This window comes from Halorubrum sp. Eb13, assembly GCF_002252895.1.
In the GTDB taxonomy this organism is placed as follows: Archaea; Halobacteriota; Halobacteria; order Halobacteriales; family Haloferacaceae; genus Halorubrum.
Map to the genome: position 1 here is coordinate 55,921 of NZ_NHPE01000143.1, position 54,665 is coordinate 110,585.

Annotated in this window: 54 protein-coding genes; 31 read left to right on the forward strand and 23 right to left on the reverse strand. The window is 70.2% G+C overall.

Annotated elements, in window-relative coordinates; genetic code table 11:
- The first annotated feature begins 211 nt into the window (after window positions 1-211).
- Entirely contained in the window at window positions 212-517 is a 306-nt protein-coding gene (locus tag DJ75_RS16570) for a hypothetical protein (protein ID WP_004045854.1), read from the forward strand.
- Between the two features lie 163 nt (window positions 518-680).
- Here the strand turns inward: DJ75_RS16570 and DJ75_RS16575 are convergent, their stop codons facing one another.
- The 3 genes from DJ75_RS16575 to DJ75_RS16585 form a co-directional block, all read right to left on the reverse strand.
- Window positions 681-3,089 (reverse strand): hypothetical protein, encoded by a 2,409-nt coding sequence (locus DJ75_RS16575; RefSeq protein ID WP_094525523.1) that lies wholly within the window; start codon window positions 3,087-3,089, stop codon window positions 681-683.
- A gap of 144 nt (window positions 3,090-3,233) precedes the next feature.
- A complete protein-coding gene (locus DJ75_RS16580; protein WP_094525524.1) occupies window positions 3,234-3,707 on the reverse strand; it encodes an NUDIX hydrolase in 474 nt (157 codons plus the stop codon).
- 130 nt (window positions 3,708-3,837) lie between these two features.
- Window positions 3,838-4,809: a transcription initiation factor IIB family protein gene (locus tag DJ75_RS16585; RefSeq protein WP_094525525.1), complete on the reverse strand. Its 972-nt coding sequence runs from the start codon at window positions 4,807-4,809 to the stop codon at window positions 3,838-3,840.
- Between the two features lie 311 nt (window positions 4,810-5,120).
- On the opposite strand from DJ75_RS16585, the gene DJ75_RS16590 reads away from it, so the two are divergent.
- Both DJ75_RS16590 and DJ75_RS16595 read left to right on the forward strand, forming a co-directional pair.
- Complete coding sequence (locus tag DJ75_RS16590; RefSeq protein WP_094525526.1) at window positions 5,121-6,308, forward strand: Xaa-Pro peptidase family protein; 1,188 nt, start codon at window positions 5,121-5,123, stop codon at window positions 6,306-6,308.
- A 108-nt stretch (window positions 6,309-6,416) separates the two neighbouring features.
- Complete coding sequence (locus DJ75_RS16595; protein ID WP_094525527.1) at window positions 6,417-7,601, forward strand: nitrate/nitrite transporter; 1,185 nt, start codon at window positions 6,417-6,419, stop codon at window positions 7,599-7,601.
- A 34-nt stretch (window positions 7,602-7,635) separates the two neighbouring features.
- On the opposite strand, the gene DJ75_RS16600 is transcribed toward DJ75_RS16595, so the two are convergent.
- Window positions 7,636-7,872 carry a hypothetical protein gene (locus DJ75_RS16600; protein WP_092566076.1) on the reverse strand — a complete coding sequence of 79 codons (237 nt, stop codon included), beginning with the start codon at window positions 7,870-7,872 and terminating at the stop codon, window positions 7,636-7,638.
- Between the two features lie 378 nt (window positions 7,873-8,250).
- On the opposite strand from DJ75_RS16600, the gene DJ75_RS16605 reads away from it, so the two are divergent.
- The 13 genes from DJ75_RS16605 to DJ75_RS16665 all read left to right on the forward strand — a co-directional run bounded on the left by DJ75_RS16605 (window position 8,251) and on the right by DJ75_RS16665 (window position 21,667).
- Window positions 8,251-8,844: a hypothetical protein gene (locus DJ75_RS16605; RefSeq protein WP_141212070.1), complete on the forward strand. Its 594-nt coding sequence runs from the start codon at window positions 8,251-8,253 to the stop codon at window positions 8,842-8,844.
- A gap of 54 nt (window positions 8,845-8,898) precedes the next feature.
- Window positions 8,899-9,321, forward strand: a complete 423-nt coding sequence (locus tag DJ75_RS16610) for a universal stress protein (protein WP_094525531.1) — start codon at window positions 8,899-8,901, stop codon at window positions 9,319-9,321.
- 377 nt (window positions 9,322-9,698) lie between these two features.
- The gene (locus tag DJ75_RS16615; RefSeq protein ID WP_094525533.1) at window positions 9,699-10,337 is read left to right on the forward strand and encodes a hypothetical protein; all 639 of its coding nucleotides are present in this window, start codon (window positions 9,699-9,701) and stop codon (window positions 10,335-10,337) included.
- Complete coding sequence (locus DJ75_RS16620; RefSeq protein WP_094525535.1) at window positions 10,337-11,086, forward strand: ubiquinol-cytochrome c reductase iron-sulfur subunit; 750 nt, start codon at window positions 10,337-10,339, stop codon at window positions 11,084-11,086. The genes DJ75_RS16615 and DJ75_RS16620 overlap by 1 nt, the downstream gene beginning before the upstream one ends.
- Window positions 11,086-12,591 (forward strand): cytochrome bc complex cytochrome b subunit, encoded by a 1,506-nt coding sequence (locus DJ75_RS16625; protein WP_094525536.1) that lies wholly within the window; start codon window positions 11,086-11,088, stop codon window positions 12,589-12,591. The genes DJ75_RS16620 and DJ75_RS16625 overlap by 1 nt, the downstream gene beginning before the upstream one ends.
- Entirely contained in the window at window positions 12,584-12,781 is a 198-nt protein-coding gene (locus DJ75_RS16630) for a hypothetical protein (protein ID WP_094525538.1), read from the forward strand. Before DJ75_RS16625 ends, DJ75_RS16630 begins: the two co-directional genes overlap by 8 nt.
- A complete protein-coding gene (locus DJ75_RS16635; RefSeq protein ID WP_094525540.1) occupies window positions 12,778-15,768 on the forward strand; it encodes a molybdopterin-dependent oxidoreductase in 2,991 nt (996 codons plus the stop codon). The genes DJ75_RS16630 and DJ75_RS16635 overlap by 4 nt, the downstream gene beginning before the upstream one ends.
- Window positions 15,768-16,868 (forward strand): 4Fe-4S dicluster domain-containing protein, encoded by a 1,101-nt coding sequence (locus DJ75_RS16640; protein WP_094525542.1) that lies wholly within the window; start codon window positions 15,768-15,770, stop codon window positions 16,866-16,868. Before DJ75_RS16635 ends, DJ75_RS16640 begins: the two co-directional genes overlap by 1 nt.
- Window positions 16,858-17,709, forward strand: coding sequence for an ethylbenzene dehydrogenase-related protein (locus DJ75_RS16645; protein WP_094525544.1), 852 nt, complete (start codon window positions 16,858-16,860; stop codon window positions 17,707-17,709). The genes DJ75_RS16640 and DJ75_RS16645 overlap by 11 nt, the downstream gene beginning before the upstream one ends.
- Window positions 17,706-18,515 carry a molecular chaperone TorD family protein gene (locus DJ75_RS16650; RefSeq protein ID WP_094525546.1) on the forward strand — a complete coding sequence of 270 codons (810 nt, stop codon included), beginning with the start codon at window positions 17,706-17,708 and terminating at the stop codon, window positions 18,513-18,515. The genes DJ75_RS16645 and DJ75_RS16650 overlap by 4 nt, the downstream gene beginning before the upstream one ends.
- The gene (locus tag DJ75_RS16655) at window positions 18,512-19,435 is read left to right on the forward strand and encodes a phosphate ABC transporter permease (RefSeq protein WP_094525548.1); all 924 of its coding nucleotides are present in this window, start codon (window positions 18,512-18,514) and stop codon (window positions 19,433-19,435) included. Before DJ75_RS16650 ends, DJ75_RS16655 begins: the two co-directional genes overlap by 4 nt.
- Entirely contained in the window at window positions 19,432-20,268 is an 837-nt protein-coding gene (locus tag DJ75_RS16660; RefSeq protein WP_094525550.1) for a HEAT repeat domain-containing protein, read from the forward strand. Before DJ75_RS16655 ends, DJ75_RS16660 begins: the two co-directional genes overlap by 4 nt.
- Before the next feature lie 70 nt (window positions 20,269-20,338).
- Window positions 20,339-21,667: a P-loop NTPase gene (locus DJ75_RS16665; protein WP_094525552.1), complete on the forward strand. Its 1,329-nt coding sequence runs from the start codon at window positions 20,339-20,341 to the stop codon at window positions 21,665-21,667.
- Between the two features lie 588 nt (window positions 21,668-22,255).
- Here the strand turns inward: DJ75_RS16665 and DJ75_RS16670 are convergent.
- The 5 genes from DJ75_RS16670 to DJ75_RS16690 all read right to left on the reverse strand — a co-directional run bounded on the left by DJ75_RS16670 (window position 22,256) and on the right by DJ75_RS16690 (window position 27,180).
- The gene (locus DJ75_RS16670; RefSeq protein ID WP_094525554.1) at window positions 22,256-22,858 is read right to left on the reverse strand and encodes a CDP-alcohol phosphatidyltransferase family protein; all 603 of its coding nucleotides are present in this window, start codon (window positions 22,856-22,858) and stop codon (window positions 22,256-22,258) included.
- A 26-nt stretch (window positions 22,859-22,884) separates the two neighbouring features.
- Window positions 22,885-23,493 (reverse strand): adenylate kinase family protein, encoded by a 609-nt coding sequence (locus DJ75_RS16675; RefSeq protein ID WP_094525556.1) that lies wholly within the window; start codon window positions 23,491-23,493, stop codon window positions 22,885-22,887.
- Window positions 23,490-24,584, reverse strand: a complete 1,095-nt coding sequence (gene hisC / locus DJ75_RS16680) for a histidinol-phosphate transaminase (RefSeq protein ID WP_094525558.1) — start codon at window positions 24,582-24,584, stop codon at window positions 23,490-23,492. The genes DJ75_RS16675 and hisC overlap by 4 nt, the downstream gene beginning before the upstream one ends.
- A 61-nt stretch (window positions 24,585-24,645) precedes the next feature.
- Window positions 24,646-26,040, reverse strand: a complete 1,395-nt coding sequence (hflX, locus tag DJ75_RS16685) for a GTPase HflX (protein ID WP_094525560.1) — start codon at window positions 26,038-26,040, stop codon at window positions 24,646-24,648.
- A gap of 396 nt (window positions 26,041-26,436) precedes the next feature.
- Window positions 26,437-27,180 carry a fumarylacetoacetate hydrolase family protein gene (locus tag DJ75_RS16690; protein WP_094525562.1) on the reverse strand — a complete coding sequence of 248 codons (744 nt, stop codon included), beginning with the start codon at window positions 27,178-27,180 and terminating at the stop codon, window positions 26,437-26,439.
- A gap of 94 nt (window positions 27,181-27,274) precedes the next feature.
- Here DJ75_RS16690 and DJ75_RS16695 point away from each other — a divergent pair, with 94 nt between their 5' ends.
- Window positions 27,275-28,102, forward strand: a complete 828-nt coding sequence (locus DJ75_RS16695; protein WP_094525564.1) for an enoyl-CoA hydratase/isomerase family protein — start codon at window positions 27,275-27,277, stop codon at window positions 28,100-28,102.
- A gap of 74 nt (window positions 28,103-28,176) precedes the next feature.
- On the opposite strand, the gene DJ75_RS16700 is transcribed toward DJ75_RS16695, so the two are convergent.
- The 3 genes from DJ75_RS16700 to DJ75_RS19265 all read right to left on the reverse strand — a co-directional run bounded on the left by DJ75_RS16700 (window position 28,177) and on the right by DJ75_RS19265 (window position 30,459).
- Complete coding sequence (locus tag DJ75_RS16700; protein ID WP_094525566.1) at window positions 28,177-29,316, reverse strand: acyl-CoA dehydrogenase family protein; 1,140 nt, start codon at window positions 29,314-29,316, stop codon at window positions 28,177-28,179.
- Between the two features lie 70 nt (window positions 29,317-29,386).
- Window positions 29,387-30,109, reverse strand: coding sequence for a hypothetical protein (locus DJ75_RS16705; RefSeq protein WP_254922007.1), 723 nt, complete (start codon window positions 30,107-30,109; stop codon window positions 29,387-29,389).
- On the reverse strand, window positions 30,073-30,459 hold the full coding sequence (locus tag DJ75_RS19265) for a zinc ribbon domain-containing protein (RefSeq protein ID WP_254922008.1): 387 nt from the start codon (window positions 30,457-30,459) through the stop codon (window positions 30,073-30,075). Before DJ75_RS19265 ends, DJ75_RS16705 begins: the two co-directional genes overlap by 37 nt.
- 175 nt (window positions 30,460-30,634) lie before the next feature.
- On the opposite strand from DJ75_RS19265, the gene DJ75_RS16710 reads away from it, so the two are divergent.
- From DJ75_RS16710 to DJ75_RS16720, 3 genes are all read left to right on the forward strand, one after another.
- Window positions 30,635-31,357, forward strand: coding sequence for a metal-dependent hydrolase (locus tag DJ75_RS16710; protein WP_094525568.1), 723 nt, complete (start codon window positions 30,635-30,637; stop codon window positions 31,355-31,357).
- 312 nt (window positions 31,358-31,669) lie between these two features.
- Window positions 31,670-33,067 (forward strand): sugar porter family MFS transporter, encoded by a 1,398-nt coding sequence (locus DJ75_RS16715; protein ID WP_094525570.1) that lies wholly within the window; start codon window positions 31,670-31,672, stop codon window positions 33,065-33,067.
- Window positions 33,068-33,190: 123 nt separating this feature from the next.
- Complete coding sequence (locus DJ75_RS16720) at window positions 33,191-33,589, forward strand: OsmC family protein (RefSeq protein WP_094525572.1); 399 nt, start codon at window positions 33,191-33,193, stop codon at window positions 33,587-33,589.
- Between the two features lie 81 nt (window positions 33,590-33,670).
- On the opposite strand, the gene DJ75_RS16725 is transcribed toward DJ75_RS16720, so the two are convergent.
- Window positions 33,671-36,235 (reverse strand): PAS domain S-box protein, encoded by a 2,565-nt coding sequence (locus DJ75_RS16725; RefSeq protein ID WP_094525574.1) that lies wholly within the window; start codon window positions 36,233-36,235, stop codon window positions 33,671-33,673.
- Window positions 36,236-36,285: 50 nt separating this feature from the next.
- Entirely contained in the window at window positions 36,286-36,471 is a 186-nt protein-coding gene (locus DJ75_RS16730; RefSeq protein WP_094525576.1) for a hypothetical protein, read from the reverse strand.
- Window positions 36,472-36,674: 203 nt separating this feature from the next.
- On the opposite strand from DJ75_RS16730, the gene DJ75_RS16735 reads away from it, so the two are divergent.
- The 5 genes from DJ75_RS16735 to DJ75_RS16755 all read left to right on the forward strand — a co-directional run bounded on the left by DJ75_RS16735 (window position 36,675) and on the right by DJ75_RS16755 (window position 39,262).
- Window positions 36,675-36,962 (forward strand): hypothetical protein, encoded by a 288-nt coding sequence (locus DJ75_RS16735; RefSeq protein WP_094525578.1) that lies wholly within the window; start codon window positions 36,675-36,677, stop codon window positions 36,960-36,962.
- A gap of 79 nt (window positions 36,963-37,041) precedes the next feature.
- Entirely contained in the window at window positions 37,042-37,596 is a 555-nt protein-coding gene (locus DJ75_RS16740; RefSeq protein WP_094525580.1) for a thioredoxin family protein, read from the forward strand.
- A 97-nt stretch (window positions 37,597-37,693) separates the two neighbouring features.
- Window positions 37,694-38,386: a hypothetical protein gene (locus tag DJ75_RS16745; protein ID WP_094525618.1), complete on the forward strand. Its 693-nt coding sequence runs from the start codon at window positions 37,694-37,696 to the stop codon at window positions 38,384-38,386.
- Window positions 38,387-38,388: 2 nt separating this feature from the next.
- The gene (locus tag DJ75_RS16750) at window positions 38,389-38,802 is read left to right on the forward strand and encodes a hypothetical protein (protein ID WP_094525582.1); all 414 of its coding nucleotides are present in this window, start codon (window positions 38,389-38,391) and stop codon (window positions 38,800-38,802) included.
- A 136-nt stretch (window positions 38,803-38,938) separates the two neighbouring features.
- The gene (locus tag DJ75_RS16755) at window positions 38,939-39,262 is read left to right on the forward strand and encodes a hypothetical protein (protein WP_094525584.1); all 324 of its coding nucleotides are present in this window, start codon (window positions 38,939-38,941) and stop codon (window positions 39,260-39,262) included.
- 4 nt (window positions 39,263-39,266) lie between these two features.
- Here the strand turns inward: DJ75_RS16755 and DJ75_RS16760 are convergent, their stop codons facing one another.
- The 3 genes from DJ75_RS16760 to DJ75_RS16770 all read right to left on the reverse strand — a co-directional run bounded on the left by DJ75_RS16760 (window position 39,267) and on the right by DJ75_RS16770 (window position 42,513).
- Window positions 39,267-39,572, reverse strand: a complete 306-nt coding sequence (locus DJ75_RS16760; protein ID WP_094525585.1) for a PRC-barrel domain-containing protein — start codon at window positions 39,570-39,572, stop codon at window positions 39,267-39,269.
- Between the two features lie 165 nt (window positions 39,573-39,737).
- Window positions 39,738-41,972 carry an LUD domain-containing protein gene (locus DJ75_RS16765; RefSeq protein ID WP_094525586.1) on the reverse strand — a complete coding sequence of 745 codons (2,235 nt, stop codon included), beginning with the start codon at window positions 41,970-41,972 and terminating at the stop codon, window positions 39,738-39,740.
- Window positions 41,965-42,513, reverse strand: coding sequence for an LUD domain-containing protein (locus DJ75_RS16770; protein WP_094525588.1), 549 nt, complete (start codon window positions 42,511-42,513; stop codon window positions 41,965-41,967). The genes DJ75_RS16765 and DJ75_RS16770 overlap by 8 nt, the downstream gene beginning before the upstream one ends.
- 174 nt (window positions 42,514-42,687) lie before the next feature.
- On the opposite strand from DJ75_RS16770, the gene DJ75_RS16775 reads away from it, so the two are divergent.
- Window positions 42,688-45,759: an FAD-binding and (Fe-S)-binding domain-containing protein gene (locus tag DJ75_RS16775; RefSeq protein ID WP_094525590.1), complete on the forward strand. Its 3,072-nt coding sequence runs from the start codon at window positions 42,688-42,690 to the stop codon at window positions 45,757-45,759.
- 124 nt (window positions 45,760-45,883) lie between these two features.
- Here the strand turns inward: DJ75_RS16775 and DJ75_RS16780 are convergent, their stop codons facing one another.
- From DJ75_RS16780 to DJ75_RS16790, 3 genes are all read right to left on the reverse strand, one after another.
- A complete protein-coding gene (locus DJ75_RS16780; protein ID WP_094525592.1) occupies window positions 45,884-46,093 on the reverse strand; it encodes a hypothetical protein in 210 nt (69 codons plus the stop codon).
- Between the two features lie 21 nt (window positions 46,094-46,114).
- On the reverse strand, window positions 46,115-47,110 hold the full coding sequence (locus DJ75_RS16785; RefSeq protein WP_094525594.1) for a DUF5787 family protein: 996 nt from the start codon (window positions 47,108-47,110) through the stop codon (window positions 46,115-46,117).
- Window positions 47,111-47,273: 163 nt separating this feature from the next.
- Window positions 47,274-47,720, reverse strand: a complete 447-nt coding sequence (locus DJ75_RS16790; protein WP_094525596.1) for a bis(5'-nucleosyl)-tetraphosphatase — start codon at window positions 47,718-47,720, stop codon at window positions 47,274-47,276.
- 160 nt (window positions 47,721-47,880) lie between these two features.
- On the opposite strand from DJ75_RS16790, the gene DJ75_RS16795 reads away from it, so the two are divergent.
- The 4 genes from DJ75_RS16795 to DJ75_RS16810 all read left to right on the forward strand — a co-directional run bounded on the left by DJ75_RS16795 (window position 47,881) and on the right by DJ75_RS16810 (window position 50,385).
- Window positions 47,881-48,213, forward strand: coding sequence for an uS10/mL48 family ribosomal protein (locus tag DJ75_RS16795; protein ID WP_094525597.1), 333 nt, complete (start codon window positions 47,881-47,883; stop codon window positions 48,211-48,213).
- A 111-nt stretch (window positions 48,214-48,324) separates the two neighbouring features.
- Entirely contained in the window at window positions 48,325-49,605 is a 1,281-nt protein-coding gene (locus tag DJ75_RS16800) for an amidohydrolase (protein WP_094525599.1), read from the forward strand.
- A gap of 151 nt (window positions 49,606-49,756) precedes the next feature.
- Complete coding sequence (locus tag DJ75_RS16805; protein WP_094525601.1) at window positions 49,757-50,035, forward strand: winged helix-turn-helix domain-containing protein; 279 nt, start codon at window positions 49,757-49,759, stop codon at window positions 50,033-50,035.
- A 47-nt stretch (window positions 50,036-50,082) separates the two neighbouring features.
- The gene (locus tag DJ75_RS16810) at window positions 50,083-50,385 is read left to right on the forward strand and encodes a hypothetical protein (protein ID WP_094525603.1); all 303 of its coding nucleotides are present in this window, start codon (window positions 50,083-50,085) and stop codon (window positions 50,383-50,385) included.
- Window positions 50,386-50,427: 42 nt separating this feature from the next.
- On the opposite strand, the gene DJ75_RS16815 is transcribed toward DJ75_RS16810, so the two are convergent.
- The gene (locus tag DJ75_RS16815; protein WP_094525605.1) at window positions 50,428-51,798 is read right to left on the reverse strand and encodes a geranylgeranyl reductase family protein; all 1,371 of its coding nucleotides are present in this window, start codon (window positions 51,796-51,798) and stop codon (window positions 50,428-50,430) included.
- Between the two features lie 179 nt (window positions 51,799-51,977).
- Here DJ75_RS16815 and DJ75_RS16820 point away from each other — a divergent pair, with 179 nt between their 5' ends.
- The gene (locus DJ75_RS16820) at window positions 51,978-52,301 is read left to right on the forward strand and encodes a hypothetical protein (protein WP_094525607.1); all 324 of its coding nucleotides are present in this window, start codon (window positions 51,978-51,980) and stop codon (window positions 52,299-52,301) included.
- Window positions 52,302-52,323: 22 nt separating this feature from the next.
- Here DJ75_RS16820 and DJ75_RS16825 read toward each other — a convergent pair whose 3' ends face one another.
- Window positions 52,324-53,424: an ABC transporter permease gene (locus DJ75_RS16825; protein ID WP_094525609.1), complete on the reverse strand. Its 1,101-nt coding sequence runs from the start codon at window positions 53,422-53,424 to the stop codon at window positions 52,324-52,326.
- Complete coding sequence (locus DJ75_RS16830; protein ID WP_094525610.1) at window positions 53,417-54,664, reverse strand: ABC transporter permease; 1,248 nt, start codon at window positions 54,662-54,664, stop codon at window positions 53,417-53,419. The genes DJ75_RS16825 and DJ75_RS16830 overlap by 8 nt, the downstream gene beginning before the upstream one ends.
- Window position 54,665: the final 1 nt, after the last annotated feature.

Genomic DNA, 54,665 nt, shown 5'->3' on the forward strand with positions numbered 1-54,665 from the left:
TCTGACGGGCTCGCGACGAGCGAAGCGACGAACTCCGCCACCGATTCGCGGGGCCGCTGCTCGCGGAGTCGGCCGTCGATTCGCACGACCACTCGGTCCCCGATCGATCGAACACGTTAATTACTGCCACGTCGAAGTCGGGGATCGAGCGACCCGGGGGCGGCCGACGACAGCAACTTTTAAACAGGGGCATGACGAGTTAACATGTGCCATGATAGATCGACTAGAGAAGGAGGTAGACATGCTGGAACGACACCTCCAAGTCCTGCGGATGGTCATCGAAAACGAGCCGATCGGCATCGTGAAGATGTCGAACGAGACGGGATACCCCCATCACAAGGTCCGGTACTCCCTGCGCGTGCTCGAGGAGGAGAACCTCATCGAGCCGTCGAGCCAGGGCGCCATCACCACCGAGCGAACCCACGAGTTCGTCGACGAGCTCGACGAGAAGCTCGACGAGACGGTCGACAAGCTCGGCTCCATGCGGATCGACGACGCCGCCGAGCTCGAGAACTGAACGCCTCCGTTCGTACGCGCCGCCGGCCGCGGGTCCGCGTTTCGATCTCGGGTCACCGCAGCCGCAGTTGTCTCTCGCCCCGACTCTGATTGCCCGCCGCGGTTTCTCTCGCCGCCCGCCCGGAGTCACGGGTCGCCGTCTCTCCGCCGCGAACAGCGCCGAGCTACAGGTCGGGGACGGTCATGTGGAAGCCGCCGTCGCGGGCCTCGACCAGACAGAGGTGGTACCCCTGCTTGCGCGAAAGCTTCACGAAGCTGGCGCGCTTCGATCGGCTGAACAGCCCGCCGCCGACCGCGTCGCTCGCCGTCTCTAACGCGCCCGGCTCGAAGAAGCTCTCAGTCACCGCGAACGCAGCCGCGAACGAGTCGTTCGACTCCGCGATGTCGCGGCCGTTGCCCACGAGGGACTCCAGCGTCCCCTCGGCGGTCGGGTCCCGGCTGTCGTTGAGGTCGGCGACGAACAGGGGGTTCCCCATCCGGTCGCGCAACACGAGGTCGAACGCGCGCTGCTCTCGCGTCTCCTCGCCGTTCTCGCGGATCGCTATCGACACCGAGCCGCCGATCTCCGCCCGGTCGACCTCGGGGATCGCGTCGTACAGGTCGCGGAGAACGCTCTGGTTGCCGGTCCCGCTCACCTCGAACGGGAGGTCCTCGACGAGCCAGCGGGTGAAGCCGTACTCGATCGTGTCCCGCAGGAACTCCTCGTACGGCCGCCCGTCGACCGTGAGCCCGTCCGTCTCGAAGCTCGTGTGGTGCTCGATCCGCAGGTTCTCGCTGAGCGCGTCGCGGTCGACCGCCCCGTCGTGGGCGTCCTCGAGCGTCGCGCCGCCCTTGGAATCGTACCGCACGAAGAGGTTCGTCCCGCTCCGCGCCTCCGCGGGAGACAGCGAGCGGTCGCCCTCGGGGAGCCGGTCGCGGGCCGCGGCGAGCTCCTCGCGCAGGCGGTCGCGCTCCTCGCGGAGCGTCGAGAGCTCCGACTCCAAGCGGTCCACCTCGGCGGCCAGCTCGTCGCGCTCGGCCTCGACGTCGTCCCGGTCCGCGACGGTCTCGTCCAGCTCCGCCGCCAGCGACTCGCGCTTCCGCTCCGACTCCTCCAGCGCGCTCTTCAGCTGGCGCAGGCGATCCTGGCCCCGTCCGTCGCCGGTCGATCCGTCGGCGCCCCGCGAGCGCTGCGACACGGCGGACCGGTTCGAGTCGGCCTCGGCCGTCGACCGCGGATCCGGAGAGTCGTCCCCCGCGGACTGCCCGCCCGGTTCGGGATCGTTTCGCCGCGCGGCGCCGTTCGATCCGCGGGACCGCCGGGAGCCGCTGGCGGAGCCTCCCCCGTTTCCGTCGCGGCCGGTCGGCGGGTCGCTCGATTCCGACGGGTCCAACGCGGGGATCGACTTCTGTTCGCGCCACTCCTCCTCCTCGGAGAACACGTCGTCGCTCGGGTGCGGCTCGCCCTCGGGCCGGTCCGAGTCCGCCGAGACGGCGGCCGCGTCGGAGGGCTCGCCATCGTCGCGGGCGTCCGACGTGGCCGCGGCCTCTGCGTCGCTCGCCGGTTCGTCCGCGCCGGCGCCCGCGTCGAGGGCGGCGTCATCAGCGCTTCGCGCCTCGTTCGCGCCACGTTCCGCGTCTGCGCTGCGCTCTCCGTTGGCTTCCCGTCGTTCGCCGTCAGTATCTCGGCCGTCGGTATCGCGACCGTCAGTATCTCGGCCGTCGGTATCGCGACCGTCAGTATCTCGGCCGTCGGATCCGCCGACCCTGACGGGCGACGGTCCGTCGTCGCCGCCGGCTTCGGTCTCGTCCCGACCAGCGGGACTCTCGCGGCTCTCGTCCGCCCTCTCGCTTCCGGCGACTCCGTGGCGCGCCGGACTCCCGTCGGCGTCGTCGGCCGCCGCGTCACCGGGCTCGTCGGCCGCGGTGACGTCGTCTCGATCCGAGTCGCCGTCGCGGCCCGCAGCGCTCGGCTCGGGGTCCGCCGCTGCCGACCCGTCGAGGGACGGTTCGGCTGTCGAGGCGGCCCCGGACTCGGCTGCTCCGGCGTCGCCGTCGGACGGGATCTCCCTGACGCTCAGGTCGACCTCGTAGACGGTGTAGATGCCGACCTCGTCGTCGGCCAGCGAGAACGCCTTCTCGCCCGTCTCCAGGCGTCGCGAGTTGCCGACGTACGCGGCGGTCATCGACTCGCCCGCCGTGTACGTGACGTAGTAGTCGCCGGAGAGCACGTTCTCCGACAGCTCGACGTAGCCCGTGAATCCGCCGCGAGAGAGCTTCTGGTCCGCCTCCGAGAGCGGGGTGTCGTTCGTGTAGTACTGCGCCCGGGGCTCGCCGCCCCGCTCCTGCATGGCGAACAGGACCGGGAGGACCGGTTCGGGGGCCTCGTACAGCGTGCCAGAGGCCTCCGAGAAGTCCGCGAGGTCGCCGTCGACCGCGCCGACGACGCGGCCCTCGAACACGAACAGCCACGCCGTGCCGTCGGTCACCGCGCCGGAGAATCCGCGGTCGACGAGGCGCCCGAGTTCGGCGAATCCGCCCGAGAACCCGCGGGAATCCCACTCGGTGATCTCCGATCGTCGCTGCGCGTCCATCTTGGTTTATGTCGCCTGCAACGACCCAAATACCTTCCGGACCGTGAGACGCCCGTCTGACGCCGATCGAAGCCGATCCAGTCGGTGCCGACCGGCGCGCAGGCCCGGGGTTTCCGGCGATCGCTCCCGCGGGTCGTCGACCGACTACGGCTCCTCGACGGTCGCGATCGCCTCGCGGCCGAGTTCGATCACGTCCGGCTGCAGCTCGCTCGCGGCCAGTTCGGCCGGCGTGTACCAGCGCCACCCGTCAGAGTCGACCTCGTCGTCGCCGTTCGGCGCGATATCGCGGGAGTCGACGCGGGCGTAGTAGAGGTGGTCGACGTGTTGGTGCCCCACGGCCCCGTCCTCGCGGACGTTGATGTCGTGGAGCATGAGGTGGGCCGGCTCCGGGAGCCCGCGCGTGTTCGGCCCCTCGATCGACGACTCGGTCGCGACCAGCTCGGCCTCCAGCCCGGTCTCCTCGCGGACCTCGCGGAGCGCCGCCTCGTGGGGGAGCTCGTCGCGGTCGACGTGGCCGCCCGGCGGGAGCCGGATCCCGAGCCGGTCGTGCGCGTGGAGCGCGGTCGCGCCGTCGTTGACGACGTACGTCGTCGCGGTGAAGTGACGGGTGGTCTCCATACGCGCCGCTCGGCCCGCGGGGGCTTGGGCGTTCTGAAAGGGGAACCGCGTCCGGACGCCCGAGCGTCCGGACGTCGGTCAGAAAGGGCGGAGCGTCGACCGCGTGCGGTCGTCGTGTCCGGCGCGCCGATCAGCTCAGCGCGACGCCGTCCTCGGCCTCCAACAGCTCGTGGTACCGGTTCCTGATGGTCACTTCGCTGATGTTCGCGACGTCGCTGACCTCGCTCTGAGTCACCTTCTCGTTGACCAGCAGCGAGGCGGCGTACACCGCCGCGGCGGCGAGGCCGACCGGCGACTTGCCGGAGTGGATCCCCTGCGACTTCGCGGTGTCGAGCAGCGACCGGGCGCGGCGCTCGGCCTCGTCCGAGAGGCCGAGGTCGGAGGCGAACCGCGGGACGTAGCTCTCGGGGTCAGCGGGCTGGATCTCCAGCTTGAGTTCGCGGACGACGTAGCGGTACGTCCGGGCGATCTCGTCCTTCTCGACGCGGGAGACGGCCGCGATCTCGTCGAGGCTGCGCGGCGTGCCGGCCTGCCGGGCGGCCGCGTACAGCGAGGCCGTCGAGACCCCCTCGATCGAGCGGCCGGGCAAGAGGTCCTCGTCGAGCGCGCGGCGGTAGATGACCGAGGCGGTCTCGCGGACGTTGTCCGGGAGGCCGAGCGCCGAGGCCATGCGGTCGACCTCGCCGAGCGCCTGTTTCAGGTTCCGTTCCTTGGAGTCGCGGGTGCGGAACCGCTCGTTCCAGGTGCGGAGGCGCTGCATCTTCTCGCGCTGCCGGCTGGAGAGGGACTTGCCGTAGGCGTCCTTGTCCTGCCAGCCGATGTTCGTCGAGAGCCCCTTGTCGTGCATCATGTTCGTCGTCGGGGCGCCGACGCGCGACTTGTTGTCCTTCTCCTTGGAGTCGAACGCGCGCCACTCCGGCCCGCGGTCGATCTCGTCCTCCTCGACGACGAGCCCGCAGTCGACACACACCGTCTCGCCGTGCTCCGTGTCGGTCGCGAGCTGGCCGCTGCACTCTGGACATCGCAGTTCCTCGTCCGACGACTCGGTCTCCTCCTCGTCGTCGACGTGCTCCGCCGTGTACGTTCGAACGTTTTCGCTCATTGGTTGGTTCAAATGGAGGGAACGAGGGGACCGAGAGACGCGTCTCGGTTAGTCTCCTCACTAACGGGTAAGGCCTGAGAGTATTTAAATCCTTGTGCCGATATCGATTCTGAAAACCTACGGAAGAGGGCGTCTTGAGCGCCACCACGGCAAAAATAGCCGTGATTTTTCGGCCGTCGGTCTGTCGCGCGCGCTTCGTGGCGGCTCGCCTATCGCTACTATATAGATATTTCGTGAGATACCGGGGATTCGAGGCTCCCGCACGGTTCCGCGAGGACAACCGATTTGAGCGTCGCCCGAGCAACTGACGTATGAACCGGACACGCCTCGACGAGACGCTCGCCGCCCTCGAGACCGACGGCTACCTGCTCGACGCCTCGCAGGAGGACGCGAACCAGCTGTACCTCTCCGGGTTCACCGGCCCGGACCCGTTCCTGACGCTGTACGCCGACGGCGAGGTCCACGTGCTGGTCTCGGGGCTGGAGTACGGGCGGGCGCGGTCGGAGGCCGCCGCCGACACCGTCGAGCGCCACGCCGACTACGACTACGAGTACGGCGGGCGCGAGGAGCGCTACGACATGTACGCCGCGTTCGTCCGCGACAAGGGCGTCGAGTCGGTGTTCATGCCGCCGCGCGGCCCGGTCGGGACCGCCGACGCGATGCGGGAGCGCGGGGTCGACGTCGCGGTCGACGGCGACGACCTCCTCCGGGAGGTCCGCGCCGTGAAGACCGACGAGGAGGTCGACGCGATCCGCGAGGCCCAGCGCGCGAACGAGGCCGCGATGCGCGCCGCCGAGGACCTGCTCGCGAGCGCGGACGTCGCCGGCGAAGCCGCGTCCGCCGACGCCGACGTCGAGCCCGGGACGCTCCTGATCGCGGACGGCGAGCCGCTCACCAGCGAGCGCGTCGCCGAGGAGATCGAGGCGACGCTGCTCCGTCACGGCTGCGCGCTCGACGAGACGATCGTCGCCGGCGGCGCGCAGGCGGCCGACCCCCACGACCGCGGCTCCGGCCCGCTCCGAGCGAACGAGGCCATAATCGTCGACGTCTTCCCGCGGTCGAAGGCGACGAAGTACAACGCCGACATGACCCGGACGTTCTGCGTCGGCGAGCCGCCGGCGGCGCTCCGGGAGTGGTACGACCTCACCGAGCGCGCGCTGGCGGCCGCCCTCGACGCCGTCGAGTCGGGCGCGACCGGCGAGGACGTCCACGCCGCGGCCTGCGAGGTGTACGAGGAGGCCGGCGAGCCGACGTTCCGCACCGATCCCGAGACGGAGACGGGGTTCATCCACTCCACCGGCCACGGGATCGGGCTCGACGTCCACGAGTCCCCCCGGCTCGCGAGCGGCGGCGGGGAGTTGGAGCCCGGTCACGTGATCACCGTCGAGCCCGGCCTGTACGACCCGGACGTCGGTGGGGTCCGGATCGAGGACCTCGTGGTCGTCACCGAGGACGGGTACGAGAACCTCACCGAGTACCCGATCGCGTTCGAGGTCTGACGGGGCTCGGCGGTCCGGTCCGCGGTGCGTGCGAGGCGACCGCACACCACACTCGGCCCGACTGGCCGCGACCGGAACCCGCTTTGACCCGGGCCGAGAACGGCGACCGTGAACTGGCGGTACCGGCACACGGCGCTCGCCCTCTGCACGCTCGCGTTCACCGCGACGATGGTCGCGCGGCTGGCCATCAGCCCGCTGGTCCCGCGGATCACGGCACGGTTCGGCGTCACGAACGCGACGGTCGGCCTCGCGCTCTCGGGGATGTGGCTGGCGTACGCGCTGGCGCAGTTTCCCTCCGGCGTGCTCGGCGACCGGTACGGGGAGCGCACGGTCATCCTGACCGCGGTCGGCGCCACCGCGGTCGCCTCGCTCCTGATCGCCGCCTCACCGTCGATCGCCGTCTTCATCCTGTTCACCGTGGCGCTCGGCGCGGGCGCCGGACTCCACTACTCCGTGGCGACGACGTTCCTCGCGAAGCAGTTCGACGACATCGGCCGCGCCATCGGCGTCCACGTCGCGGGCGGCCCGATCGCCGGGCTCGCCGCGCCGCCCCTCGCCGCGCTCGTCGGCTCCCGGTACGGCTGGCGCGCCGGCATCCTCCTCGGCGTCGCCGTCGCGGTACCCGTGTTCGCCCTGTTCGCGTGGCGGGTGCGGCCCACCGAGCCGATCCGTCCGGATCAGCCGATGCGCGAGCGGTTCGCTCTCGCGCCGCTCCTCGAACTGCTCTCGCGGCCGCCGATCCTCTACACGACCGCGCTGGCGACGATGGGCGCGTTCTCGTGGCAGGCGACCGCCTCGTTCCTCCCGACGTTCCTCGACGTCGGGAGCGGGCTCTCGACGGCGCTGTCGGCGCTGCTGTTCTCGCTGTACTTCCTCGTTCACGGCGGGACCCAACCGGTCACGGGCTCGCTCTCCGACCGGTTCGGTCGCGACGTGACGGCGATGGGGACGATGAGCGCGGGGATCGCCGGCTACGGACTCCTCGTCGCGACGGCGCGGTTCGACCTCGGGCTCGGCCCCACCGTCGCCGCCGTCTGTCTCGTCGGCGTCGCGATGTCGTGGGGCGCGCCCGTTCAGTCCCGGTTCATGGACCTCCTCTCCGACGCCGAGCGCGGCGCCGGGTTCGGGCTCGTCCGAACGGCCTACATGGTGCTCGGCGCGTCCGGTAGCGTCGTCGTCGGGACCGTCTCCGACGTCGCGGGCTGGGGCGTCGCGTTCGGCCTGCTCGCCGGCGTGATGACGCTCGGGCTGGTCACGCTGCTCGCGAACCGAGCGCTGGGGCTGGGGTACTGACGGGAACGAAAAGTCGGGACGAGACCGAGGTCGCCTACAGCCGGTCGTCTTCGAGGCTTCCGGGGTCCTCGGCGGTGTCGAACATGTTGTTCTCCGCGCCGTCCAGCATCTCGTCGCGCGGCTCGTCGTCGACGACGCTCACGTTGTACGCCTCGATGCCGGAGGCGATGAGGTCCTCCGCGGCCTGTTCCTCGGAGACGAACTCCTGGTCGGCGAGCTGCTGGAACTCCGCGTAGACGTCGTCCGAGAGGTTCAGTTCGAAGGTTGGCATACCCCCTCGTTCCGGCCGGACGCTTTTAAACGTTCCCTCGGCGGAGACGCCGGAGACCTGGGCAAATCGAGGGCCGCGACGCACCGGAGCTCACCCGGTGGCCCGCCGTGAGCAACGATCCGAACAGAGTGGACGGGAATATTGGTCGCCGTTCGGTCGCGATCGCTTGGCCCGCGACCGCTCGACTATACGTCGCTGTCGCGTGCGGTCGAGCGAACGACCCCCGATACTTTCCGTCTCCCGTTCTATCATACGGTATGTCCCACTGGCGCCGCCGTAACGAGGCGGTATCGACGACTGCCGGTTACAGGGGCCAGACCGCCCGTGACTAATGAAACATCGGACTGGTCCGGTCGACTTCACCGGTCACGGATCGCGTTGGTACTGTACTTTCGGCGGCTGTTGTCGCCGCCGCTTCCCGGAGACGGACTGCTGTTGTTCGGCTTTCTCGAAGGCGTTCTCGGATGGGGAATCTCGTGGCTGTTCAGTCGTAACCCGGGTCTCGCTCCGTTCGGACTGATCCAGTCGATCGTCGTCGTCTGGATGGTGCTGACCGTCGGAATCGTGTTCTTCGGCGTGACGTATACCACACCGACCGTACGGCGGAACCGCGTCTGGTTAGTTTGGGGTGTCCTGAACGTCGCCGCGACCGTCATTAACGTCGCCGCCCTCGCTGACCTCGTCCCGTCCGCGATGTTGCAGTACGCGTACTGGCACCCGTGGTTGGCGGTACTCGGAATCGGCTACCTCGTCACCGCACTGTACAACTGGGAGAGCCCACAGATACGACACCAAGAGCGCGTTGTCTACGCCGCGACCGGCGTGGTGACGCTCGGTCTCCTCGCGGGGAGCCTCGGTCCGCTACGCGCGTTCGTCACGCTGAACATCTTCGCGATCGGTGCGGTCGTTCACCTTGTTCCGATCGGCCACGACGTGCTTGCCGACGCAGTGCTTATCGCCCGTCGACAGTGACTCAACGACCGCCATCCGAACGACATCGACCGACGATTCGACGGATCCCACAGAATGTACGAGACCATCCTCTTTCCGACGGACGGCAGCGAGGCGACGACAAGCGCCGCGACACACGCATTCAGCCACGCAGAGCGATACGACGCGGCGATACACGTGCTCTCGATCGTCGAACTCGCGAGCGGTCTCGGCACCGCCGGGCGTGACGAAGCGGAGCTCGCCGAGCGGCGAACCGAACGAGTGTCGGCGGCTGAGAAGATTGTCTCGAAAACCGCGCCCGACGATGTCGAGGCGACCATCGCTGTCGAGGTCGGTAGCCCGGCGAGGGTGATCACGGAGTACGTCGACGACAACGATATCGACCTCGTAGTGATGAGTACAAAGGGCCGAAGCGGAGCGGAACGCATCGTCTTCGGCAGCATCACCGATGAGGTCGTCCGGCACGCGAACGCTCCCGTGCTCGCGGTTCGACGATAACGCGTCCGCCGACCAGTAGCGCCGTCGCTTAGCGGTCCGAACTCGGTCTGGCCACGTCGACCGTCTCGGAGCCCTTCGCTCGTGACGGCGACCCTGCTGTCCCAGTTGTTCGACGACGACTCGGAAGACACCGACGCCGGCCCGGTGGTTTTGCGACCGTATTTAAACCGCCGAACAGTTCGGGAGTAGCTAGTTGTTCGTTTCCGGTCCAACGTTACAGTATGTCAGAGATCTGTCTACCGTAAGTAACACCGACCAGACGCCCACAGGGAATCGAGATCTCACGAGCGATCACCGCGGCGGACGGTGGGCCGGCGCCGCGGGAGCGCGTTCGCGCCGCTGAGCCGGCTCATCGACACGACACACGATACAACACAATGGACCGACGAACGATTGCCATCCTCCTCATCGTGCTCGCCGTGCTGCTGCCGACGTGGTACGTCGGGCTCCACGGCGAGCCGCCGTCAGAGGAGGTTCGGATCGACCAGAGCGTGAGCGAGATGCAACCGCTGGAGGGGTTCGTAGACACGCCGAACAAGCTCTCGCCGAGTCAGGTTGGCGTGATCGTCTGGGTCGCGCTGCTGGGCCTCTTGGGAGCCATGGCCTTTTTTCACCGCTTCATGAACCGGGCCGCGCGGCCCGACGCGAGCGGTGGGGGCCCGGGCGATGCGGCCGACACAACAGAGGCAACGGCCACAGACGGCGGCGGACTCGACGCACCGCCGCCGGAGGGAGTGAATCGAGCGACGTTCCCCTGGCTCGAGACCGAGGACCGGTGGGTCGTCGAGTACCACGACGCGAGCGACGCCATCGAGGGGCTCGTCGCGATGGGCGGGCTCACCGCCCTCGCCATAGTGTTCTCTGCGCTGCTCACCGCCGAGTACCTCACGCTCGCCCGGACCCAGTACTTCGGGATCTACGCCTTCGGGCTGTTCATGTCGCTGCTGGGCTCGACGGTGTCGTACTACGCGTGGTTCATGCCTCACGTCGAAGTCGCCGAACGGAGGGACCACTGATGGAAGACGACGTAACCGACCCACGACCGACGGGAGACGGAACCGACGCCCCGCCGAACGCCGCGTCGCACGGAGACGAGGGCCCTGGCGGGCGGACCGACGCCGGCGACGGCGAGCTGTGCGACGCGTGCCCGGATAACGACGACGGGCCCGCGGTCAATCCGAGCATCTACCGGCCGTATTGGCGGGACGCGCGCGCCGAACTCAAGCGCCGTGACTACGCGAAGGTCCTCGCGACCGTCGGGGGGATCACCGCGGTCGGGAGTCTCGCAGCCCCCGTCGCCGGGCTCACTCGGGTGTTCGACACGAAGTATCGGGGACCGGTGTACGAAGACGGGATCCCCCTCGTCGACGACGTCGGCGAACGGATCACGGAGGACCGCATCGCTCCGGGCGAACAGCTCACGGTGTTCCCCGAGCCGCGTCCGGGGATCGAAGACGCCCCGACGCTGCTCGTGCGCTTCGAGGAGTCGGCGTACAGCGACGACGTGCGCGACGAGTACACCGTCGGCGGGTACGCCGCGTTCTCGAAGGTGTGTACTCACGCGGGCTGTATGGTCGCCGACCGCGACGGCGACGTGCTCGTCTGCCCGTGTCACTCCGGGCGGTTCGACCCGGTAACCGGCGGAGAAGTCGTCGGTGGGCCGGCGCCGCGGTCGCTGCCGCAGCTCCCGATCACGCTCTCGGGCGACGGCTACCTCGTCGCGACGGGCGACTTCCGAGGGCCGGTCGGCCCGGGGGGTGAGTGATGTCCCGGATCGACGCCGCGACCGACCGGGCCGAGTCCGCCTACGACTGGGTCGACTCGCGGCTGGACCTAGAGGGCGGGAGCGACTTCCTCGGGAAGGCGTTCCCCGCGGAGGACTCCTTCCTGCTCGGCGAGGTCGCGCTGTTCTGTTTCGGCATCCTCGTCTCGACCGGGACGTTCCTCGCGTTCTTTTACGAGCCGAGCACGGCCGCCGTCGAGTACGGCGGCAGCGTCGCGCAGTACCAAGGCCAAGAGGTGCCGGCGGCGTTCAAGAGCGTCCTCAACATCACCTACGACGTGCCGTTCGGGATGTTCCTGCGGCGCATGCACCACTGGGCGGCGCACCTGTTCGTCGCCGCGATCGCCTTGCACATGCTCCGCGTGTTCTTCACCGGGGCGTATCGCAACCCGCGCGAGCCGAACTGGCTCGTCGGGACCGGCCTCGCCGGGCTGGCGATGTTCGCCGCGTACACCGGGTACTCGCTCCCGTACGACGAGTTCGCGAGCACGGCGGTCGGCATCGGCTACAACGTCGCCGCCTCTGTCCCGATCGTGGGCGACCCGCTCGCGAGCATCGTGTTCGGCGGGCAATTCCCGACGAGCGCGACGATCCCGCGCCTGTTCTTCCTCCACGTCTTCCTCATCCCGGCCGCGATCGCGGGACTCATCGCCGTACATATGGCCATCCTCGTCCGGCAGAAACACACCGAGGCGCGGCGCGACGGGGACGTCGCCGCCGCGGGGACCGGCGCGGACGTGAGCGGGGGCGCCGCGGGAGCGGGCGGCGACGCTCCGAGCGCGAGCGGGGGCGCCGAAGCGCCGGACGGCGGCGCGCGCCTGATCGACCGCGACGACGACAGCGTCGTTATCGGGCTCCCCGCGTTCCCGAACCAAGCCGCCGTGAGCGCGGTCGTGTTCTTCCTCACGATGGCCGTGCTCTCGCTACTCGCGGGGCTGCTTCCCGTTCACAACATCGCCGAGTACGGCCCGAACGACCCGGCGTCGACGCCGTCGCTCGTCATGCCGGACTGGTTCCTGATGTGGGGGTACGGATTCTTAAAGCTCACTCCCTCGTGGCTGAGCTTCGACGTGCTCGGGATCCACATCAGCTCGGAGTTCGTGGGCGGTCTGCTCTTGCCCAGCCTGGTGTTCGTCGCCGTGGCGGTCTGGCCGTTCATCGACCGCGCAGAGAAGCCGGAACACTTCACCCGGAACTACCTCGACCGCCCGTTCCCGACCGCGGTCGGCATCCTCGGGGTCACGCTCGTCATGGTGGCCTCTATCGCCGGGATGGACGTGATCCTCGCCGAGATACTCGGTACGTCGACGGCGGTGCTCCGACCGTACCTGACCGCGACGCTCGTTCTCGTCCCGGCCGCGGCCGGCACCCTCACCTACGCGATTCTCGGCGGCTTCGAGGACGATTCGGGAGAGGGCGGCGCGGAGCCGACGATGTCGGAAGACGACGGAACCGCGTCGGCCACGGAGGGATCGAGCGATGACTGAGTCGAGCGCGTTCCGGCTGGCCGAGCTGTCGCCCCGCCGGTACCGCTGGGCGGATCGAGCGACGAAACTGGCCGGCGTGGGACTGATAGCCGCCGGGCTGGACGCGGGCGGCGGTACCCCCGAGGGCGTCGCGTTCGCGGCGCTCGGCGTCGCGCTCGGCCTCGCAACCGTTCTCATAGAGAAACAATGACAGACAAGACAGACACACCGAGCGAATCGACACGCGACGGCAGCGGCGCCGCGCGCCGCGACTTCCTGAAAGGGGTCGGGGCAGCGGCCGCCGTCGGCGCCACCGGGCTGGGATCCGCGCAGGACCTCACGGAAATGACCGCGCTGGACGTCGTCGACGACCCGATCGGGAGCTACCCGTACCGAGACTGGGAGGACCTCTACCGCGAGGAGTGGGACTGGGACGACAAGGCCCGCTCGACGCACAGCGTCAACTGCACGGGCAGCTGCTCGTGGCAGGTGTACACGCGGAACGGGCAGGTATGGCGCGAGGAGCAGGCCGGTGACTACCCGCGCTTCGACGAGTCGCTTCCCGACCCCAACCCGCGGGGCTGTCAGAAGGGGGCGTGTTTCACCGACTACGTGAACGCGGACCAGCGCGTCACACACCCGCTCCGCCGGACCGGCGAGCGCGGGGAGGGGAAGTGGGAGCGGATCTCTTGGGACGAGGCGCTCACCGAGATCGCCGAGGAGGTCATCGACACCGTGGGAGACGAGGAGTACGACGCGATCAGCGGTTTCACTCCGATTCCGGCGATGAGCCCGGTGTCGTTCGCCTCGGGGAGCCGCCTCGTCAACCTGCTCGGCGGCGTCAGTCACTCCTTTTATGACTGGTACTCCGACCTTCCGCCCGGACAGCCGATCACGTGGGGAACCCAGACCGACAACGCCGAGAGCGCGGACTGGTACAACGCCGACTACATCATCGCGTGGGGATCGAACATCAACGTCACGCGGATCCCCGACGCGAAGTACTTCCTCGAAGCTGGGTACGACGGCGCCAAGCGCGTCGGGATCTTCACCGACTACAGCCAGACGGCCATCCACTGCGACGAGTGGATCGGGCCGGAGCCCGGGAGCGACACCGCACTCGCGCTCGGGATGGCGCGCACCATCGTCGACGAGGGGCTGTACGACGAGGCGCACTTGAAAGAGCAGACGGACATGCCGCTGCTCGTCCGTGAGGACACCGGGAAGTTCCTCCGCGCGAGCGAGGTGTCCGGGCTCAACGTCGACGCCGACCGGCCGGAGAAGGTGTTCGTCATGCAGGACGCCGACGGCACCCTCCGCACCGCGCCCGGATCGCTGGGCGAGCGCGACGGCCAGAACGACCACTCCGTGAGCATCGAGCTCGACTTCGACCCCGAACTCGCCGTCGAGCGCACGGTCGACACGACCGACGGCGACGTCGAGACGCGCTCCGTGTGGTTGAACCTCCGCGACGAGCTGTCGGAGTACACCCCCGAGCAGGTCAACGAGATCACCGGCGTCGGCGAGCAGACCCACCAGAAGATCGCCCGCGAGTTCGCCGACATCGATCGCGCGAAGATCATCCACGGCAAGGGGGTCAACGACTGGTACCACAACGATCTCGGAAACCGCGCGATCCAGCTGCTCGTCACGCTCACGGGGAACCTCGGCCGACAGGGGACCGGCCTCGACCACTACGTCGGTCAGGAGAAGATCTGGACGTTCAACGGCTGGAAGAATCTCTCGTTCCCGACCGGGAGCGTCCGGGGCGTCCCGACGACGCTGTGGACGTACTACCACGCCGGAATCTTAGAGAACACCGACCCGGACACGGCGGCGAAGATCCGGGAGTCGATCGACAAAGGGTGGATGCCGCTGTACCCGAGCGAGCGCGACGACGGCAGCCGCCCCGACCCCAGACTCATGTTCGTCTGGCGCGGGAACTACTTCAATCAGGCCAAGGGGAACATCGCGCTCGAAGAGGAGCTGTGGCCGAAGCTCGATCTGGTCGTCGACATCAACTTCCGGATGGACTCGACGGCGCTCAACAGCGACATCGTCCTGCCGACGGCGAGCCACTACGAGAAACACGACCTGTCGGTGACGGACATGCACACCTACGTGCACCCGTTCACGCCGGCGGTCGAGCCACTGGGGGAGTCGAAGACGGACTGGCAGATCTTCCGCGAGCTCGCCGCGAAGATTCAGGAGCTCGCCGAGGAGAGCGGCGTGGAACCGGTCGAGGACCGGAATTTCGGCCGACAGATCGACCTCCAGTCGATTCACGACGACTACGTCCGCGACTGGCTCGACGATGAGCCCGGCGCCCTCGCGGAGGACAAGGCGGCCGCGGAGTTCATCCTCGAAAACTCCGAGGAGTCGAACCCGGAGGGCGCCGACGAGCAGCTCACGTTCGACGACATCGAAGAGCAGCCGCGGCGCCTCCTCGAAGCCGGCGACCACTGGTCGTCGGACATCGAGGAGGGCGAGGCGTACGCGCCGTGGAAAGACTACGTGCAGGACAAGAACCCGTGGCCGACGTTCACCGGACGGCAGCAGTACTACATCGACCACGACTGGTTCCTGGAGCTCGACGAGCAGCTCCCGACGCACAAGGAGGCACCGGTGTTACAGGAGAAGTCGGAGTACCCGCTCGGCTACAACACGCCCCACAGCCGCTGGGCGATCCACTCGACGTGGCGCGACGACAGCAAGATGCTCCGACTGCAGCGCGGCGAGCCGACCGTCTATCTCAACCCCGATGACGCCGAGGAACGGGGGATCGAGGACGGCGACACCGTGCGGGTGTACAACGACCTCGACTCCGTGGAGGTGCAGGCGAAGATCTACCCGAGCGGGGAGCCGGGAACGGTCCGGCACTTCTTCAGCTGGGAACGGTTCCAGTATCCCGACCGCAACAACTTCAACTCGCTCGTGCCGATGTACATGAAGCCGACGCAGCTCGTCCAGTACCCCGAAGACACGGGCGAGCACCTCCACTTCTTCCCGAACTACTGGGGACCGACAGGCGTGAACAGCGACGTTCGGATCGAAGTCGAGAAGGTCGAATCGGGTGCGGCGTCGATCGTTTCCGACTCGCTCGGGGCGTCGGAAGCGGGGTCAGCGTCGCTCCGTTCGGGGTCCGAGTCGCGCGGCGCGTTGGGTCGCATCTCGGACCTACTCGGAGGTGACGACTGATGAGTAAGACCACTGACGACACGGTTCACCAGACCGAAGACGGCGCCCGCCAGACCGAGGACGGCGACGTCCCGCTCGCGGAGGGCGTCGATCACCAGGTGGCGATGGTCATGGACCTGAACAAGTGCATCGGCTGCCAGACGTGTACGATCGCGTGTAAGACCAACTGGACCGAGTCCGGGGGACGCGAGTACATGTACTGGAACAACGTCGAGACGAAGCCCGGCGCCGGCTACCCGCGCGACTGGGAGGAGATGGGCGGCGGCTGGGACGAGGAGGGACAGTCCCGAACGCCCGGCGAACTCCCGGAGCAAGAGGACTACGGTCGCGCGTGGGACTTCAACCACGAGGCGATCATGTACGAGGGCAGCGACGAGCCGCTCCGCCCCATGGAGAACGCCGACTGGGGGCCGAACTGGGACGAGGACGAGGGCGCCGGCGAGTACCCGAACTCGTACTACTTTTACCTCCCTCGGATCTGCAACCACTGCACGCACCCCTCCTGCGTGGAGGCGTGCCCGCGATCCGCGATCTACAAGCGCGAGGAGGACGGCATCGTTCTGGTCGATCAGGACCGCTGTCGCGGTTACCGCTACTGCGTCGAGGGGTGTCCCTACAAGAAGGTGTTCTACAACGCGCAGACGAAGACCAGCGAGAAGTGCATCTTCTGTTACCCCCGGATCGAGGGGGAGGGGCCAGAGGGCGAGGTCCGGCCGCCGTCGTGCGCCGAGGACTGCCCGCCGCAGCTCCGGCACGTCGGCTTCCTCGACGACGAGGCCGGCCCGATACACAAGCTCGTCAACGAGTACGAGGTCGCCTTGCGGCTCCACCCCGAGTACCGGACGGAGCCGAACGTCTACTACATCCCGCCGTACGCGCCGCCACAAACCTCGGAGAGCGGCGAGACGGTGGACGCCGACCGTATCCCGCGCAACTACCTGGAAGAGTTGTTCGGCCCTGAGGTGGAGTCGGCGCTCAACACGATCACCCGTGAGCGGGAGAAGGTCGAGCGCGGCGAAGAGAGCGAACTCATGGAGATCCTCTCGACCGTGAACAACGACGACCAATACCGGCTGGAGGTGTTCGACGATGACGGCTGACGATGCGACGACTCTCGGCGGAATCGGGTCGCGGGAGCTCGCCGTTGCGGCGGCGCTCGCGCTCGCCGTCGTGGTCGCGACCGCGGCGTTCCCGATGATCGTCGACGCCCGTGCGGCCTACGAGATCCCGGTCGAGCAGCAGTCGAGTGCCGGCGACCTCGCGGATCCGACCGGCGACGCGTGGCAGTCGGTCGAGACCGTGGACGTGCCGATGAGCAGCTCCGGCGCGGCGGTGCCGGGCGGATCCGACGCCGCGGTCGACTCCGCCAGCGTCGCGGCCGCACGGACCGACGAGCGGCTCTACCTCCGGCTGTCGTGGAGCGACGCGTCCGCGAACACGTCGACCGACTCGCTGCGGGCGTTCGCCGATTCCACCGCGGTCCAGCTCCCCGTTTCGTCCGAGGAACGGCCGCCGATCGCGATGGGGTCGACCGACAACCGGGTGAACGTCTGGTACTGGAACGGGGCCGACGGGACGGAGTCGCTGCTCGCCGGCGGCGCCGGGAGCACGACGCAGATTCCGGAGTCGGCGGTGGAGACGAACGCGGCACACAGCGGCGACCGCTGGACCGTCGTGTTCAGCCGGCCGCTTGCGTCCGACCGCGCGAACGTGACCGATATCGCCCCGAACGAGGACGTGAACGCCGCGTTCGCGGTCTGGCAGGGAGCGAACGAGGAGCGCTCCGGCCAGAAGGCGGTCAGCGAGTGGTACTATCTCTCACTCGACCCGGACGATGGCGGGGCGCCGTACGAGACGGTGCTGTGGGCGTTAGCCGGCATCGCCGTCGTGTTCACCACGCTCGTGACCGTCGAGGGTATCCGCCGGACGAGAGGTGAGTGACCGTGTCGGGGTCGACGCCCGAACGCGACGGCTCGCGACTCGACACGGAGCTTCCGAGCGGCGCGGTCGACGAGGAGACCGCCGCCCGCGGGAACGTCTACGCGCTTGTGGCGGCGGCGTTCACCGAGCCGAGCCAAGGGCTTTACGAGCGGTTCGCGGACGGCTCGCTCGACGACGCCGTCGGGACGCTCGTCGAGCGGAGCGGCCTCGACGTCGACCCGCCGGACCTGACCGTCGAGGACGACCGCGAGACGCTCGCGGCCCGGTACAACGACCTGTTCGTGGTCGGCTACTCCGAAGTGATCGACGGGACCGACGGGACGGTCGAGAATCAGGGGCCGCCGGTGTCGCTGTACGAGTCGACGTACCGCTCGGAGGTGTCGTGGAACGACGTGAACCTCGACCTCGCTCGGGCGTACGAGCACTTCGGGTGCGAGATCGGCGGCGAGGAGCGCCGCCACCACGATCACGCCCGGCTGGAACTCGAATTCGCGGGGTACCTCTGTCGGCTGGCCGCCGCGGGCGACGCAACCGTCGGCGGCGACTCGACTGACGCCGCCGAACCGGCGAACCTCGACCGCGCGCGGCTCGACTTCCACGACAGGCACCTCTCCGTCCTCGCGTCGGGGCTATGGAGCGCCCTCGACGAGGAGCCCGGGACGAGCGTCTACGGCCGCCTCAGCCGGTTCCTCGACGCGTTCGTCGCCGCGGATATCGACGATCTGGCGGTCCGGCTCGACGCCGGCGTCGGCGGGGAGCGCGAGCACGCGACCTCGGACGGTCCGAACGGGGGTGAGAGGCCGTGAGCTCGCCGACGGGAAGCGTGAGCGCCCGGGCGGCCTCTCCGGGGGCCCTCGGTCGCTTCGGCGGCCGCGTCGGGGCGATCGGCCTGCTCGTCGCCGTCGCCACCGGGGTCGCGACCGCGGTCCGCGTGCTGTACAACGCCCCGTTCGAGCCGGCCGCGCTTCCGCCCCGACTGGTCCCGGTCGTCGGGACGGTCGCGGCGCTCGCGGCAGGGGTTGCGCTCGCGGCGGTCGCGCTCTCGACGAGGCGGTCCGCGGTCCGCGTCGGGCTCCTGTTCGCCGGTGTGTTCGGCGTGCTCGCGACGATCTCGGGCTCGGCGACGGTCGCCGCGGCCGTCGCGATTCCGGGCGGCGCGGCGCTGGCGTTCGCCCGCGCGCTGGGAGTGCCGGCGACCTACTTCGAGCTCCGGCGCGGAGCCCTCGCGCTGGCGTTCGCGCTCGCCGTCGGGCTCTCGCTCGTCGCGACGGCCGGCATCGTCGGTTCCGCCTACCGTGTGGCCGGATCCGTCGCCTTCCTCGCGGGAGTGACCCTCCTCGCGGTGCGGGCCGAGCGCGACCGGGTCGCGCTCGGTGCCGGTGCGTTCGCGTTCGCGGGTGTCGTCGCCGCGAGCGCCGCCGCCCCGTTCGTCACCGGGAGCGCGCTGCTCGTCGGATTCGCCGTCGTCGGGATCCCGTCACTGCTCGTCGCGACCGCGGCGTTCGGCGGTGTCGCCGCCGCAGTCGCCGGGCTCCGCGACGGTGACGCGCGGCTCGCGATCGGTGCGGTCCTCCTGCTTGCCGCGGGCGTCCCGGCGACGCCGGGGGCCGCGACCGCCGTCTGTCTCGGCGCCGCGCTCGTGGCGCTCGATGCCGACGAACCGTTCGGCGCGCAGGCGGGGAACGCGCCGGGCTCGACGGATTCGAGGGAGGTGAGCGCCCGATGAGAGACCCCGACGAGGCGACGGACGGCCCCACCGACCCCCGGGTCCACCCCGAGGAGAGCCCGGGGTTCGGCGAGGAACCCGACGGGCTCGAAGACATCGAGGTGAGCCGCGACGTGACGATCGGCGACGCGACTCCCCGAGAGCTTCAGGCGACGGACACGGCGCCGCTCCGGGGGACCGACGTCGCCGAGAAGATCGCGGACCTCGTCGACGGCGACCCCGTCGAGCGCCGACGAGCCGCGCTGGCGCTCGGCGAGGGGCGGCCCACCGAGGCCGCAGTCGACGCGCTAATCGAGCACGGCCTCGCGGACGACGACGCCGACGTGCGCCAGTTCGCCGTCGAGGCGCTCGGCGAACTCGGCGGCGGGCGGGCCGGCGAGGCCGCGGTCGCGGCGTGTGACGACCTCGACCCGTGGGTCCGCGCCGAGGCGGTCGTCGCGCTCGACCGGATCGGCCGGAGCGAGTACGCGCCGACGATCGAGGCGGCGCTCGACGACGAGCACCACGCGGTCGTCAGGAACGCGATGGTCTCGCTGTTCAAGCTGCGCGGCGAGGCGCTGTGCCCCGTCCTGCTGGAGCTGTCGCACGCTGACAGCGAGCGCCTTCGGGAGTGGGCGGTCCACCTGCTCGCGGGCGTCGACGCCGAGCGCGCCGCGGCCCGCCTCGACGCGGTCGCGAACGACGAGACGCAGTCGAAGGTCGTCCGGAGCACCGCCGTCCGCGCGCTCGACGCCGACCCGGGGAAGTTCCGGCGGCAGTTCAGCGGCGGCACCGAGAACGACAGCGCCGATCTGCCCGGCGAGAGCACGCTCAACCGCCGGCCGGACCTGTGAACCGTTCGGGTCCGGAGCCGCCGATCGCAGCCGCGCCGACACCCCACCGATCCAAACCACACCGACACCAATGACAGATCCCACCGTTGATACCCCCGACGAAGCCGACGGAGCCGACGACACCGACGAACCGCTCGCTCAGGAATCGCCCGCCGACGCCGCGGAGGCCGCGCTCCGGAAGGTCCGAGACCCGGACGCCGGAGTCAGCGTGTTCGAGGCCGGAGTGATCGAGGACGTCGAGGTCGCCGACGGCACCGCGACGATCACCGCAGACCTGCGGGAGTTCCCGCGGGACGCCGCCGAGCGGGTGTCGGCCGCCATGGTGCAGGCGGTCTCTGACGCGCGGGGCGTCTCGAACGCGCGCGTCGAAGGGGCCGATCCGAAACCGGACCTCGACGGGCGGTCGTCTGGGATAGAGACCGCGGACCGGGTGATCGCGGTCGCGAGCACGAAGGGCGGCGTCGGGAAGACGACGGTCGCGACGACGCTGGCGTGCGCGCTCGCGGCGGGTAACAGCGATAGTCAGGACACCCCCTCTGTCGGACTCTTCGACGCCGACATCTACGGCCCGAACGTCCCCGAGGTGATCGGCGCGAGCGGCCCAGTCTACAGCGACGACGACGGCAACCCGGTCCCGGTCGACGCCGGCGGGCTGGAGGTGATGAGCATGGCGCTGCTCTCTGACGACGGCCCGCTCGCGTGGCGGGGCGCGATGGCCCACGACGCGCTCTCGGACCTGTTCGAGACGACCGCGTGGAGCGGCCCGGACAGCGTCGTCGTCGACATGCCGCCGGGCACGGGGGACGTGACGCTGACGACCCTGCAGGAGGTCCCGGTCGACGGCGTCGTCCTCGTCACGACGCCGTTCCACGCCGCCGTCTCCGACACCGCCCGGGCGCTGGAGCTGTTCGAGGAGAACGACGTGCCCGTGCTCGGCGTCGTCTCGAACATGGGCGAGTTCGTCTGCGACGAGTGCGGAACGCCCCACGACCTGTTCGGCGGCGACGACCCGATCGAGGCGCTCGAGTTACCCGTCCTCGCGGAGCTCCCCTTCGACCCGGAGCTGCAGTCGACGCCGGCACCGAGCGCCGACGCGCTCCCCGAGTACGCGACAGAGCTCGCCGCTGCGATCGACGAGCGGTACGAGGCGGTGTGGTCGGTCGATCCGCCGGCGGACGCCGTCGACCTGCGCGGACTCGACCCGGAGACGCGCAAAGAGCGCGTCGAGAAGCGGTTCCGTGAGCTCGGCTCGGGCGAGGAGTGTTTCATCGTGAGCGACCGCGACCCGACGCCCGTCCGGGGGTTCCTGCTCGACCTGACCGACGCCGAGGAGCTCCCGAGCTTCCGCGTCAAGCGACAGAACCCGGAGACGTGGTTCGCGCGGGCGACGCGATCGTAATCGCCCGTCTCGTTTCTGTCGACCGTATCTCTCGTTTCTGTCGACCGTATCTCACGTTTCTGTCGACCGTATCTCTCGTTTCTGTCGACCGTATCTCACGTTTCTGTCGACCGTATCTCTCGTTTCTGTCGGGCGTATCGGTAAGTGAGGCGTTCTCCACCGGTCCCGATCGGCACGGCCACGGCGGCGATCGCTTATAAGGAGTAGACGCGGTGGCGCGCGCCTCCGAGCGGCCGCCGATGGCGGCCGCTCAGAGCGCGTGCGAGGGAGGCGGCGGGCCGGCGCGGCTCCGCCCGCGCCGGGCCGTCCGCCGAGGCTGGGGAGGCGTGAGGCTGCGGTGCTATGTGGGTGGGACTCAAAGGGGCAGGCGACGAGAGCGACGCAGGAGACGCAAGCACCGCAACGAGAGAGCGTCAGCGATCGAGTGAGGTGCGCAGCGAGCGTGCGTCGCTCTCGTCGCCTGGGGCTTTGGACGCGTTCACCGCAGAGTCGTCGACCAGGGATAAACAGCCGATGGCAACACCGCGGTCCGGAATATAAACAACTGCATCATCACGCCGAGATTCGCACTCAGCTCGGCGGCCCGGTTTATAAATCGCTCCAGGCGCCGAGGAACCGCTGGACCGCGGTCAGGTGCCCGACCGCGGCGAACAGCGCGAGCAGGAGGCCGACGACGTTGAGTCCGACGACGATCGGCGTCGAGTAGACGGCGGCGACGAGGCCGACGATACCCATCAGCGCGAGTCGGTCGGCCCGACCGAGGAGTCCGCCGTACTCGCGCCCGATGCCGACCGCCTGGATCTGGGTGCCCATGTACGAGGTCATCAGGACGCCGGTGACGGCGAGGAAGCCGAGGGCGTACGCCTCGACCCCGACCGTGAACCCCGCGATGATCGCGATGTCGGCGTAGCGGTCGAGGACGTGATCGAGGAGGTCGCCGCCGTCCGAGGAGACCTCCAAGTGGCGCGCGAGCGCGCCGTCAACGAGGTCGAGCCACCCGTTGAGGAGGACGCAGACCGCGCCGACGGCGTAGAAGAGCGGTTCGCCGACCGCGAAGGCCCCCGCGGCCGCGACCGCGACGCCGAACGCGAGGGCGCTCACCTGGTCCGGCGAGAGCCCGAGCCGGGCGGCGGCGCGCACCCACGGTCCGAGCAGGCGGTCCGCCACCGAGCGGTACTGGTCGAGGGTCATCTACCGTCCCGACCGTCGCGGCGGGCTCATATATAATCGATGAAGTCGACGGTGCCGGCGCTCGGCTCGCGCTCGCCCTCGATCGCGGCGCGGATCTCGTCGGCCACGGCCGCGGGGTCGCGGTCGGTCGTGTCGATCTCGTAGACGTTCTCGACGCCGTGCTCCGCGACGGCCTCCGAGAGGATCACGTCGAGCGCCTCGCTCTCCGCGTTCTCGCGAGCCTTGCGAGCGAGAGCTCGAGACGGTTCATCCGGCTCGGCGTTCTCCTCGGCGGTCGCGTCCGACTCCCCGCGCTCACGGAGCCGAGTCTCGACCGTCTCCGGGCGACAGCGCAGGACGATCACGCGGTCGACGTCGAAGCGGTGGGCGAGGTGGGAGTCGAGCACGCCCGACCACTCCCCGAGGCGGTCGCGCACCGCGTCGAGGTCGGCGACGAGGGTGTCGCGCTCGACGTCGCGCTCGGTCCAGAGGTCGTCGTCGCCCTTGATGCGGTCGTTGAGGTGGATCACGTCGTACTCACCCTCCAAGAGGGCGGTCGCGGTCGACTTGCCGGTTCCGGGGGTGCCGGTGACGGCGACGCGGGCGGGGGCGCCGTCGGCGCCGGTGCCGGCGGCGTCTCGCTCGCTCCCGCTCACGCCCGAACACCGAGGCCGAGGTCGGCGAGCGTCTCGTTCAGTCGCTCGACCGCCTCGCGCGTCTCCTCGCGGGTGCCGGTCGAGATCCGGACGTGGTTCGGAAGGCCGAACGAGGTGCAGTCACGGATGATCACGCCGCGCTCTTGGGCCGCGTCGGCGACCCGCTCCGCGTCGCCGACCTCGGCGAGCACGAAGTTGCCGGCCGACTCGACCGTGGGCGCGTCGAGCTCGTCCGCGATGTGCTCGCGGGCCCACCGCGCCGACTCGATCGACTCCTCGACGTGGTCCTCGTCGTCGAGGGCGGCGAGCGCGGCCCGGCAGGCGAGCTCGTTCGCCGCGAACGGGGTGTTCACTCGGGCGTACGCCTCGCCCCACGCCTCGGGGACGACGCTGTAGCCGATCCGGAGCCCCGCGAGCCCGTACGCCTTCGAGAACGTCCGGAGCACCGCCACGTCGTCGCGCTCGTCGACCAGCGGGATCGCGCTGTCGACCGCGGCGAACTCGCCGTACGCCTCGTCGACGACGACGAGCGTCTCCTCGGCGGTCGCGTCCGCGATCGCCTCGACGTCGTCCAGGGGCAACGTCGACCCAGAGGGGTTGTGCGGGGAGGTGACGTAGACGATCCGCTCGCCGCCGTAAGCGCTCAGGACCGTCTCCGCGTCCTGCGCGAACCCGTCGGCCGCGTCGAGCGCGTACTCCGTCACCTCGCCGTGGTGGTACCGGGCCGACATCCCGTAGTAGGCGAAGCCGGGCGTCGGGACGAGGACGGCGTCGTCGGGCTCTAAGGCGGCCCGCGCGAGGTAGTCGATCGAGCCGTCGGCACCGGGCGAGACCCAGACTTGCTCGGTCGCCACGTCCCACTTCTCCGCGATCTTCGCGGTGAGGTCCGTGTGCGAGGACTTCGGGTACTGGTGGACGCGGTCGGCGTGCTCGCGGATCGCCTCGACCGCCGCCGGGCTCGGGCCGTGCGGGTTCTCGTTCGAGGAGAGCTTGATCAGGTCGTCGGGGTCGATCCCGCGTTCGCGGGCGACCTCCTCGACGCCTCGTCCCGGGACGTACGGCGAGTGGTCCGAGAGATCGCGTGGTTCCATGACCGTTCGTCCGGGACGGTCGGTCTTAAGGGTGGCCGAACGGATCCCGGATCGGACCCGCTCACCGGAGGTCCGCGGCCCGTCGCTCCGCCTCGGCGACGACCGACGGTCGACCCGCGAACGCGACCGTCACGCCGTCCGGAGCGTACGTCACGTCGCGGACCTCACCGCTGTCGTGCGCCCACGACAGCAGCGCCTGCGCCGCGCCCGAGTTCGGCAGTCGGAGGGTCGTCGCCTCCGTCGGCAGCGCCGAGCGGAGCGCCTCCCGGACCGCGTCGACCCCCGCTCCCGTGAGCGCGCTCGCCGGGACGGCCGGTTCGAGCGCCTCGGCGACGGCGTGGCCGTCAGCGTTCAGGTCCGCCGCGGCGTCCGCGAGGGCCTCGCGGCGAGCGTGGAGATCGCGACCGTCGAGTAAGTCGACTTTGTTGAGCACCGGGACGACCGGGCCGGCCGTCTCCTCGACGGCGGAGAGGGTCGTCCGGACGCGGTCGCCGACCGTTTCGGGACCGTCGGCGGCGTCGACGACGAGCAGGACCGCGTCGGCGTCGCGGACCGACTCGATCGTCGCGCGGAACGACCGGACGCTTCGGTGCGGGAGCGCGTCGACGAACCCGACCGTGTCGGTGACGAGGGTCCGTCGGCCGCCGAGCGTCGCCCGACGGGTGGTCACGTCGAGCGTCTCGAAGGGGCGATCGGCGGCCGAGACGGAGTCGTCGACGTCGGCGTGAGTTCCCGGATCGTCGTGGGTTCCCGGACCGTCGACGTCGTCGGCGAGGCGTCGGAGCAGCGTCGATTTGCCGGCGTTGGTGTACCCGGCCAGCGCGACCGCGTCGAACCCCGCCCGCCGGCGCTGCTCTCGCCGCTCGCTCCGGGCCTCCGTCACCTCGCTGAGGGCGCGTCGAGCGTCGTCGATCCGACGCTCCACGTCGAGGACCCGTCGGTCGTCCTCGTTGTGGTACCGGAGGTCGGTCGCGTAGTCGCGCGCGATGAGCTCCCGGAGCCGCGGCTTCAGGTACTCGAGGCGGGCGAGCTCGACCTGTAGCTCGGCCGCGCGCGAACCGGCCCCCTCGGCGAACAGGTCGAGGACCAGCCGCGTCCGGTCGATCGGTTCGACCCCGTCCGGGAGCAGGTCGGAGAGCGACGCCGTCTGCCCGGGCGAGAGTTCGCCGTCGTAGATCACGGCGTCGACGTCCTCGACCGACGCTCGGCGCATCAGCTCCTCCGCCTTGCCGCGGCCGAGTCCGTACGTCGGGTCCTCGCGGCGCCGCTGGGTGACCTCGCCGACGACCTCGTAGCCCGCCGAGCGGGCGAGCCCGCGGATCTCGTCCGTCTCGGGGCGAACGTCGGCGTCGCGCGCGGCGATCAGCGCACGGCCGGCGTCGAGGCGGTGCGTCCGGCGTCGGTCGTTGTCGGTTCCGTCTCGCGTCTCGTCGTCGGATTTCTCGTCTCGTGACATCGGGTCGTCGGGCGCTCGCGTCGGCCCGGAGAGGGGTTCGACACCGCCGACCGCGGACTCGCGACGTCCGGCACGCGGCGGCGACGACGAACCGTGTTCTGGAGCGATACCCTGCGCGATCGAGAGGCGTCGAAGGTCGCCGGAGAGCGGACCGCCCCGGAACGGAGGGCGATTGTCTCCGAGACCGAGTCTCTCGGTCGCACTGGTCGGGCGCTGGCCGGGGCCTCCGAAGCGGGCGGAGACGGGTGCGCGGAGTCGTCGCGAGCCGCGGTCAGCGCGAGAACGAGATGGACTTCACGTATTGGTTACCGAACCGACGATACATAAGCGTTCACCGGAAACGAGGTGTGCGATCGGGGCCCAGGGAGCGCCGGACGGCGCGATCCCGTCCGCCGCTCAGGGGACGCGCACGTCGTGTTCGAGCGTCCCGACGCCCTCTATCTCCACCTCGACGGTGTCGCCGTCGGAGAGCGCGCCGACGCCCTCCGGCGTGCCCGTCGCGATGACGTCGCCGGCCTCCAGCGTGAGGTACGTCGTGATCTCTTCGATCAGGGTCGGCACGTCGAAGATGAGGTGCTCGCGGTCGCTCGACTGCTTCGTCTCGCCGTTCACTCGGAGCTCGACGCCGGCGTCCGCGGGGACCTCCTCGGGCGTCGCCATCACCGGACCGAGCGGCGCGGCGTTGTCGAACGCCTTCCCGCGCACCCAGTTCTGCTCGCGGTTCTGGTCGTCGCGGTTCGACACGTCGTTCATGCAGGTGAACCCCGCGACGACGTCCATCGCGTCGTCGGCGTCGACGGCCTTGCACTGCTCGCCGATCACGACCGCCAGCTCGGCCTCCCAGTCGATCCGGTCTTTCCCCTCGGGGACGGTGACCGTGTCGCCGTGGCTCGCCAGCGCGTTCGGCGGCTTGAGAAAGAGGAGCGGGCGATCCGGCACGTCGTTGCCGAGCTCGGCCGCGTGGTCGGCGTAGTTGCGCCCGATACAGACGATCTTCGTCGGGTCGGTCGGCGGGAGCACGTCGATCGCGGGGTCGTCGAGCGCGTACTCGTCGCCGCCGAAGGCGACGGCGTCGCTCTCGGGATCGTAGGTGCCTTCGCGGATCGATCCGGCCGGGTCGCGGAACCGTGCGCGGTGCATGTGCGGCGTGGGGCGACGCGGATAAAAAGCGTTCCCGGTCGACGCAAGGCGGCCGACCGCACACCTATTTGTGGAGGCCGGCCCGCCGTCCGGTATGGCCGACGACACAGCCGACGGAGAAATCGACGCGGAAGCGCGCGACTACGACGACGTCCGGTACGCGGTGAGCGAGGGGGTCGCGACGGTCACCATCGACCGCCCGGACGTGTACAACGCCTTCACCCGGACCACGGTCCTCGAACTCAACGACGCGGTGCGGCGGGCCGAGCGCGACGACGGCGTGTACGCGACGGTCCTCACGGGCGCTGGCGACGGGTTCTGCGCCGGGGCGGACACGACGGAGATGCCCGACTGGGACGATCAGTACCCGGAGGAGTACGGGGCGTTCCTCTGGCTCATCCAGCAGCTCGTCTGGCGGCTCCGGACGGCCGCGACGCCCTCGGTCGCCGCGGTGAATGGCCCGGCGATCGGCGCCGGCTGCGACTTCGCGCTCGCCTGCGACCTGCGCACGATCGCCGACGACGCGGTCATGCGCGAGGGGTTCGTCAACGTCGGGCTCGTCCCCGGCGACGGCGGCGGGTGGCTCCTTCCCCGGCTGATCGGCGAGTCGAAGGCCCGCGAGTACCTGCTGACCGGCCGGGACATCACTCCAGAGGACGCCGTCGACATCGGGCTCGCTACGGAGCGGGCCGAGGACGCTCTCGCGGCCGCCACCGCGCTCGCCGAGGAGATCCGGGACAAGCCGAGGACCGCCGTCCGGCACACGAACCGGCTGATCGATCCACAACAGAGCTTCGACGAGTACTGTCGGAAGGCGGCCGAGTACCAGTGGGACTGCGTCATCGACCCCGAACACGAGGAGGCGGTCGCGGCGTTCAACGAGAAGCGCGAGCCCGATTACGGCCGGTCGTACGACGAGTAGCGAGGGCGGACGCAAGCGTCTGGGAGGTGACTCGCCGCGCTACTGCACGAAGACCGGCAGCGGGCCGACCGGCGCTACCGCGCCGAGACCGGCGGCACGCCGTCCTCCTTCAGCGCCCGAGCGATGGTGTTCAGCTGCATCTCGTCCGTGCCGGCCGCGATACGGCGGCTCCGCGCGAAGCGGTAGAGGTACTCCAGCGGGTGGCCCCGCTGGTAGGCGCGGGCGCCGACGATCTGGACCGCCTCGCTCGCGACCTGCTCGACCATCTGCGAGCAGTGGAGCTTCGCGGTCGATGTCTGGAGCCGCGGCGGGGCGGGGTCGTGGCCCTGCGCGCCGGCGGCCGACATATACACCAGCGACGCCGCGGTCTCGACGTTCCGGTACATCTCCGCGAGCCGCCACTCGATCCCCTGGAACTCGTCGAGCGGCTGATCGAACTGCTCGCGGTCGGTCGCGTACGCCAGCGCCTGCTCCAGCGCGGCCTCCGCCCACGCGACCGTGAGCACCGAACTGCCGAGCCGCTCCCAGTTGAGCGAGACCAGCTGCTGTTTGAACGCCTCCGTCCCCCGAGTCAGGACGTGCGTCTCGGGGATCACGACGTCGTCGATCGTGAAGTGCGTCTGCGCGTACCCGGCCATGTTCGTGTACACCTCCTCGATCTCGACGCCGGGGTCGTCGTAGGGAATCACGACCGACCCGAGCCCCTCGGGGAACCTGACCCAGGCGACCGCCGCGTCGCCGAAGGGGACGCCGCCGACCCAGGTCTTCTCGCCGTTACACACGAGCTTCCCGTCCTCCTCAGTCACCTCGGTCGACATCGACCCCACGTCCGAGCCGGCGTCGGGCTCCGAGATGGCGATGGAGACGAAGCTCTCGCCGGCGGTGACGGCGGGGAGGTACTCTTCCTTGACCGCGTCGGACCCGAAGAGGTCGATCGCCCGCGGTCCGACCATCCCCTGCATGTAGGTGAACCACCCCGTGTCGGGACACTCTCGCCCGACCGCCTGTGTGAGGAGCATCGCCGCCACGTCGGAGCGGCCCTGCCCGCCGTACTCCTCGGAGATGGACGGGCAGTAGAGGTCCGCCTCGGCGAGCCGCCGGAGGTTCTCCCACGGCACGTCGCCCCCCCAGGTGTAGGCGTCCTCGGCGAACTCCGCGGCGACCGCTTCGGCCTGCTCGGCGAACTCGCGCTGCGCGGCTGTTAGCGCCTGCATGGGCGTTGTTGTCGGGCAGACGCTGATAAGCGGTCTGGTCCGTCCCCCCCCGCCCGGTACGCCGTCCGCGTCAGCCGTCGCGGGCGCGGTCGGTCGCCGCCCCCGAGCCGTCGCCATCGGCGTCGTCAGTCGATCCGACGGTCTCCCAGTCGCCGGTCGATCCCCCGGCCTCGACGCGATCCGTCGGCTCGACGCTCTCGGCGCGGCCGTCCGCCGCTCCCTCCGACCCGCCGAACAGCTCCTCGCGGGCGCAGTCCTCGCAGTAGCGGTTTCGCTCGATCGCGTGCGTCCGGACCGGCACGCCAGCCGCGACCGTCTCGTCGCGGCGGCGACGGACGACCCCGCGCTCGAAGGACTCGCCGCAGACGACGCACGGGGACTCTGTACGCTCCGTCGCTCGGATCACCCGGTGGTCGACGGTCCGGATCCGACCGAACCGGGAGAGCCCGTGTCGCCGGCGCAGACGTCGCTCCGCGGGCGGCGTCAGCGCGAGGCCGACGAGCGCGAACGCGGCGCCGAACGCCGCGCCGGGGAGCGCTCCCTGTCTCGCTGAGACGACGGCGATCCCGAGCCCGATCAGCAGGAGGATGCCGCCCAAGAGGTACCCGGAGAGGGCCACGAGCGGGTCGTCGTTCCCGTCTGGTGAGGGGAGTTCGCCGTCCGGAATCGGGCCGTCGGAGACGCTAAGCCGCCGCGTTTCGGCCAGCTCGGAGTAGTGGTACCAGCCGTACAGCAGGTTCCCGACGCCGCCTGTCGTCAGGAGGAGGAGCACGTGGACGGGGATCGAGCCCACCCCCTGTCGACGAGGACGACCCGATCGCCGCGGTCCTCGACGAGTTCCCAGCCGTCGTCGAGGTGGTCGCTCACCCGGGCGCGGAACGCGCGGCGCGCCTCGGTATCGACCGCATCGTCGGGTCGACGGGTCACGCGACCGCCTGCTCCGGGCCGCGCCGCCCCGCACTCGGCGCAGAACTCGTCGTCGGGCGCGAGCCGCTCGCCGCAGTCGGCGCAGTACGCGACGCCGCCGCCGGTCCGCACCTCGGCGCCGCAGCCGGGACAGAAGTTCGCGTCCGGCGGGAGGGTCCGGCCGCACTCGCGACACGCGTCGGTGGATGGGGGGCTCCCGGTCCGCTCGGAGGGCATGATCTACCGGTTGAGTCGGAGCGGTGTTAATTCCTCTCCCGACGCGTCACGGACCGACGGGACGAGGGCCCGGTCGAACGCGCGAGTCGCGACTCAAGAGTCCGACTCCCGTCCCCGAGAGCGGGTCCGCGGCGTCGACTTTTATTACTGTTCGCCGAGAGGATCCGGACGAACCATGGAACTCACCTGGCACGGCCACGCGACGTGGCACGTCGTCGTCGACGACACGGAGCTCCTGATCGATCCGTTCTTCGACAACCCGAAGACCGACGTCGATCCTGCGGAGCTCGATCCGGACTACCTACTCTTGACGCACGGCCACGGCGACCACGTCGCCGACGCCGCGGCGTTCCCCGACGCGACCGTGGTCGCCACGCCGGAGCTGACCGCGTACGTCCAGGAGGAGTTCGGTCTCGAACACTCGGTCGCGGCCGGCGGGATGAACATCGGCGGCACCGTCGAGTGCGGCGACGCGTGGGTGACGATGGTCCGCGCGGACCACTCGAACGGGATCGAGAACGACCCCGACTACTCCGCCGGGATGCCCGCCGGCTTCGTGGTCGGCGACAAGAAGCCGACCCAGGAGTCCGACCCCGACTGTACGACGTTCTACCACGCGGGCGACACGGGACTCATGTCCGAGATGGTCGACGTGATCGCGCCGTACCTCGAGCCCGACGCCGCCGCGCTTCCCGCGGGCGACCACTTCACGATGGGGCCCGCGGGCGCCGGCATCGCCGCCGACTGGGTGGGCGCCGACGTGGTGTTCCCGATGCATTACGACTCGTTCCCGCCGATCGAGATCGAGACGCGGGAGTTCGTCAACGAGGTGAAGGCCGCGGGTGCCGTCGCCGAGCCCGTCGTTCTCGACGGCGACGAGACGTACACGCTGGAGTAACGTCCGGCGACGGACGGATCCCCTGCCGGGCCGCCGCCGGTCACGAACCCGAATCTACGGCCGTATCCCTCTCTCGCACCGAGACCACCGAGTTAAGGCCACGTGCCCGCTGAACCGAGGCCGCCAGCCCGCGGAGCGTCTTCGGACCGACGCCGTGAGCCGATAAGATACTACTCAGTATAAAATAAATATTACTGGAGACGGCGTAGATTCCAGCAATCTCCGCCGACAGAAATTTATCTAATTTATTTAAATTAATAATAAATCAGAAGACTTCTAAATAAAAGATGAAAACGGACGGGTTGATACGTCATGTCAACCGCTGATATCCGGGCCGTGATCCGCGGGGACGCCGGTCGCTTCGTGTACGTCGTCTCCGCGCTCGCGGCGCTCAACGGGCTCCTCTTCGGGTTCGACACCGGGATCATCTCGGGCGCGATCCTCTTTATCGACACCGCGTTCGAGCTGAGCGCGCTGGTGGAAGGGATCGTCGTGAGCGGGGCGATGGTCGGCGCGGCGGCGGGCGCGGCGATCGGGGGGCGCATCTCCGATCGCATCGGTCGCAAGCGGTTCATCCTCCTCTCGGCCGGCGTCTTCTTCGCCGGCTCGTTCCTCATGGCCGTCGCGCCGACGGTCCCCGTCCTCGTCGCCGGCCGGATGATCGACGGCGTCGCCATCGGCTTCGCCTCGATCGTCGGCCCGCTGTACATCTCGGAGATCGCGCCGCCGTCGGTCCGAGGCGGACTCACGTCGTTGAATCAGCTGATGGTGACGGTCGGAATCCTCTCGTCGTACTTCGTCAACTACGCGTTCTCGGGCGCCGGCGCGTGGCGCCTGATGCTCGGCGCGGGGATGGTCCCCGCCGTCGTGCTCGCCGTCGGGATGCTCCGGATGCCCGAGAGCCCGCGCTGGCTCTACGAGCGGGGACGGACCGAGGAGGCGCGGGCGGTGCTCCGACGAACGCGCGACGGCGACATCGAAGACGAGCTCGCGGAGATCGAGGCGACCGTCGAGGCGCAGTCGGGCAACGGGATCCGCGATCTCCTCAGCCCGTGGATGCGCCCCGCGCTGATCGTCGGACTCGGGCTCGCCGTCTTCCAGCAGATTACCGGTATTAACGCGGTGATGTACTACGCCCCGACGATCTTGGAGTCGACCGCGTTCGGGAGTTCGCAGTCCATCCTCGCGTCGGTGGCCATCGGGACCGTGAACGTGGTGATGACGGTCGTCGCGATCCTCCTCATCGACCGCGTCGGTCGCCGACCCCTGCTGCTCGTCGGTATCGGCGGCATGGTCGGGACCCTCGGCGTGGCCGGCGCGGTGTTCCAGTTCGCGGACCCGACCGGCGGGCTCGGCTGGTTGGCCACCCTGACGCTCGTGGCGTTCGTCGCTTTCTTCGCGATCGGGCTCGGACCGGTGTTCTGGCTCCTGATCTCCGAGATCTATCCGCTCGCCGTGCGGGGGAGCGCGATGGGGATCGTCACCGTCGTCAACTGGCTCGCGAACCTCGTGGTCGCGCTCTCGTTCCCCGTGCTGCTCGACGGGATCGGCACGCCCGCGACGTTCTGGCTGTTCGGCGGCTGCAGCGTCGTCGCGCTCGTCTTCACCTACCGGACGGTCCCGGAGACGAGCGGCCGAACGCTGGAGGGCATCGAAGCCGATCTCCGGGCGGCCACCGGAGCCGGCGCCGACGAACGGCCGGACGACTGACCGCGGACCCCTCCCGCGAGACGATTCCCTTCCTCGCGACCTGTCGCTCTCGCGCGTTTCCACTGGCCGGCCCGTCACGTGTCGGCAGCCTTTAGCGGGCCGGGAACGAACCCACGGGTGACCATGTCTGACATCGAGACGTCCACCGTCTCCGAGGAAGGGTACGCCTGCACGAGTCAGGTCGGCGACTTCGACCTACAGATCGACGCGACCGACGAGACGGGGCCGAATCCGAACGCCGCGCTCGTCGCGACGTACGCCTCCTGTTACCTCCCCGCCTTCCGCGTCGGCGGGAGCCAGCGCGGCGAGGAGGACCTCGGGAAGATCCAGATCGACGCGAGCGCCGACCTCGACGATGACGACGACCTAGCGGCCGTCGCCTTCGACGTCCACGTGGAGGCCGACCTCGACGACGAGACCGCGTCGGACATCGCCGAGCGCGCCGAGGGGATCTGTCACGTCCACAGCGCGCTGCGCGAGGGGCTTCACGCCGACGTGAGCGTCTACCCCGGCGCCTTCTGAAGACCGGGACCGCCGACCGCGTTTTTTTTAATACGCCGCACCCGCGCCGAGCGCCGGCCGCGGGCCCGGATCGCCGGACGCCTACGGCCGGTCGACGCCGCGGAACTCGAAGCGCGCGCCGCCCGACCCGCTCTCGGTCAGCGTCACCTCCCAGCCGTGGGCCTCGGCGATGCGCTCGACGATGGCGAGCCCGAAGCCGGTACCGGTGTCGGAGGTGGTGTAGCCGCTGTCGAACACCTCGTCGCGGCGCTCCTCGGGGATCCCCGGCCCGTCGTCGGCGGCGTAGAAGCCGTCCTCGAGGTCGCCGACGACCACCCGGCCGCCGCCGTGCTCGGCCGCGTTCCGGAAGAGGTTCTCAAAGAGTCGCTTCAGACGGCTGCGGTCGGCGAGCACCTCGCGCTCGGCCTCGAAGTCGACCTCGAGGGCGGCGTCGCCGGTCTCGTCGCCGCCTCCGGGGTCGTCGCCCTCGACCGATCCGAACGCGTCTGCGCCGTACCGATCCGCTACCTCGCCGAGGGCGACGCGTTCGACCGGCCCCACCGCGTCGCCCTGTCTGGCGAGCGTGAGGACGTCCTCGATCAGCCGTTCCATCTCGTCGAGCGCCCGGTCGCAGCGGTCGAAGTAGGAGTCGTTCCCCGTCTCCCTGGCGAGTCGAAGATAGCCGGAGAGCACGTTGAGGGGGTTCCGGAGGTCGTGCGAGACGATCGAGGCGAACTCGTCGAGCCGCTCGTTCTCGCGCTCGATCCGATCCTCGTACGCTTTCCGCTCCGAGATATCGCGGCTGCTGGCGAGGAACCGGTCCTCCCCGTGAACGTCGATCCGACGGACGTGGACCTCGACGGGGAACGTCGTGCCGTCCGCCCGCGCGAACGTCGTCTCCAAGCGAATCGTCTCGTCCATCTCGATATCCTCCCACATCTCGACGGCGTCGTCCGGGTCCATCTCCCGGTCGACGTCCCACACCTTCATCCCGGCCAGCTCGTCGGGGTCGTAGCCGAGCTCCGCCGCCATCACTCGGTTCACGTCGACGATCTCGCCCGTCTCGTCGTGGATGTCGACCATGTCGGGCGAGCCGTCGTAGAGCGCCTCAAGCCGCGCCGAGGTGCGTTCGAGGCGACGCTGTCGGCGACGCCGGTCCGTCACGTCGCGGGCGATCCCGAGCACGCCGTCGAACTCGCCGTCGATGACGAGGCGGCGCAGGCCGAAGTCGACGATCGACTCCGGCAGCCCGGGGAAGTCCACCTCGACGGTGCCCGACAGGGTCTCGCGGTCGCCGGCGACGAGGGCCGCGAAGGGGTCGCCGTCGCGGCTTTCCCGGATGCGGTCGATCAGTCGGCTCGGCCCGCCGACGAGCTCCTCGCGCGACGCCTCGTACACCTGGGCGATCCGGTCGTTCGCCAGCTCGAAGCGGGCGTCGGCGTCGTACACCGCGACGGCGTCGGGGAGCTCGTCGACGAGCCGGCGGTAGCGTTCGAGGTCTCGCTCGCGCTCCTTCTCCTCGGTCACGTCCATGTGGATCCCCACCGCCCGGACCGGGTCGCCGTCCTCGTCGCGCTCGACGACGCGGCCGCGGTCACGGATCCACCGCCACTCGCCGGACTTCGACCGCATCCGGTGGTCGCACTGGTACTGCTCGGTCTCTCCGGCGAAGTGCGCCTCCAGCGCCGACCACGCCCCGCCGACGTCGTCCGGATGCACGCGGTCCTCCCACTCCGAGAGCTCGAGGGCGATCTCGGAGCGATCGTACCCCAACATCGCGGCCCACCGCTCGTCGAACCGGACCTCGTCGCTGCGGAGGTCCCAGTCCCAGACGCCGACGTCGGCCCCCTCGATCGCGAGCCGGAGCCGCTCGGAGAGCTGGCGGAGCTCGCGCTCCCGTTCCTTCTTCTCGGTCACGTCGCGGAAGTAGACGGAGAGCCCGGTGTCCGACGGGTAGACGTTGACGGCGAGGTCGGCCCCGACCGCGTCGAAGCGGTACTCGAAGTCGCGGGGCTCCCCCTCCTCCATCGCCGTCCTGAGCTCCGCTTCGAGGACCGTCCCGCGGGCGCCGGGGAACCGCTCCCAGATCGGGTCACCAAGGAGGTCGGCGGCGTCGCGCTTGAGCATCTCCCTGGCTCGCTCGTTGAGGTACGTGAGCCGCCACTCCCCGTCGATCCCGCAGAAGGCGTCCGTCATCCGGTCGAGGTGTTCCGCGAGCCGCCGGTCGGTTCGCGCCTCCGACACCGCGTCAGCGATCCGCGACGCGAGCGTCGCGTACGGATCGTCGACGCCGTTCTTCGGGAGGTACGCGTCGACGCCGGCGGCGACGGCCTCGCTCGCTACCCGCTCTGACCCCTGACCCGTGAACAGCACGAACGGGAGGTCGCCGCGCCGCTCGCGGACGCTCCCGAGGAGCTCGACGCCGTCGATTCCGGGCATCTCGTAGTCGCTGACGACGCAGTCGAACGCGCCCGACTCGATCGCGTCCAGCGCCTCGGTCGGGTCGGTCTCGGGCGTCACGTCGAAGCGGTCGTCGCGCGCCTCGACGAGCGACGCGGCGGTGTCCGCGAACCCCGGCTCGTCGTCGACGAAGAGAACGCGGATCGGGGGCGAGGAGGCACCCGAGGCCGCGATCCCGGCCGGTCCGCCTGCGTCCTCTCCCGTCATTCGTAAGTGTACTCCTTATCCGACATGTTAACCGTTCCGTATTCGGTCCGTCACCCCCCCGCGTACTCGACGACCGCGCTCGACGCGACGTAGCCGATGGCGGCGAGGAGGAGCCCCGCGACGAGCGCGAGCGCGAACTCCCGACCCAGCGCGTACGCGAGCAGGAACCCGGCCATGCCGACGGCGTTCGCGCACAGCAGCCGGAGCGTTCGGTAGTTCGGCTCGCGGGTGGCCATGGGCCGTCTACGCCGGCTCCGTTCAAAAGCCCTGAGTCGGCGGCAGCCGGCGGTCGGACCGGAGGTTTAAGAGGGGATCCGAGGCCAGCGCTCGCGTGCCAGCGAGCGATCGGCGACCGCGGGGAACAGTGAGAGCGCGCCGGCGCGACCCGTGCCCGGAAGACGGAGATGAACGTCCGGAACGCGGCGGGGGCGGCTCGGTGATGCGCCCGCGACGACGTGCCGAGTCGGGCGCGCCCGGCCCGCGACCCGCCGCGGGCGGGGTCGTCGGCGTCGTCGGCGCCCTCGGTGCGTCGGTAGCCGTCCTCGCGGCGACCGCCGGACTGGTCGCGGCGGTCGCGCCGGCTGTGGGGGCGGACCCGCTCCGGCCCGGCGCGGTCGCGCTCCCGAACTGGACGCCCATCGCCGCCGCCGTGGTCGCGTTCGCGATCGCTTGGCTGACCGCGATCGGCGCGGCCCACGCGATCGCGACGGCGTTCGCACGGCGGTGATCGGTCGGTGACCGCCCGTAGTCGGTCGCCCGTCGGTGACCGCGGAACGGTTTTACTTCCGCCGGCGGTATCGACGCACATGGTGATGAAGGAGTCCGACTCGGCGCTCGACCGCGGCGACGCGGCCCCCGACTTCGAACTGCCCGGCGTCGACGGCGAGACCCACCAGCTCGACTCGTTCGACGCGGACGCGCTCCTCGTCGTCTTCACCTGCAACCACTGCCCGTACGCGCAGGCGAAGTTCGACCTCCTCAACGACCTCGCGGCCGAGTACGACGACCTGGCCGTCGTCGGGATCAACCCCAACGACGCCGACGAGTACCCGGAGGACTCGTTCGAGGCGATGCGCGAGCGCGTCGCCGACGGGACGATCGCCTACGACGCGTACCTCCGCGACGAGACCGGCGAGGTCGCCGAGGCGTACGGGGCGGTCTGTACGCCCGATCCGTTCCTGTTCGGCCGCGAGGACGACGCGTGGCGGCTCCGGTACCACGGCCGGCTCGACGACGCGCTCAACCCGGACGACGAGCCGACCGAGTACTACGTCAGAGACGCGGTGGAGTCGGTGCTCGCGGGCGAGGCGGTCGAGATCCCCGACCGCCCCTCCCGGGGCTGTTCGATCAAGTGGCCGTAGACGACGGCGACCTCGGGCCGCCCCGCCCGATGGGCGCGGACGGCGTGCCGCCGGAGACGGGTTGAAAGGGGTCGGGGCCGAATGCGTTCGTATGGGAATGAAAGGCGACGGCGAGGCAGACCTCCACGAGATCGACCGGTTCGACGGCGGCGTGGGGTGGATCGCGTATCCCGAGGAGACGATGGAGCGCGCGAGCCACGCGGTCGCGGTGCCGAACGAGGAAAGCGAGAGCAACGACGTCTGGGTGTTCGACCCCGTCGACGCCCCCGGGCTCGACGACCTGCTGGCCGAACTCGGCACGGTCGCTGGCGTCGTGGTCGGGCTCGACCGACACAAGCGCGACAGCGCCGCGATCGCGACCCGTCACGGCGTCTCGGTGTGGGTCCCCGAGTGGATGACCGGCGTCGCGAACGAACTCGACGCGCCGATCGAGCGGTTCGGCGATCGGCTGGCCGACACCGGCTTCGAGGCGTTCCGGATCCGCGACTCCTCGCTGCCGCCGTGGCAGGAGGTCGGGTTCTTCGACGGCGAGACCCTGATCGTCCCGGAGTCGCTCGGCACCTCGTCGTACTTCCGCGGGGACCGCGAGCGGATCGGGGTCCACCCGATGCTCCGGCTGACGCCGCCGACGACGGCGCTCTCGGGCCGCGATCCCGACCGCGTGCTGGTCGGGCACGGCGTGGGCGTGCTCGACCGCGCGGCAATCGCGGTCGAGGACGCGCTCTCGAACTCGCGGGGGAAAGCGCCGGGGCTCTACGCCAAGACGCTCCGGTCCGCGATCGGGATCTGACCGTGATCCACGTCACCCGCGACCTGCTGACGGTGCTGCTCGAACGCGCCGCGGAGCGCGACCCGAACGAGACGAACCTCCGGCTCTCGGCCACGCGCGCGGGCGACTTCGACGCCGACACCGGTCTCGGCCCCGAGACGCCGGTGGTGACGCATTTCACGCCGGACGTCGGCGGGTCGGTGAACGCGGTGTTCGGCGTCGACCTCGGCACCCCGGCGGGTCACGGCGGGGGGCGGTTCCTCTCGCATCCGGGCGGGTTCCTGGGCGTCTCGAAGACGGACGACCTCGCGGCGGTCGTGCTCGTCGCGGTTCCGCCGTACGACGAGGAGAGCGTCGCCGCGTTCGACCGCTCGGGCGACGGGATGGAACTCGCCCTGCTGGACGCGGCCCCGCCCGAGGAGTCGATCCCGGAGTGAGCCGCGTCGAGCGCCCCCGGAGCGCGCGCCGAGCGGCCACCGGAGCGAACCGTCCGAGACCGCGTCCGACCGACGCCACCGTGCGAGTGCGGTGCGAGCATGGGTTTAAAAAGGTCCGAGCGAGTACGACCCTCCGATGGCAGCACGCCCACCCGGCGGCGGTTCCTCTGAGCCAGACGCGATCGAGTTCGGCATCGCCGTGCTCGACGAGCGGGTCGAGGAGGCCGGCGTCTCGTTCCCCGCGACCGACGAGGAGATCGTCGACGCGCTCGAGGACGGCGCGATTCCGTACGACGCCAAGGGCCGCACGATCCGAATCTCCGAGGCGCTAAACGAGGTGCCACAGACCCGGTTCGAGAACGAGACCGAATTTCTCGACGCGCTGTACCCGGTGTTCGACCGCAAGCGTCGGGAGGGCGGCGGCTTCCTCACCAGCCTCCGCGACGCGCTCCCGTTTTAATCGGCTACGCGGACTGGCCGATCTCGGCTTCCTCTTCGTCGTCGCCGCCGGTGTCGAGCCGTTCGATGATGTCGTTGATCAGCACGACGTCGCCGACGGCGCGTACCCACCGGTACGGGACGATGACGCCCGTGTTCCTTTCGACGCGCCCGGCGAACAGCTCGTGGTTGAGCTGCGCGAGCGCGAGTCCGGTCACCGCCTGCGCGTCTAGATCGAGGCGCACGTCCTCGATCTCGCCGACGAAAACGCCGTTGTTCGAGTACACCTCACGACCGACGAGCGACGTGATCTCCTGTGGGGCCGCGTTCATATCACATACGGTCAGGAGCGCGCCTATTAAGCGTTCGTTGTCGAACGACGCCCGTCAGACGGGCGGCTCGGCGGTCGGGGGCGATGAGGCCGGCGGCGAGGGTCGGCGAGGGCCAGCGAGGGTCGGCGAGCGTCGGAGACGACCCCGACCGCCCGTCCCGGCCGCTCACTCCCGCGGCGCGACCAGCTCCACGGGGTGCATCGGCGCGTCGCCGAGCAGCGCGTCGATCTGCTCGGTACAGGAGGTGCCGGCGGCGACGACGGTGCGGTCGGTGTCGCCGAACTGCTCGCGGATAGGCTCGCCAACGTCCATGCTCAGCTCGTAGTAGTCGTTCTTGTAGCCGAACGAGCCGGCCATCCCGCAGCACTCGGTGTCGGAGACGCGCACGTCGTAGCCGAGCGCCTCCATCACCGCGGTGGCGTGCTCGCCCACGCCGATCGTCCGCGCCTGACAGTGCGGGTGGTAGGCGACGCGCTTGCCGGCCGCCACCGGGCCGGTGCCCTCGACCGGCGCGCGCAGGGCGGCCGGGTCCCCGCCGTTCTCCAGCAGGCCGAAGACGTACTCCATCACGTCGTAGCTGGCCGCGGCGAGCCGCTCGTGGGAGGTCTCCGGGAGGAACTTCTCGTACTCGCTCCGGAACATCGCGAGGTCGCTCGGCTCGATCACGACCACGTCGCGGCCGGCGTCGACGTGAGTCGCGAGCCCGGCGTACACGTCCTCGGCGGCCGACTCCGCCGTCGCGATCATCCCCTGCGAGAGCGGCGGGCGGCCGCTCCCCGGGAGGTCCGGGACCCGCACGTGGACGCCGAGCGCCTCCAGCGCGCGCACGGCCGCCTTCCCGCGGTCGACGTCGACGTAGTTCGTCGCCGTGTCGGGGTAGAGCACGGCCTCGCGCTCGGCCTCGGCCGCCGGCACCCGGGCGCCGCCGCGGGCCGCGAACCAGTCGACGAGGGGCTCGCTCGCGAACTCGGGGAGGTCGCGGCGGCGGTCGATCCCGGCGACCCGCTCGGCGAGCGCACGGAGCGGCCCCGCGTCCGAGAGCCGGTTCGCGACCGGCGCGGTCCGGCTCCCCCACTTCGCCAGCGTCTCGTAGTTGCCGACGAGGCGGGTGGCCAGGTCGAGCCCGGCCGGCTCCTCGTCCGGGACCAGCTCCTCGAACATCCAGTCCGTCTGGCCCGGGTCGGCCTCGCCGCGGTTGATGCGGTCGCGGACGACCGTGTTGATCCACGGGATGTCGATCCCGACCGGACACGCCGGGACGCACCGCGAGCAGCCGGTACAGAGGTCGTTGAACTCGGCGGCGACGTCGAGCCCCTCGATGCCGGCCTCCCACCCGGTCGCGATGCCGCCGGAGTAGGTCTCGCCGCCGAAGGCGTGGCCCCCGACGCTCTGGAAGTTCCCGCAGGCGTTCGAGCAGGCGGAACACCGGATGCAGTACAGCGTCTCTTTCAGCTGCTCGTCCTCGCGCATCTCCATCCGGCCGTTGTCGATGAGCACGAGGTGGAAGTCGCGGTCGTCGCCCGAGCCGTCGGCGAGGGGCTCGTCGTCGCTCTCGAAGTCCGGCACCGGCGAGTCGACGGGCGGGGTCAGCGTGGAGATGTACGAGGTCACGTCCTGCCCGGTCCCGGAGCGGCCGATGAGCTCGACGAACGGCGAGAAGTCCTCGACGGTCGGGACGAGCTTCTCGACACCCGCGACGGCGACGTGGGTGTCCGTCGCGCTCACCGTCTTCCGGGCGTTGCCCTCGCTGGTGACGAGCAGCATGGTGCCGGAGTCGGCGGCGACGAAGTTCGCTCCCGTCATCCCCACGTCGGCGCCCTCGACCAGCTCGCCGAGCCGCTCGCGGGCGAACATCGTGAGCTCCTCGGCGGTCTCCGGCGGGTCGTCGAGGTCGAACCGCTCCGCGAACAGCTCCGAGATCCCCTCGCGGGACTTGTGGATCGCCGGCGCGACGATGTGCGAGGGCGCCTCGTCGGCGAGCTGGAGCACCCACTCGCCGAGGTCCGTCTCGATCACCTCCACGCCCTCGGCCTCAAGCGCCTCGTTCACCTCGATCTCCTCGGAGGTCATCGACTTCGACTTCACGAGGCGGTCGGCGTCGCGCTCCTCGGCGGTCAGCTCGGTGACGTACCGGTTCGCGTCCGCCGCGTCGTCGGCGACGTAGACGGTGCCGCCGTTGGCCTCGACGGACGCTTTCACCTCGTCGATCAGCTCCGGGAGCCGAGCGATCGCGTCCTCCTTGATCTCGCGGGCCTCCGCCTTCAGCTCCTCGTAGTCGTCGAGCCGCCCCGTCGACTCGTACCGTCCCCGATTGAACCCGCGGGTGTTCTCGGCGACCGCGTCGCCCTCGGTCGCCATCAGCTCGCGGATGCGGTCCCCCTTGGCCGCGTCGCTACTCATCGGCGGTCACCTCCGACGACACGGAGTCGCGTCCGCCGGCGTCGCCCTCCCGCAACAGCACCACGTGTACCTCCTTCGGTCCGTGTGCGCCGTGGACGAGCCCGCCCATATCGGCGGTCGCGCTCGGCCCGGTCGCGAACACCACGTCGACCGACTCGTCGCGCGCCTTCGGGCCGAGCCACTCGAACGCGTCGGGCATGTCCGGGACGAGATCGGCCTCGCGGAGGACGACGACGTGGCGGTCGACGAAGAGGCTCACCGGTTCCGTGCCGGCGGCGTCGGCCTCGATCGCGACGCTCCCGTACGCGGCGACCCCGAGCGACGCGTCGGTGACGCCGGTGTGGGCCGCGCGGAACTCGGCCGTGGTCGGGTCCGTCTCGATCCGGTCCGGAAGGGAGGCGGCGTCGAGCTCGACCCCGACCGCCGGGTCGCCGGCGGCCTCGTCGATCAGTTCCGCGCATTCGCTCTCGGTCCCCTCGGTCACGATCACGCCGAGGGAGTCGAGACGACGCTTGAACGTCGAGCGGTCGGCGACTGACATACGTCATTATTCAACGGGATATATATGGGTGTTCCGCCGGCTCCCGCGCGTCGGTGATTCCGGCGGCCGCCCCGTCGCTCGCCGCGGCGGGCGCTCGCGCTCCCGACCGGTTCTGGTTCCCGTCTGCTCTGCGGGGTCAGGGGATTTTTCATAGTTCGACCGTGAAGGTTTCTCATGGCAACTAACACGCCGGACCCGGACCCGCGGGACGGGGGGGACTTCGACTACACCGGGGGCGAGACCGAGCGTCCGGAGCTCGTGGCCGCGCTCGAACGCCGAGTCGACGGTGACGTGCGGTTCGACGACTACTCGAAGCGGCTCTACGCGACCGACGCCTCGGCGTACGAGGTGACGCCCATCGGCGTCGTGATGCCCGAATCGACCGCGGACGTGGCGGCGGTCCAGGAGTACTGCTTCGCCGAGGGGATCCCCGTGCTACCGCGGGGCGGCGGCACGTCGCTCGCCGGGCAGACCGTGAACGAGGCGGTCGTCCTCGATCTCACGGACTCGATGGACTCCGTGCTCTCGACCGACCCGGACGCGGCGACGGCCCGGGTCCAGGCGGGGGCGTACGTAGGCGACCTCAACGCGGCGGTCGAGCCGCACGGGCTGAAGTTCGCGCCCGACCCGGCGTGGCGCGACAAGTCCGCGGTCGGCGGCGCGATCGGTAACAACTCCACCGGTTCGCACTCGCTGAAGTACGGGAAGACGGACCACTACGTCGAGGAGGCCGAGGTCGTGCTCGCGGACGGGACGGTGACGACCTTCGGCGAGGTCGCCGTCGACGACCTCCGCGAGTCCGCCGACGCCGACGCCGACGCGCTCCTCCCGCGGATCCACGCCGAAATCGTCCGGATCCTCGACGAGGAGGCCGACGAGATCGACGAGCGCTACCCCGAGATGAAGCGGAACGTCTCCGGCTACAACCTCGATCGGCTGCTCGCCGAGCACCGCGGCGAGTACGGCGAGGCGGGCGTCGTCAACCTCGCTCGGCTCATGGCCGGCAGCGAGGGGACGCTCGCGACCGTCACCGAGGCGACGGTCTCGCTCGTCGAGATCCCCCACACGAAGGCGGTCGCGCTGCTGACGTACGACGACCTCCTCGACGCGATGGAGGACGTGGCGCCGATCTTAGCGCACGACCCCGCCGCCGTCGAGGTGATGGACGACGTCCTGCTGGGGCTCGCCGCCGACACGCCGGAGTTCGCCGACGTCGTCGGGATGCTGCCCGAGGGGACGAGCTCCGTCCTCCTCGTCGAGTTCTACGCCGAGGGCGACGCGGACGGGAAGCAGAAGGTCGCGGACCTCGTCGCCGACCGGGTGGGCGCGACCGACGACCGTCCCCGGCCCGAGACGGAGTCGAACCCGAGCGAGGGCGCCGCCGACGTGACGAGCCAGCCGCGCCGCGCGGTCCACGCGATGGAGGCGCACGACGCCGAGCAGCGCGACCGGTTCTGGAAGATGCGCAAGTCCGGGCTCCCGATCCTCCTCTCGCGGACCACCGACGAGAAGCACATCTCCTTCATCGAGGACTGCGCGATCCCGCCGGAGCACCTCCCCGAGTACACCCGCGAGTTCCAGGAGATCCTCGAGGACAACGGCACGTTCGCGACGTTCTACGCGCACGCCGGCCCCGGCGTGCTCCACATCCGGCCGCTGATCAACACGAAGGAGGTCGACGACGTCGAGGCGATGGTCGACATCGCCGACCGCGTCACCGACGCCGTGGTCCGGCTCGGCGGGTCGGTCTCCGGCGAGCACGGGGACGGGCACGCTCGGACCCAGTGGAACCGGAAGCTGTACGGCGACGAGCTCTGGGGGTCGTTCCGCGACCTCAAGACCGCGTTCGACCCCGACTGGCTGCTCAACCCCGGGAACGTCTGCGGCGACTTCGACATGAGCGAGAACCTCCGGTTCGACTCGGAGTACGACTACGACGCCGGCTTCGACCCCGCGATGGAGTGGGCCATCGACAACGGGATGCAGGGGATGGTCGAGCTCTGTCACGGCTGCGGCGGCTGTCGGGGGCCACAGGAGACGACCGGCGGGGTGATGTGTCCGACGTACCGCGCCTCGGAGGAGGAGATCCAAGCGACTCGCGGCCGAGCGAACATGCTTCGGGGCGCCATCTCGGGGGATCTGCCCGACGACCCCACCGGCGACGAGTTCGTCACGGAGGTGATGGACCTCTGCGTCGGCTGTAAGGGGTGTAAGGTGGACTGCCCGAGCGGCGTCGACATGGCGAAGCTGAAGGCCGAGGTCGAGCACGCCCACCACGAGGAGCACGGGATCGACCTGCGGACACGACTGCTCGGCAACTTCGAGTCGCTCGCGCCGCTCGGCTCGAAGCTCGCGCCGCTCTCGAACCTCCCGGGGAAGATTCCCGGCGCCGGTCTCGTCATGGAGAAGGCCCTGGGAATCGCGAAGGAGCGCGACCTGCCGACGTTCCGCTCTGAGACGCTGACGGACTGGTTCGAGGCCCGCGGCGGCGCCGGCGTTCCCCGCGACGAGGCCGACCGCGAGGTCCTCCTGTTCCCCGACGTGTACACCACCTACACGAACCCCGGCGCCGGGAAGGCCGCGGTCCGGGTGTTGGAGGCCGCGAACTGCCACGTCGAGATCCCGGACGTCGACGGGAGCGGGCGCCCGCCGCACTCGAAGGGGATGCTCGACGAGTCGCGCGCGGCGGCGAGAGACGCCGTGGAGACGCTCGCGCCCGAGGTCAGCGACGGCCGCGACGTGGTCGTCGTGGAGCCGACCGACGCCGTGATGCTCCAGTCCGACTACCACGACCTGCTCGACGGCGACGCCAGCGACGTGCCGGACGCCGACGTGACGACCGTCTCGGAGAACACCTACGGCGTCATGGAGTACGTCGACGCCCACCGGCTCGACGAGGCGATCGACCTCGACGCCCCCACGGAGTCGCTCACGTACCACGGCCACTGCCACCAGAAGGCGACGAAGAAGGACCACCACGCGGTCGGCGTGCTCCGCCGCGCGGGCTACGGCGTCGACCCCTTGGACTCCTCCTGTTGCGGGATGGCGGGCTCGTTCGGCTACGAGGCCGAGCACTACTCGATGAGCAAGGCGATCGGCCGGATCCTCTTCGACCAGGTCGCGGAGAGCGACGGCGACGCGGTCGTCGCCCCCGGCGCCTCGTGCCGGACGCAGCTGAAGGAGCGCGACGCCGGCGCCCCGGAGCCGCCGCACCCGGTGGAGAAGCTCGCGGCCGCGCTGGCGTAAGCGGCGCCGGCGTCGGTGGTGGTCGCGTCGACGTGGGCTACGGCGGCGTCAAGCTCGGCTGCAGCGTTGCCCTCGCCGGTGGCTACGGGGCGCCCGCGGGCGGCTCGGTCGGTCTCGACGCGCCTCACCCCGCGTTCGAGCGCACGTTCGCCGTGACGAGGGCGATCAGGTACGAGAACGCCGGGAACGTCACCGCGACCACCGCGAGAAACGCCGGATCGAGTCCGGCAGGGTCGTCGGAGAGCCACCCGGTGTACTGGAGGACGGCCAGCGTGAGGACCACGACCGCCGTGTTGAGCGCGTACTCGGGGAGCGAGGGGCTCGGGAACCGCATACACCCGGCTGGCGCCGCCGCTCACTCAACGCTTTCGACGCGGTCCCGCTCGCGCTCGCGACGTCGCCCTAGCACCCGCTTGAACCCCTTCCCGGGACCGCCTTCGATAGGCCACCCCCTCGTTCGCCACTGGGGCGGTTCGGGCGAGAACTCCGGGCAGGAGCCCGAACACTCCCGCGCGGTCGGAACCTTCTCTTTCGCGGCGCAGTGCGGGACGAGCGACCGCCCCTCGCGGCGGAGCTCGAAGTGGCGGCAGTCCGGGCGCATCGTCTCGTGGTACGAGCGCCACCCCTTCCCGTAGGCGCGCTCGGCGATCTCCACGCGGAGGGTCTCCGTCTCGGGGTCGCGACGCTCGTCGCCTGCGGGCGCGAGGTCGCTCGGGTGCCACGCCACGCTCGCCGCGTCGGCGCGGACGCCGTCGGAGAAGTCGGTCGCGAGGATCCCGGCCTCGACCGGCATCTCGCGGAGCAGCGCGGGCTCGACGCGCTCGCCCGTCGTCTCGGTCGCGAGCCACGCCTCGTCGGCGAGGGCGGTGTCGACGTCGTGGGCGAGCTGGTCGGCGAGCCGGTCGGCCGCCGAGCGGTCCAAGTCGGGCTTGTTCTCGACCGCGACGATCCGGTCGACCCAGTCCGGGTACGGCCGCTTCCGGCGGAGCTGGATCCGGTTGTTCCGCCGGCGTTTTTCGATCAGGTCGCGGCCCGCGGCGCGGTGGACCGCCCGCCGGACGTAACGCCACGGGTAGCCGGGGTGCGGGAGCGCGTCGCGGTACCACGACCACTCCGCCGGCGCGTGGCGGACGACGTGGAGGAGGTCGGAGTCGATGGCCCGCTCGCCGAAGGCGCGCCGAGCCGCGAACGCGGCGGGGTCGACCTCGATCACGACCGTGTCCCAGCGGCGCTCCTTCGTGCCGAGCTGCCGGGCGACGATCGCGGGTCGCGGGCCGCCGCTCGGGTGCCACGCCAGCTCGGCGTACCGACAGACGAGGAGCTCGTAGCCGAATTCGGCGTCCGGAGTCACGACTTCGGTAGTGCGGCACCAGTTAAAAGCGAACCGCCCGCGTTATCGCTCTGGCGTCGGTCGCCCGCTCGGACGGGGTCGACGGCCTCGATGCGGCGGAACCGCTTAGACGCGCCCCAGTGCGGCGGAACCGCTTAGACGCGCCCCAGTGCGGCGGAACCGTTTAGACGTAGTCGCCGGTCTCGTCGTCCTTCCGCTCGTCGAGGTAGTCGTGAGCGTCCTCGAGGATCTCGCGGGGCCCGTTCTGGGTGATCGTGTTGAGCGCCTGGTCGTAGTCGCGCCACTGCAGGTCTCGGTGCTCGTTCGAGATCTCGGCGCTCGCCTCGAACGAGCGCGCGATGAACAGGTGAACCGTCTTGTGGATGGTGTTACCGTTCGCCTCGAACACGTAGTCGTACTCCTTGCGGAAGCCGTCGATCAGCCGGAAATCCTCGATTCCGGCCTCCTCCGACACCTCCCTGATCGCCGTCTGCTGGAGCTCCTCGTCCCCCTCGACCCCGCCTTTGGGGAACTCCCAGTCCCCCGGTCGGCTCTTCAGGAGGAGGTACTCCCGTTCGCCGCGGGTGTCGCGGAAGAGGATGGCTCCGGCACTGGTCGCTTCGACCGTCATTAGCGTCAGGTAAGCAAGCACCCTTAAAGAGCGTGTCGGACTCGCGAACGCCGCGGCGGGCGTCGGAGCGGCCGATCGGGGCCGACCGCCGTCGGTCCCGGGCTCAGCGGGTAGATGCGCTTTTACCCCTCCGCCGACGATGCACTGACGACCCCCAGCCATGACATTCGTCACGAAACTCTCCTTCGCCTCCGGCGACCGCGACGTGCTCGCCGAGACGGTGGCGGACCTCAAGTCGACGCTCGAACGCAAGGGCGCGGAGTGTAAGGGCCCGCACGCCACGCCCGCCGAGACCGTCCGCGTCCCGCTGTATAAACAGCTCCGCGCCGGCGACGAGTTCTCGCCGTGGAGCTACTCGGTGTACAAGCGCTCGATGGAGATCCACGGCGCCGACGACGTCGCCCGCGAGGTCGTCGGCCGCGACTTCCCCGACTCGATCCACGTCGAGGTCGAGGTCGACCAGAAGAAGCCGCTCGGCCACCGCCGGGACTGATTTTATACGGGCGGCGGCCTCGCGGTTCGGTCCTCGTCGGCGACCGCGACGGCCGCGGCCAGTCGGTTCCGCCACGCGATCTTTTAAGCCCGCGCGAGGCCACACACGCCCATGAGCGCGCTCGAATCCGACGCCTACCGCGAGTTCCGCCGCGACCTCCACCGCCACCCCGAGCCCGCGTGGCGCGAGTTCTACACCACCGCCCGGATCGTCGAGGAGCTCAGGCAACGAGACCTGACCGAGCTGCACGTCGGCCGCGACGCTCTCGCGACCGAAAACCGGATGAACGTCCCCGACGACGACGAGCTCGCCGCGTGGGAGCAGCGCGCCCGCGACGCCGGCGCCGACCCCGACGTCGTCGACGAGCTCTCCGGGGGGTACACCGGCTGCGTCGCCGTCGTCGAGCGCGGCGACGGTCCCGTGATCGGGCTCCGCGTCGACATCGACGCGCTGCCGATCCGCGAGTCCGAGGACGCCGACCACGCCCCCGTCACCGAGGGGTTCCGCTCGGAGCGCGAGGGGTTCATGCACGCCTGCGGCCACGACGCCCACGCGACGATGGGGCTCGGGACGCTCGACGCGGTGCTCGACTCCGACTTCGCGGGCACGCTGAAGGTGTTCTTCCAGCCCGGCGAGGAGCAGGTGGCGGGCGGGAAGCCGATGGCCGAGTCCGGCCACCTCGACGACGTCGACTACCTGTACGCGGTCCACGTCGGCCTGGATCACCCCTCCGGCGAGGTCGTCTGCGGCGTCGACGGCTTCCTCGCGGTCCGGCACTTCCTCGCCGAGTTCACCGGGGCGCCGGCCCACGCCGGCGCGCGACCGGAGCAGGGACGCAACGCCGTCCAGGCGATGGCGGCGGCGGTCCAGAACCTCTACGCGATCCCCCGCCACGCCGACGGTCCGACCCGGGTGAACGCCGGGCTCGTCGGCGGCGGCACCGCGACGAACATCATCCCCGAGGAGTCGTACGTCGAGGGGGAGCTCCGGGGCGCGACGACGGAATTGGCCGCGTACATGTCCGACCACGCCGATCGGATCCTGGAGTCGGCCGCCGCGATGCACGACTGCGAGGTCGACGTGGCGACGAAGGGAGAGGCCCCGAGCGCGACCAGCGACGACGCGCTCGCCGGGATCGTCGGCGGGGTCGCCGGCGAGACCGCGGGCGTCACGAGCGTCGTCGACAGCGACGACCTTGGCGGCTCCGAGGACGCCACCTACCTGATGCAGGCGGTTCAGGAGAACGGCGGGCTCGCCTGCTACGTCGGCGTCGGCACCGACCATCCGGGCGGCCACCACACGAGCACCTTCGACGTGGTCGAGGGCGACATCGCGATCGGCATCGACGTGCTGAGCGGGGCGATCCTGCGGGTCGCCGAGACGCGTCCGTGAGGCCGACGCGGCGCGCCGACGCGTGACGGTCGCGACCGGCCGCGCTCGTCGCCGCGACCGCTGCCGCGATCGCCGACGCGAGCGGCTCGCACCGGGTGCGATCGCTTCCTCCGGCGGTAGGTTTAGGCGCCGCGAACCCCTCGTTCGAGGCATGGAGGCCGCCCTCTGGTACGTGCTCACCGGCACCCGCGGCGGCCCGAACAGGGTCCGGATACTCACGGCGATCGACGACCGGCCGCGGAACGCGAACCAGCTGGCCGAGCACCTCGACCTGGACTACACGACGGTGCGGCACCACCTCGACGTGCTCCGCGAGCACGACGTCGTCGAGCGCACGGGCGACGGCTACGGCACGGTGTACTACCCGACCGAGGGAACCCGGCGGCACTGGGACCTCGTCGAGGAGATCGCCGACGGGCTCCCGGTATGACTGCGACGACCCCTCGCGACCGCGACGGCGCGCCCGGGGTGTGAGCGATGGAGTGGGTCGACGTCGCGCGCGTCAGCGTCGCCGTCAACGTCGCGATGCTGTCCGCGCTCACGTGGGTGTGGGCGCGGAACTACCTCGCGTTCCGCTCGAAGCACTCGATCGGCCTCGCGGCGTTCGGCGCCGTGCTGTTGGCGCAGAACGCGCTGTCGCTGTACTTCTACCTGTATCACCCCGTGTTGGCCGGATGGTTCGCGACCGACATGCCGTCGCTCGCGTGGCGGGCGAACGTCGTCGTCCACGTGTTCCAGACGGTCGCGCTGGCATTTCTGATGTGGGTGACGTGGGACTGAACGCGCGGCCTCGGAGGGGTACCGGCCGGTCGACCGGCCCGCTCAGTACTTCGCGTCGGCGCCGGTCGTCTCGTAGATCCGGTCCATGATCGCGTCGCGCTCGCCGGTCCAGTTCGCCATCGCCGCCGGGCTGGTCGGGTACGACTCGTAATGCGCGAGCAGCTCGTCCGCGAGCGACTTCGTCTGGTAGAAGTTCCGTATCGTCCCCCAGTAGCCGAAGCTCTTGACGGCGGCCTTCAGCTTCAGCCCGAACGACATCGACGTGGAGCCCTCGTACAGCGCCTCCGCGAGCTTCTCGCCCGGGAGGGCGGCGAGCAGCCCCATGAGGTCGTCCACGTCGACCGCGGTCGAGAGCACGTTGTACACGTCGAGCCCGGCGTAGCGCCCGCCGAAGTGGTCCATCACGCGGGTGTTGTACCGCCAGAGGTTCTCCTCGCTGACGTCGCCGTCGGAGACCGCCTTCACGGCCTGTTCGCCGGCGTACTTGCCCGCGTACGCCGCCCCGGCGATGCCGCCGCCGGTCGTCGGGTTGACGTGGCCCGCGGCGTCGCCGACCGCCATGTACCCCGGCGCGACCGCCGAGTCGTACGGGCGGCGGGTCGGGAGCGCGGCGCCGAGCTTATCGCGGACCTCGGCGCCCTCGAACTCGGGGCGGTCCCGGAGGTCGCGCTTCAGCGCCTCGACGAGCTGCATCGGCTCCTCGTTCATCTGGAACCCCAGCCCGGCGTTGATCTCGGTGCTGGTCCGCGGGAAGTACCAGAGGTAGCCGGCGGCGCGGTCGGTCGCCTTGAAGACGAGTGCGTCGTCCCACTCGACCGGCTCCGGCACCTCGACGATCTCGCGGTACGCGGAGCAGAACTGCGAGTAGCGCACGTTGGTGTCGAACGTCGTCCCCTCGAAGTCCGCCTTGTCCTGGAGCAGCGACAGCGACCCGGCGCCGTCGATCACGAGGTCGGCCTCGTAGGTGACGGGCTCGCCCGCCCGCTTCGCGCGTAGTCCCGTGACCCGCCCGTCGACGGCCTGAACCACGTCGTTGATCACGGTGTCGTAGTGGAACTCCACGCCCGCGTCCTCGGCGCCCGCGATGATCCGGCGGCCGTACTCCCAGCGGTCGATGACCGCCAGCTCGCCGGGCACGGGGATCTCGAGGACCGTGTCCTCCTGCGGGATCTCGAACCGGCCGTGGTCGACGCCGGTGTTCGTGAACGCCGGTTCAAGCCGCTCTTTCGGGATGGCTTCCGGGAAGGCGTCGGCGCCCTTCAGGGCGTCGCCGCAGGCGATGTGGCCCGCCTCTTCCTCGTCTTTTCGCTCGACGATGACGACGTCGAGCCCCTCGTTCGCGATCGTCGCAGCGGCGTAACAGCCGGCGGTCCCGGCGCCGGCCACGACGACGTCGTACTCGTCGATGGTCATGTCACGTGGGTCGTTCCCCCGGTGGCAAAACTCTTTGTTCCCGATTCGGTCCCCTCGGAACCGACACGAGGGGCGGGAGCCGACGCTCGGTGGCGGATCGCGATCGGGACCGCTCCCGGTGAGCGGCGCTCCCCCGTCCGGCCCTCGTTTTTAACGGACGTGCGCCCCTGAAGCCGGTTATGACCGGACTCGACCACGTCGACACGGACCGGCTCCGGGAGTGGCTCCCGGAGGTCCGCGAGGGGGAGACGACCGCCGCGACGATGCTCACCGTCGCGTACGACGAGGGAATCGGGGCGGGCGAACTCGCCTCGTGGTACGGCCGGTCGACCGAGTCGGTCGAGGAGACGATCGCGGCGCTCGACTCTCCCGACCAGGTCGCCGAGATCGCACGACTCGAAGGGGTCAACGTGGACGGGGTCGACCTCCCGTTCGCGGAGCTCGAGGAGCTTTCCGTCAGCGAGGCGGCGAGCGCGATCCGCGACCGCGCCGAAAGGGAGTGACCCGCGGACCGCGACGCCGGCCTCACTCCTCCGTCTCGTAGTGCTCGCCGGCCGCCTCCGGGAGCCGCGTCCGACCGACCAAGGCGAGGACGAGGATGACCACCACGAACGGGGTGATCCGGATGAGCTGGCGGGGGATCCCGATCCCCTGGAGTTGGAGCACGGTCTGGACCGCGTCGAGCCCGGCGAACAGCATCGTCGAGAGGAACGCCCCGACCGGGTTGTAGTTCCCGAACAGGTACGCCACGATGGCGATGAACCCCTTCCCGTTGACCATCGTCGGGCCGTTGCCGGTGAACTGGCCGAGGTCGAGCGACAGCGCCGCGCCGCCCATTCCCGCGAGCACGCCAGAGATCAGCACCGCCGCGTACCGGACGCGGGTGACGCTCACGCCCGCGGTGTCGAGCGCCTTCGGGTTCTCGCCGCTCGCGCGGATCCACCGGCCGAACGCCGTCCGCTCGAAGACGTACCACGAGCCGAAGACGGCGGCGAACAGCATGTACACCGACGGCGAGGCCGAGAAGAGCGCGCCGAAGAACGGGATGTCGGCGAGCACCGGCACCGTGATCGACGGCGACGTCGCCACGGTCGGCGTGTTCGGGCTGCCGTAGATCACCTGCGAGGCGAACGGGGCGAGCCCCAGCGCGATGAGCCAGACCGCGAGCCCGGCGATGATCTGGTCCGCGCGGAACCCGATCGTCACGACGGCGAACAGCGCCGCGAGCAGCGTGCTCGCGACCACCCCGCCGGCGAAGCCGACCCAGACCCCGCCGGTGAGGTCGGCGACGTAGATGGCGCTGAACGCCGAGATGATCAGGAGCCCCTCCAGCCCGATGTTGATCACGCCCGACTTCTCGGCGAAGATCCCGCCGAGGGCGGCGAACGCGATGGGCACGGAGAGCCGCAGCGCCGCCGCGAGCGTGTTCCGGCTCGTGAGCGCGTCCGAGAGCGTCCCGGCGATCGAGTCCGGGAACAGCAGCCCGGCGACCAAAAGCGCGACGACCGCGGCGACCGTCACGCCGGCGACGAGCGCCCGCGTCGTGTAGCGGTCGAGGAAGCCCGCTCCCTCGGCCTTCCCGGCGGCGGTCCCGGAGTCGGTGCGGTCCGCGGGCGCGTCACTCATCGGCCTCACCCCCCCGGTCGCCGTCGGTGCCGCCGTCGGTCGCGACCGCCTTCGGCTTCGATCCCGCGCCCGGCAGCCCGCGGGCCAGAAGCCGGAAGAACTCCGGCATCGCCACGAACAGGATAATGAGCCCGCGGAGGACCCCCACGAGCTGTGGCGGAACGTCGGTCGCGAACTGGACGACCGTCGTCCCGCTCTTCAGCACGCCGAACAGCAGCGCGGCGATGCCGACGCCGAGCGGGTTGTTTCCGGCGAGGATCGAGACGGTGATCCCATCGAAGCCGTAGGCGGGGATCCCCGTCTGGAACGTTCCGAGCACCATCATCACGTACATCGCGCCGGCGATGCCGCCGAGCGCGCCGGAGAGCGTCAGGCTCGCGACGACGGTGCGCTTGGCGTCGACGCCGCCGTACTCGGCCGCCTCGGGCTGGACGCCGCTCGTCCGGACGTCGTACCCGAAGGCCGTGTGTTCGAGGACGTAGTACAGCGCGCCGACGGCGAGGAGCCCGAACAGCAGCGCGACGATCGAGAAGTCCTGGCGGCCGCCGAACAGCAGGGCCGGGAACTGCGCGAACTCCGGCAGCGGCACGGTCTGGTTCGCGGCGCTGTTCGGGTCCTTGAAGATCCCGCTGACCAGATACAGCGCGACCCCGGTCGCGATGAAGTTGAGCATGATCGTCGTGATCACCTCGTTGGCGTCGGCGTACGCCTTCAGCAGGCCCGGAACCGCGCCGTAGAGTCCGCCGAACACCGCGCCGACGAGAAGCCCGAACGGGATCAACACGACGGTGCCGAGGGTCCCCGACACGAGCGACGACGCCCAGAGGACGCCGAGCGCGGTCGCCAGCGCGCCGACGACCATCTGTCCCTGCGTCCCGATGTTGAAGATCCCGGCGCGGAACGCCAGCGCGACCGAGAGCCCGGTGAACAGAAGCAGCGTCGACTCCCGGAGCGTGACCGCGAACTGCCCGTTCGGCGACCAACTGCCGCTGAACGGGTCGCCGAGCGCTCCGAGGAAGAGGCGGTCGAAGACGACGACGGGGTCGTAGCAGAACCCGGTGCCGAAGTAGTACACCGCCTCGCCGGCGGTGCACGTCGTCATCCGACCGGCCACGAGCACCAGCACCGCGCCGATGAGCACGGAGAGGACGAGCGCCGCCGTGCTGATCAGGATCCGCTCGGTCGCTGACGCGTCGACGAGCCGAGAGAGCGCGTCCCGCGCGCGGTCGGCGGCGCTCACG

Coding starts and splice junctions, on each gene's coding strand:
- DJ75_RS16570 (WP_004045854.1), top strand. CDS start 212: ATGATAGATCGACTAGAGAAGGAGGTAGACATGCTGGAACGACACCTC.
- DJ75_RS16575 (WP_094525523.1), bottom strand. CDS start 3,089: ATGGACGCGCAGCGACGATCGGAGATCACCGAGTGGGATTCCCGCGGG.
- DJ75_RS16580 (WP_094525524.1), bottom strand. CDS start 3,707: ATGGAGACCACCCGTCACTTCACCGCGACGACGTACGTCGTCAACGAC.
- DJ75_RS16585 (WP_094525525.1), bottom strand. CDS start 4,809: ATGAGCGAAAACGTTCGAACGTACACGGCGGAGCACGTCGACGACGAG.
- DJ75_RS16590 (WP_094525526.1), top strand. CDS start 5,121: ATGAACCGGACACGCCTCGACGAGACGCTCGCCGCCCTCGAGACCGAC.
- DJ75_RS16600 (WP_092566076.1), bottom strand. CDS start 7,872: ATGCCAACCTTCGAACTGAACCTCTCGGACGACGTCTACGCGGAGTTC.
- DJ75_RS16610 (WP_094525531.1), top strand. CDS start 8,899: ATGTACGAGACCATCCTCTTTCCGACGGACGGCAGCGAGGCGACGACA.
- DJ75_RS16615 (WP_094525533.1), top strand. CDS start 9,699: ATGGACCGACGAACGATTGCCATCCTCCTCATCGTGCTCGCCGTGCTG.
- DJ75_RS16620 (WP_094525535.1), top strand. CDS start 10,337: ATGGAAGACGACGTAACCGACCCACGACCGACGGGAGACGGAACCGAC.
- DJ75_RS16625 (WP_094525536.1), top strand. CDS start 11,086: ATGTCCCGGATCGACGCCGCGACCGACCGGGCCGAGTCCGCCTACGAC.
- DJ75_RS16630 (WP_094525538.1), top strand. CDS start 12,584: ATGACTGAGTCGAGCGCGTTCCGGCTGGCCGAGCTGTCGCCCCGCCGG.
- DJ75_RS16635 (WP_094525540.1), top strand. CDS start 12,778: ATGACAGACAAGACAGACACACCGAGCGAATCGACACGCGACGGCAGC.
- DJ75_RS16640 (WP_094525542.1), top strand. CDS start 15,768: ATGAGTAAGACCACTGACGACACGGTTCACCAGACCGAAGACGGCGCC.
- DJ75_RS16645 (WP_094525544.1), top strand. CDS start 16,858: ATGACGGCTGACGATGCGACGACTCTCGGCGGAATCGGGTCGCGGGAG.
- DJ75_RS16660 (WP_094525550.1), top strand. CDS start 19,432: ATGAGAGACCCCGACGAGGCGACGGACGGCCCCACCGACCCCCGGGTC.
- DJ75_RS16665 (WP_094525552.1), top strand. CDS start 20,339: ATGACAGATCCCACCGTTGATACCCCCGACGAAGCCGACGGAGCCGAC.
- DJ75_RS16670 (WP_094525554.1), bottom strand. CDS start 22,858: ATGACCCTCGACCAGTACCGCTCGGTGGCGGACCGCCTGCTCGGACCG.
- hisC (WP_094525558.1), bottom strand. CDS start 24,584: ATGGAACCACGCGATCTCTCGGACCACTCGCCGTACGTCCCGGGACGA.
- hflX (WP_094525560.1), bottom strand. CDS start 26,040: ATGTCACGAGACGAGAAATCCGACGACGAGACGCGAGACGGAACCGAC.
- DJ75_RS16690 (WP_094525562.1), bottom strand. CDS start 27,180: ATGCACCGCGCACGGTTCCGCGACCCGGCCGGATCGATCCGCGAAGGC.
- DJ75_RS16695 (WP_094525564.1), top strand. CDS start 27,275: ATGGCCGACGACACAGCCGACGGAGAAATCGACGCGGAAGCGCGCGAC.
- DJ75_RS16700 (WP_094525566.1), bottom strand. CDS start 29,316: ATGCAGGCGCTAACAGCCGCGCAGCGCGAGTTCGCCGAGCAGGCCGAA.
- DJ75_RS19265 (WP_254922008.1), bottom strand. CDS start 30,459: ATGCCCTCCGAGCGGACCGGGAGCCCCCCATCCACCGACGCGTGTCGC.
- DJ75_RS16710 (WP_094525568.1), top strand. CDS start 30,635: ATGGAACTCACCTGGCACGGCCACGCGACGTGGCACGTCGTCGTCGAC.
- DJ75_RS16715 (WP_094525570.1), top strand. CDS start 31,670: ATGTCAACCGCTGATATCCGGGCCGTGATCCGCGGGGACGCCGGTCGC.
- DJ75_RS16720 (WP_094525572.1), top strand. CDS start 33,191: ATGTCTGACATCGAGACGTCCACCGTCTCCGAGGAAGGGTACGCCTGC.
- DJ75_RS16725 (WP_094525574.1), bottom strand. CDS start 36,235: ATGACGGGAGAGGACGCAGGCGGACCGGCCGGGATCGCGGCCTCGGGT.
- DJ75_RS16730 (WP_094525576.1), bottom strand. CDS start 36,471: ATGGCCACCCGCGAGCCGAACTACCGAACGCTCCGGCTGCTGTGCGCG.
- DJ75_RS16735 (WP_094525578.1), top strand. CDS start 36,675: ATGCGCCCGCGACGACGTGCCGAGTCGGGCGCGCCCGGCCCGCGACCC.
- DJ75_RS16740 (WP_094525580.1), top strand. CDS start 37,042: ATGGTGATGAAGGAGTCCGACTCGGCGCTCGACCGCGGCGACGCGGCC.
- DJ75_RS16745 (WP_094525618.1), top strand. CDS start 37,694: ATGAAAGGCGACGGCGAGGCAGACCTCCACGAGATCGACCGGTTCGAC.
- DJ75_RS16755 (WP_094525584.1), top strand. CDS start 38,939: ATGGCAGCACGCCCACCCGGCGGCGGTTCCTCTGAGCCAGACGCGATC.
- DJ75_RS16760 (WP_094525585.1), bottom strand. CDS start 39,572: ATGAACGCGGCCCCACAGGAGATCACGTCGCTCGTCGGTCGTGAGGTG.
- DJ75_RS16765 (WP_094525586.1), bottom strand. CDS start 41,972: ATGAGTAGCGACGCGGCCAAGGGGGACCGCATCCGCGAGCTGATGGCG.
- DJ75_RS16770 (WP_094525588.1), bottom strand. CDS start 42,513: ATGTCAGTCGCCGACCGCTCGACGTTCAAGCGTCGTCTCGACTCCCTC.
- DJ75_RS16775 (WP_094525590.1), top strand. CDS start 42,688: ATGGCAACTAACACGCCGGACCCGGACCCGCGGGACGGGGGGGACTTC.
- DJ75_RS16780 (WP_094525592.1), bottom strand. CDS start 46,093: ATGCGGTTCCCGAGCCCCTCGCTCCCCGAGTACGCGCTCAACACGGCG.
- DJ75_RS16790 (WP_094525596.1), bottom strand. CDS start 47,720: ATGACGGTCGAAGCGACCAGTGCCGGAGCCATCCTCTTCCGCGACACC.
- DJ75_RS16795 (WP_094525597.1), top strand. CDS start 47,881: ATGACATTCGTCACGAAACTCTCCTTCGCCTCCGGCGACCGCGACGTG.
- DJ75_RS16800 (WP_094525599.1), top strand. CDS start 48,325: ATGAGCGCGCTCGAATCCGACGCCTACCGCGAGTTCCGCCGCGACCTC.
- DJ75_RS16805 (WP_094525601.1), top strand. CDS start 49,757: ATGGAGGCCGCCCTCTGGTACGTGCTCACCGGCACCCGCGGCGGCCCG.
- DJ75_RS16810 (WP_094525603.1), top strand. CDS start 50,083: ATGGAGTGGGTCGACGTCGCGCGCGTCAGCGTCGCCGTCAACGTCGCG.
- DJ75_RS16815 (WP_094525605.1), bottom strand. CDS start 51,798: ATGACCATCGACGAGTACGACGTCGTCGTGGCCGGCGCCGGGACCGCC.
- DJ75_RS16820 (WP_094525607.1), top strand. CDS start 51,978: ATGACCGGACTCGACCACGTCGACACGGACCGGCTCCGGGAGTGGCTC.
- DJ75_RS16825 (WP_094525609.1), bottom strand. CDS start 53,424: ATGAGTGACGCGCCCGCGGACCGCACCGACTCCGGGACCGCCGCCGGG.